Origin of the sequence: Mastigocoleus testarum BC008 (assembly GCF_001456025.1) — a bacterium.
Classification (GTDB): Bacteria; Cyanobacteriota; Cyanobacteriia; order Cyanobacteriales; family Nostocaceae; genus Mastigocoleus; species Mastigocoleus testarum.
On sequence record NZ_LMTZ01000155.1, the window covers coordinates 1 to 57,671 of the forward strand.

At 38.7% G+C, this 57,671-nt stretch carries 41 protein-coding genes and 2 pseudogenes; 24 read left to right on the top strand and 19 right to left on the bottom strand.

Going from position 1 to position 57,671, the window contains the following annotated elements; all coding sequences use genetic code 11:
• Nucleotides 1-51 precede the first annotated feature (51 nt).
• A pseudogene (locus tag BC008_RS41770) lies at nt 52-516 on the top strand (IS630 family transposase); the annotation flags it as partial.
• A 502-nt stretch (nt 517-1,018) separates the two neighbouring features.
• Here BC008_RS41770 and BC008_RS41775 read toward each other — a convergent pair.
• The gene (locus tag BC008_RS41775) at nt 1,019-1,975 is read right to left on the bottom strand and encodes a hypothetical protein (protein WP_058184676.1); all 957 of its coding nucleotides are present in this window, start codon (nt 1,973-1,975) and stop codon (nt 1,019-1,021) included.
• Between the two features lie 73 nt (nt 1,976-2,048).
• Nucleotides 2,049-6,464, bottom strand: a complete 4,416-nt coding sequence (locus BC008_RS41780) for an AAA domain-containing protein (RefSeq protein WP_027846329.1) — start codon at nt 6,462-6,464, stop codon at nt 2,049-2,051.
• Nucleotides 6,465-6,504: 40 nt separating this feature from the next.
• Between BC008_RS41780 and BC008_RS50960 the strand changes: the two genes are divergently transcribed.
• Together BC008_RS50960 and BC008_RS41785 are read left to right on the top strand one after the other, a co-directional pair.
• Nucleotides 6,505-6,681, top strand: a complete 177-nt coding sequence (locus tag BC008_RS50960) for a hypothetical protein (protein WP_201026230.1) — start codon at nt 6,505-6,507, stop codon at nt 6,679-6,681.
• 32 nt (nt 6,682-6,713) lie between these two features.
• On the top strand, nt 6,714-7,445 hold the full coding sequence (locus tag BC008_RS41785) for an HAD family hydrolase (protein WP_027846683.1): 732 nt from the start codon (nt 6,714-6,716) through the stop codon (nt 7,443-7,445).
• Nucleotides 7,446-7,746: 301 nt separating this feature from the next.
• On the opposite strand, the gene BC008_RS41790 is transcribed toward BC008_RS41785, so the two are convergent.
• Both BC008_RS41790 and BC008_RS41795 read right to left on the bottom strand, forming a co-directional pair.
• Nucleotides 7,747-8,394: a Uma2 family endonuclease gene (locus BC008_RS41790; protein WP_027846684.1), complete on the bottom strand. Its 648-nt coding sequence runs from the start codon at nt 8,392-8,394 to the stop codon at nt 7,747-7,749.
• Nucleotides 8,395-8,612: 218 nt separating this feature from the next.
• Nucleotides 8,613-9,089 carry a peptidoglycan-binding domain-containing protein gene (locus BC008_RS41795; protein WP_036268773.1) on the bottom strand — a complete coding sequence of 159 codons (477 nt, stop codon included), beginning with the start codon at nt 9,087-9,089 and terminating at the stop codon, nt 8,613-8,615.
• Nucleotides 9,090-9,275: 186 nt separating this feature from the next.
• On the opposite strand from BC008_RS41795, the gene BC008_RS50100 reads away from it, so the two are divergent.
• Nucleotides 9,276-9,422 carry a hypothetical protein gene (locus BC008_RS50100; protein ID WP_161938222.1) on the top strand — a complete coding sequence of 49 codons (147 nt, stop codon included), beginning with the start codon at nt 9,276-9,278 and terminating at the stop codon, nt 9,420-9,422.
• 18 nt (nt 9,423-9,440) lie between these two features.
• Here the strand turns inward: BC008_RS50100 and BC008_RS45935 are convergent, their stop codons facing one another.
• From BC008_RS45935 to BC008_RS41830, 7 genes and pseudogenes are all read right to left on the bottom strand, one after another.
• Nucleotides 9,441-11,117, bottom strand: coding sequence for an SUMF1/EgtB/PvdO family nonheme iron enzyme (locus BC008_RS45935; RefSeq protein ID WP_063800861.1), 1,677 nt, complete (start codon nt 11,115-11,117; stop codon nt 9,441-9,443).
• A 317-nt stretch (nt 11,118-11,434) separates the two neighbouring features.
• Nucleotides 11,435-11,677: pseudogene (locus BC008_RS41805) on the bottom strand (DUF4351 domain-containing protein); the annotation flags it as partial.
• Nucleotides 11,678-11,783: 106 nt separating this feature from the next.
• Nucleotides 11,784-13,199, bottom strand: coding sequence for a ferredoxin:protochlorophyllide reductase (ATP-dependent) subunit N (locus BC008_RS41810; RefSeq protein ID WP_027846833.1), 1,416 nt, complete (start codon nt 13,197-13,199; stop codon nt 11,784-11,786).
• A gap of 401 nt (nt 13,200-13,600) precedes the next feature.
• Entirely contained in the window at nt 13,601-14,401 is an 801-nt protein-coding gene (locus BC008_RS41815) for a DUF5331 domain-containing protein (protein ID WP_027846868.1), read from the bottom strand.
• A 31-nt stretch (nt 14,402-14,432) separates the two neighbouring features.
• Nucleotides 14,433-15,299: a ferredoxin:protochlorophyllide reductase (ATP-dependent) iron-sulfur ATP-binding protein gene (gene bchL / locus BC008_RS41820; RefSeq protein WP_027846867.1), complete on the bottom strand. Its 867-nt coding sequence runs from the start codon at nt 15,297-15,299 to the stop codon at nt 14,433-14,435.
• An 832-nt stretch (nt 15,300-16,131) separates the two neighbouring features.
• On the bottom strand, nt 16,132-16,374 hold the full coding sequence (locus BC008_RS41825) for a TIGR02450 family Trp-rich protein (protein WP_058184680.1): 243 nt from the start codon (nt 16,372-16,374) through the stop codon (nt 16,132-16,134).
• A gap of 549 nt (nt 16,375-16,923) precedes the next feature.
• On the bottom strand, nt 16,924-17,298 hold the full coding sequence (locus tag BC008_RS41830) for a hypothetical protein (RefSeq protein WP_027841983.1): 375 nt from the start codon (nt 17,296-17,298) through the stop codon (nt 16,924-16,926).
• Nucleotides 17,299-17,642: 344 nt separating this feature from the next.
• On the opposite strand from BC008_RS41830, the gene clpB reads away from it, so the two are divergent.
• Nucleotides 17,643-20,270: an ATP-dependent chaperone ClpB gene (gene clpB / locus BC008_RS41835; RefSeq protein WP_027841982.1), complete on the top strand. Its 2,628-nt coding sequence runs from the start codon at nt 17,643-17,645 to the stop codon at nt 20,268-20,270.
• Nucleotides 20,271-20,337: 67 nt separating this feature from the next.
• Here the strand turns inward: clpB and BC008_RS41840 are convergent, their stop codons facing one another.
• Both BC008_RS41840 and BC008_RS41845 read right to left on the bottom strand, forming a co-directional pair.
• Complete coding sequence (locus BC008_RS41840) at nt 20,338-20,643, bottom strand: hypothetical protein (protein WP_058184682.1); 306 nt, start codon at nt 20,641-20,643, stop codon at nt 20,338-20,340.
• Nucleotides 20,644-20,698: 55 nt separating this feature from the next.
• Entirely contained in the window at nt 20,699-21,550 is an 852-nt protein-coding gene (locus BC008_RS41845; RefSeq protein WP_027841981.1) for a hypothetical protein, read from the bottom strand.
• A 1,457-nt stretch (nt 21,551-23,007) separates the two neighbouring features.
• Here BC008_RS41845 and BC008_RS41850 point away from each other — a divergent pair.
• From BC008_RS41850 to BC008_RS41860, 3 genes are all read left to right on the top strand, one after another.
• Nucleotides 23,008-24,438 (top strand): form I ribulose bisphosphate carboxylase large subunit, encoded by a 1,431-nt coding sequence (locus BC008_RS41850; RefSeq protein WP_027841980.1) that lies wholly within the window; start codon nt 23,008-23,010, stop codon nt 24,436-24,438.
• Between the two features lie 141 nt (nt 24,439-24,579).
• Nucleotides 24,580-24,984: a RuBisCO chaperone RbcX gene (gene rcbX, locus BC008_RS41855; RefSeq protein ID WP_027841979.1), complete on the top strand. Its 405-nt coding sequence runs from the start codon at nt 24,580-24,582 to the stop codon at nt 24,982-24,984.
• Nucleotides 24,985-25,120: 136 nt separating this feature from the next.
• Complete coding sequence (locus tag BC008_RS41860; protein WP_027841978.1) at nt 25,121-25,462, top strand: ribulose bisphosphate carboxylase small subunit; 342 nt, start codon at nt 25,121-25,123, stop codon at nt 25,460-25,462.
• 128 nt (nt 25,463-25,590) lie between these two features.
• Here BC008_RS41860 and BC008_RS41865 read toward each other — a convergent pair whose 3' ends face one another.
• Entirely contained in the window at nt 25,591-26,790 is a 1,200-nt protein-coding gene (locus BC008_RS41865) for a serine/threonine protein kinase (protein ID WP_027841977.1), read from the bottom strand.
• Nucleotides 26,791-27,331: 541 nt separating this feature from the next.
• Here BC008_RS41865 and BC008_RS41870 point away from each other — a divergent pair.
• The 9 genes from BC008_RS41870 to devC all read left to right on the top strand — a co-directional run bounded on the left by BC008_RS41870 (nt 27,332) and on the right by devC (nt 46,340).
• Nucleotides 27,332-28,291: a class I SAM-dependent methyltransferase gene (locus BC008_RS41870; RefSeq protein WP_027841976.1), complete on the top strand. Its 960-nt coding sequence runs from the start codon at nt 27,332-27,334 to the stop codon at nt 28,289-28,291.
• A gap of 598 nt (nt 28,292-28,889) precedes the next feature.
• Nucleotides 28,890-30,773, top strand: coding sequence for a fatty acyl-AMP ligase (locus tag BC008_RS41875; RefSeq protein WP_027841975.1), 1,884 nt, complete (start codon nt 28,890-28,892; stop codon nt 30,771-30,773).
• Between the two features lie 358 nt (nt 30,774-31,131).
• Nucleotides 31,132-31,413, top strand: a complete 282-nt coding sequence (locus BC008_RS41880) for an acyl carrier protein (RefSeq protein ID WP_058184684.1) — start codon at nt 31,132-31,134, stop codon at nt 31,411-31,413.
• A 287-nt stretch (nt 31,414-31,700) separates the two neighbouring features.
• Entirely contained in the window at nt 31,701-33,104 is a 1,404-nt protein-coding gene (locus BC008_RS41885; RefSeq protein WP_036264917.1) for a hypothetical protein, read from the top strand.
• Between the two features lie 119 nt (nt 33,105-33,223).
• Nucleotides 33,224-39,193 (top strand): type I polyketide synthase, encoded by a 5,970-nt coding sequence (locus BC008_RS41890; protein WP_058184686.1) that lies wholly within the window; start codon nt 33,224-33,226, stop codon nt 39,191-39,193.
• Between the two features lie 625 nt (nt 39,194-39,818).
• The gene (locus tag BC008_RS41895) at nt 39,819-42,125 is read left to right on the top strand and encodes an SBBP repeat-containing protein (RefSeq protein ID WP_058184687.1); all 2,307 of its coding nucleotides are present in this window, start codon (nt 39,819-39,821) and stop codon (nt 42,123-42,125) included.
• Nucleotides 42,126-42,533: 408 nt separating this feature from the next.
• Nucleotides 42,534-43,748 carry a glycosyltransferase gene (locus tag BC008_RS41900; RefSeq protein ID WP_027841972.1) on the top strand — a complete coding sequence of 405 codons (1,215 nt, stop codon included), beginning with the start codon at nt 42,534-42,536 and terminating at the stop codon, nt 43,746-43,748.
• A complete protein-coding gene (locus BC008_RS41905; RefSeq protein ID WP_036264916.1) occupies nt 43,745-45,049 on the top strand; it encodes an ABC exporter membrane fusion protein in 1,305 nt (434 codons plus the stop codon). The genes BC008_RS41900 and BC008_RS41905 overlap by 4 nt, the downstream gene beginning before the upstream one ends.
• Before the next feature lie 136 nt (nt 45,050-45,185).
• Entirely contained in the window at nt 45,186-46,340 is a 1,155-nt protein-coding gene (devC, locus tag BC008_RS41910) for an ABC transporter permease DevC (protein WP_027841970.1), read from the top strand.
• 158 nt (nt 46,341-46,498) lie between these two features.
• Here devC and BC008_RS41915 read toward each other — a convergent pair whose 3' ends face one another.
• The gene (locus tag BC008_RS41915) at nt 46,499-47,467 is read right to left on the bottom strand and encodes a ribonuclease Z (RefSeq protein WP_027841969.1); all 969 of its coding nucleotides are present in this window, start codon (nt 47,465-47,467) and stop codon (nt 46,499-46,501) included.
• 146 nt (nt 47,468-47,613) lie between these two features.
• On the opposite strand from BC008_RS41915, the gene BC008_RS41920 reads away from it, so the two are divergent.
• The 3 genes from BC008_RS41920 (at nt 47,614) to BC008_RS41930 (ending at nt 50,609) form a co-directional block, all read left to right on the top strand.
• On the top strand, nt 47,614-48,324 hold the full coding sequence (locus BC008_RS41920; protein ID WP_027841968.1) for a hypothetical protein: 711 nt from the start codon (nt 47,614-47,616) through the stop codon (nt 48,322-48,324).
• A gap of 373 nt (nt 48,325-48,697) precedes the next feature.
• Nucleotides 48,698-49,573 carry a lysophospholipid acyltransferase family protein gene (locus BC008_RS41925; RefSeq protein ID WP_153009752.1) on the top strand — a complete coding sequence of 292 codons (876 nt, stop codon included), beginning with the start codon at nt 48,698-48,700 and terminating at the stop codon, nt 49,571-49,573.
• Nucleotides 49,574-49,745: 172 nt separating this feature from the next.
• Nucleotides 49,746-50,609 carry an HAD hydrolase-like protein gene (locus tag BC008_RS41930; RefSeq protein WP_027841966.1) on the top strand — a complete coding sequence of 288 codons (864 nt, stop codon included), beginning with the start codon at nt 49,746-49,748 and terminating at the stop codon, nt 50,607-50,609.
• Nucleotides 50,610-50,658: 49 nt separating this feature from the next.
• Here the strand turns inward: BC008_RS41930 and BC008_RS41935 are convergent, their stop codons facing one another.
• The 4 genes from BC008_RS41935 to BC008_RS41945 form a co-directional block, all read right to left on the bottom strand.
• Nucleotides 50,659-52,053, bottom strand: a complete 1,395-nt coding sequence (locus BC008_RS41935) for a recombinase family protein (protein ID WP_027841965.1) — start codon at nt 52,051-52,053, stop codon at nt 50,659-50,661.
• Between the two features lie 215 nt (nt 52,054-52,268).
• Nucleotides 52,269-52,631 (bottom strand): VOC family protein, encoded by a 363-nt coding sequence (locus BC008_RS41940; RefSeq protein WP_027841964.1) that lies wholly within the window; start codon nt 52,629-52,631, stop codon nt 52,269-52,271.
• 232 nt (nt 52,632-52,863) lie between these two features.
• Nucleotides 52,864-53,001: a hypothetical protein gene (locus BC008_RS50105; protein WP_161938223.1), complete on the bottom strand. Its 138-nt coding sequence runs from the start codon at nt 52,999-53,001 to the stop codon at nt 52,864-52,866.
• Between the two features lie 41 nt (nt 53,002-53,042).
• Nucleotides 53,043-54,014 (bottom strand): stage II sporulation protein M, encoded by a 972-nt coding sequence (locus BC008_RS41945; protein WP_027846195.1) that lies wholly within the window; start codon nt 54,012-54,014, stop codon nt 53,043-53,045.
• 80 nt (nt 54,015-54,094) lie between these two features.
• On the opposite strand from BC008_RS41945, the gene BC008_RS41950 reads away from it, so the two are divergent.
• The 4 genes from BC008_RS41950 to BC008_RS50965 all read left to right on the top strand — a co-directional run bounded on the left by BC008_RS41950 (nt 54,095) and on the right by BC008_RS50965 (nt 57,511).
• The gene (locus tag BC008_RS41950) at nt 54,095-54,994 is read left to right on the top strand and encodes a hypothetical protein (protein ID WP_058184689.1); all 900 of its coding nucleotides are present in this window, start codon (nt 54,095-54,097) and stop codon (nt 54,992-54,994) included.
• A gap of 92 nt (nt 54,995-55,086) precedes the next feature.
• Complete coding sequence (locus tag BC008_RS41955) at nt 55,087-55,878, top strand: RDD family protein (RefSeq protein ID WP_027846194.1); 792 nt, start codon at nt 55,087-55,089, stop codon at nt 55,876-55,878.
• 305 nt (nt 55,879-56,183) lie between these two features.
• A complete protein-coding gene (locus BC008_RS41960) occupies nt 56,184-56,957 on the top strand; it encodes an MlaE family lipid ABC transporter permease subunit (RefSeq protein WP_027846193.1) in 774 nt (257 codons plus the stop codon).
• A 386-nt stretch (nt 56,958-57,343) separates the two neighbouring features.
• A complete protein-coding gene (locus tag BC008_RS50965; protein WP_201026231.1) occupies nt 57,344-57,511 on the top strand; it encodes a hypothetical protein in 168 nt (55 codons plus the stop codon).
• Nucleotides 57,512-57,671: the final 160 nt, after the last annotated feature.

Consider the following 57,671-nt stretch of genomic DNA (forward strand, 5'->3'; position numbering starts at 1 on the left):
TCCGATCTCATAACCATAGTTTAGGGTAACTTTGTGTTTGATGTGTTTGAGGAGGAGATTGTTTATGCTGATGAGTCAGGTATGGATTATCGAGATGACTATGGTTATGGCTACAATCCTCGAGGAGAGCGATTTTATGACCTAAAGTCTGGTCGCAGAACAGGTAGAGTCAATATGATTGCCGCACTTTGTGGTCAACAGCTGTTAGCACCCTTCACTATTGAAGGAGCTTGCAACCGTCAGGTATTTGAAACTTGGTTAGAAACCTGCTTGATTCCCACCCTGAAACCAGGACAAAAACTGGTGATTGACAATGCCACCTTTCATAAAGGTGGACGCATTGAAGAACTGGTTCAAGCCGCAGGCTGCGAGGTGTGCTACTTACCACCTTATTCACCAGATTTAAACCGGATTGAAAAATGCTGGTCATGGCTAAAAAGTCGAATTCGCAAACAACTCGAGAATTTTGGAACACTGCGAGAAGCCATGGAGCATGTCTTGACTTTAGCGTCCTAGCTAACCTGGCGGTTGCTATAAAAGACATTTTAGCTATCTCTATCACTCAGAAAACCAATATCAAAATCCTGCGCATTCATTACAAGCAGTTATTCCCAAACAGCCCTACGGTCACGAATTACATTTGTATCGTCAAGATAGTGACTATTTTTTGATGACTACCGCAATTCGTTACGGTGCAAATATTCTCCAAAACACAGCAGTAAAAGACATTGAAATAGATTCAGAAGGAGTACAAGTAATTAGGGCTTGCTGAAAAAGTAAGATACAGATTGATGCCTTAATATGTTCAAAACTTATTTTTTGTTTTTCCTCGAATAACGAATCAATCTGTATCTTACTTTTTCAGCAAGCCCTATGTAATCACATCATTTTTGGAAAGTTAAGGATTTAAAATCAGGTATTGTAGTAAAGTTACCTATAACTCAATTGCATGCACTTGATGCTTAAACCTCTTTTATGATTTCATAGGCTAACGCAAATATAAATTCTAGCTGAAATACTAAGGATTCTTCACAGACGAAGAAGGTTCATCACGTAACTCTAAATACAACTTTTGTAATATTTCCAACTCTGTCAACCAAGTTGATGGTAATTCTAAAATTTGCCGTTTGCGTCTCACTTGAGTAGTATAATTACCTTTTAACTTATCAAATAACACAAATACAAAAACAGATTGCAAACAAGTTTGCGGTTTACCTACAACCTTAAAATCAGTAATAGCTTGTTCATCTTCAAGTAGCTCTACTTCCAATCCTAAATCCCGAACAGCTTCCTGGATTTGTTCAATTTGTAATTGATTAATATCGGGTATTCTAGTTTCTAAATTAACTAATTCTTCTAAACTATGTAAATCTTTAGTTTCTGAATTTACTTTAGTTTCTGAATTTAAAATATCACTCTTAAGTTCTATCTCTGCTTGTAGCGGGTCTGCGATCGCATAAATTAATTTAGTTATAGGGGAACTGAATACATGTCCTTGTTGATAGCACTTCTCTCCTTGAGGTGTAATATTAATTTTTAAGGGTGAAGCTTCTAAACAGTTTAGTTTTACAAGTCTCTCGATCGCACTTCTGACAAAAATAATATCTAAACCTAATACTTTTGCTAATTCTTCCGTTGTTGGGGGTGGTGTAAACTCAATCGCAGCCCGAAGGATAAATTCTTCGAGTATATTTAACTTGCGAGTTTCGCTAATGGTTATTTTAATTGGTATTTGCTGTACTTCATAGCAATAGTTACGAGCGAATACAACAGATGATTTAGATTTCTGCTTTGAACTTTGCTTTTCGATCTGTTTTACTAACGAACTGAGACTAGAATCAATAAATTTTGGCTGGGGTTTTTTTTCCTGGGAAGTTTGAGATGATTCTTGAGATAAATCTTGAGATTCTTTTTTAACAGATTTTCTTTTGGTCTTTCTCTTACCTTCGGTGCTTTCTGTATCTTTGGGATTCATTAGACAAATAGATATCTCCAAAAAAATTATCTACAGCGTTATTATTTTGATGAGTGAACTGAACTGTATCGATCTACAAAACACAATTAACATCTATTAGACCCCCATATTTATCAACAGTACGAGCAACTTCTTGATACATAGAGCCAACTTTACCAGATTGTTGAGTAAATAGATCGTAACACCCCACCACCACAAGTAATTCCTGAGCACGAGAAAAAGCAACATTTACCCGTTCCGGAGCTTTTGCAAAACCGATATCTCCCCGAAAATTATTACATACGGTACTCACAATAATTACTGGACGTTCCATTCCTTGAAAAATATCAACTGTCCCGGTACGAATATCTAAGGAAGGGAATTTTTTCGCTGCAATTCTATCTTTTATTAACCTTAATTGAGCGCCGTAAAAAGTGATAATTCCAATTTCTTTTTTTTCGTTACTTTTATTAACTTTACTCGACCAAGCAGTTTCTAATTGTTCGCATAGTTTTTCAATTGCGTCAACTTCTTTAATATTAATTCGAGATGTCCCTTCTCTTTTTTCGTTAAAATCGTTATGTATTGGAGTTTTCAGCCAGAGAATATGTTGATTTTTTTGAAGTAATTCACCGGACAAATTATGAGCACGTAGTTGGTCTGGTTCTAGAAGACCACAACTAAGTTTATCTTGATAGAACTGATTAATTGCTCCCATGATTTGCGGATGCATGCGATACTGAATTGTCAGCATTCGCTTGATGTTTTCATCTGCAGATTCAAATTGGGTTTTGAAGAGAGATTCTTTAATAAACTTTAGTTCATCTTTAGTTGTACCAATTTCTTCAGCGATATCTTCGATGGTATCATCCCGTAACATGGGTGGTAATTGTCGATGGTCCCCGACTAAAACTATTTTCTTACCTTTTAAAGCGGGAATTAATAATTCTGGGGGAGTACATTTACTCACTTCGTCAATAATTACCACATCAAAACTAGGAAATTCTCGGGAAAAATCACCCCTCGCAGCTTGAACGCAGGTAATACCGACAACGTTAGCATTATCTAAATAAATCTGTTTTAGATCCTCAATATCTTGTTCTGAGGGTTGACGAAGTTTTTTAATCCAGTCTCGAACAAAGTTTTGATAGCGATTGAGGTAATTTTCTTTTTCTTGTAATTCTTTTTGCCAAATTTCAAATTGTCGCTTGATTTTGGTTAAGAAATCAACATTAAATAATTCTACATTGTTAGGTTGGTTGGGATTGCTATTTCCTGGCGGAAACGCTGCGCTAACCTTCGTCGCAATGACTGTGTTGGGATTGCTTTCTTGTGTCGCAATGACTGTGTTGGGTTGAAAACTAAAATTATTAGATATCTTTTTCCATAAATTCTGCCACCATTTACGTTCTTTGGCTAAATCTTTTGGTAACTGTGCTTGAATTTGTTCTTCGAGTTCAGTAATTTTATTTTGAGATATTTGTAATTCTTCTTTGGCGCGTTCGCTCTCTAATTTTAAGTTTGAAACTTCTGTATCTAAGTTGTTTTTGATATACTTTAATGTTTTTAAGGGGTCGATATCGGGAATTAATTTAATTAAACGATTGAGATTATTTTCCCAAGCAGCAACTTCGGCGCTAAAGTGATGGGGATTTTCCCAAATATAAGATTGATTCTTGATATATTCTTGAACTAAAAGACCTAGTTTTTTTGGTATCTCCGGTTTTTGACTTAACTCTTGCAAAAAAGTTACCGCTTGAGTAAGTTTGATATTAGAATCTTCCCTGATTGTTTCGATGTCATTTTCTAGTTGATCTATTTGAGATTTTGCATTATTGAGCTTGATTTCAACTTCCTGGGCTTGTTTTTGGAAATTTTCTAGATATTGTTCGGTTTCTGCTTTGAGGGGAAAAACACATTCCCGCGCATTTGCTAAGATGCTTTCTTTTAACTCTTCAACAATTTGTTTTAAAGTTGCATTTACATTGCTTTCGTTCCAAGATTCACCATAAATAGCTTGAAGTTGAATCAATAAACTACCAGCTTCCCTAACCAAAGGTTGACGTTCTGGAGGTTTGAGACGATAGTAATCTGCAAACTTCTCAGCTAAATCTTGCCATTGTTGGCGATGTTCCCCTATAAGTACTAAAGGAATTTCCCCTAAAGTACGATTCATGAATTCACTAAATTTACTGGTTTTACCTTTAGCGTTAATGCAACCTTTTTCTAATTCATAGGTAAAAGCGTTATATAATTGCTGCCAGTTCGGTAAATGGTCAACTTTGCGGACTTGATAATCAATTGGTACTAAAGATAATCGGGACGAACTAGCGATCGTTATTAATCCTGATGGTAGTTCTAAGACTTTTTCCGTAATGGGTTTACCAGTCTGACGACATCGATTTAAAATTTTGTGTAATCTCTGGCTAGCATTAGCTTTCCAATCCCTGACAGCACCAATAATAAAACCAATTTCACCTCTGCGTCGTTCGGTACGGCGAATTTTTTCTGCTAATTCCTGTTGCTCACCTAAAAGTTTATGATATCCCTGATGCAATGTGTTTGCAGATTCAGAAGCAGAGCGGAAATTTTGTACCGATACCCCCACCTCTGACATCACGGCGATCGCTTCATTTGCACTGCTAAATGCTGGAGGAAAGCTTTCAATTTCCTTTGCGACAGTATTTTTCAACCAAGCACCTAATCCAAAAGCTCCACATTTAGGTGGTGTAAAACTAAGTTCTCCCGCATCGTGAATTGCTGTTTTGATATTTGCAATAAATTGGTCTACTACACTATCACCTTTCGCGTAAGGTTGAAGCTCAGGAAGAAAACTTACAACTTCTTCAGCTAACCAGTTCATTTTCGATGCAGGTTTAATAATCTTTTTTAAACCCAATAGCAAAGATTCTAGTTTATCTGTTTTTGCGATCGCAGTTTGATAAATTTCTTCTTGTTGCTTACAAGCTTGCTCTAACTGTAATTTACGTTCTTGAAATTCCTGTTGTTGATGAATCCATTCCGATTCAGATTGCAAATATTTTCCAAAGCGCTCGTGGGGAGCTAGTAATTCCTGTAAAACTTTGACCCTGTCCTGATTAGTTGATAACCTTTCTTCACAATCGCTCGCGGTATTCCCCACCCATTGATTAATAACATTTTCTTCCAGAAAAGCTTGTCCTTCAGCTTGGACTTTTTCAGCTTTTCCCCGACGCAAACCCCGAATTACTGGGTTGTGAACCAAGCGACTCAAAGCATTATCAACCGCCAAATTCGCTTGGGAAGCAATCAGGGTTTTACCTCCCCGCAATGCTACCTGATAGCAAATTTCCACAATTACCGTCGTTTTACCGGTTCCCGGTGGTCCTTGAATTAAAACCATATCCGGTGCAGAAAGAACCGTTTCCACCGCAGCGATTTGGTCAAAATTAGAATTACTTTTTAATAATTTTTGTGGCGAAAGCTTGACAATCGAATCAGGATTCCTAGCTTGAGTTGCATCAAATAAAAATTTACTTAAATTAGGATTTTGGGTTCTACCCAAACGTAAATGTTCTAAAGCTTTCTTCTTCTGATTAATTTGGTGAATATCACCCGCAGCTTCAAAATATAAAAAACCCCGCGCCGGTAACTTATATAATCCTTCTCGGAGGCGATCGACTAAATCATCATCCAGCAAAACTTTAATTTTATGGTTTTTCGCATCAATTGCGTCGATGGTACCTAACTTTTTCGTACCTTTCCTGGTTGCAATATCGCTCGCAGATCTGCATATCATCAAATCTTCCTGCTTAGACTTTTTGATCCGCAACCAAAATTCATCTTCACCTAAAGAAGTTTTTGGAGAACCATCCAAAGTTGCAGATGCAGGATGAATAATAAAAGTGACCCGTCTGGATTTATAACTGTAATTATGATTGTCAAAAGGGACGCAAAATTGACGTGCTTTCGCAATTCGTTCTTCCATATCCAGAAAAACGCGCCAAACTTTTAACTGTTCGGAAGTCGGTACATGTCTTTCACTCCATAAAGGTAAAGACTTAATTTTTGCAACCGTCGTGCGGGGTACTCCCAAACGGTTATTAGAAGCTAACTGCAAACAAAACGGTAAACAAAACCCATCAACCTTTCCCCTGGGTAAGTCTACCAATCTTGCATCTAATAACTTTAAACCACCACTACCGTTGTTTGAATTGATAGTAGCCTTTAACCATAAGGTTTTTTGAAAATCTTTCAGTGGTGAAGGTAAAGCAGAATTAGTATCACTTGCAACCGTCAATTCCCAGATCTCCTCATCTGGATATCTTTGATTAATTTCTTGACGACGGACGTAGAACAGTGCACCTGAATTTCCGGTAACATCAGATAAAAAAGTCTCAGCCCGACCCATTATATCCCTTGAAACGTATCTGTCGAAGGCATCCCGACCATCAAGCTCGCGAATTAAATTATTAATTGCTCGTTCCCCAGCAAACCTATAGCCCCAAGTTTGAGAATCACTGTTACCCATACATGCAAAAATCCGCTGTCACTGGAAAAGATATCATAACTTGAGTAAGGAGTCAGGAGTCAGGAGTCAGGAGTCAGAAGTCAGGAGTCAGAAGTCAGGAGTCAGAAGTCAGGATTACCCATTACCAATTACCCATTACCCATTACCCATTACCAATTACCAATTACCCGTTACCATTAAAATTGACATAAATCGATATATACTGACTTTTTATTAGATTTTTTTAACTTATTGGGGACTAATTTATATATGGTAGACATTAAATGTGGAAATATCACCTTTACTAACATCGAGGCTATTTTATTCGATAAAAACGGTACTTTAGAAGATTCTGAAACATTTTTGCGCCACATTGCTCAAAAGTCAGCCCGAATTATCGACGCTCAAATCCCTGGGATTGGAGAACCATTATTAATGGCATTTGGGGTAGATGGAGGTAAACTCGATCTAGCTGGTTTAATCGCAGTTGCAAGTCGTCAAGAAACTGAAGTTGCTGCAGCTGCATACATCGCTGAAACTGGAAGAGGATGGTTTGAGTCCTTACAAATTTCACGTCAAAGTTTGGATGAAGCGGAAAAATCTTTTGGTAATACCTATGCACCTTTGTTTCCTGGTGCTTTAGAACTACTGAAAAATCTCTCAATCACAGAACTAAAACTTGGTATTCTTTCTGCTGCTACAACGGAAGAAGTACAAGGGTTTATTAATCATCATCAGTTGAATGATTATATGCAATTGGGAATGGGAGTAGATGGAAATCTTTCCAAACCAGACCCCAGATTATTTTTGCAAGCTTGTGAATCCTTGGGTGTAGAACCGAGTAAGACTTTAATGGTAGGGGATTCGGTTGGCGATATGCAAATGGCGAAAAATGCTAAAGCTAATGGTTGTGTCGGTATTACTTGGATTGGGAGAAATGATAATGTCAAAGGTGCAGATGTGGTGATTAATAAGCTGGAGGAAATTCAGGTAGAAACATAAATGAAAAGTCAAAAGTCATTAGCGGATCCGTAGGTAGCGCAGCTATAGCGTGTCCGCAGGACATAAGTCAAAAATCATTAGCGTCTAGCGGAGCGTAACGGATCCGCAGGTAGCGCAGCTATAGTTATTGCGTGTCCGTAGGACATAAGTCATTAGCAGTTAGCGTAAGCGTAAGCGTACAGTAGCTTATGACGCTGTCGCGTCACACTGCGTTAATGCGTATCCGCAGGACATGAGTCAAGATAAATAAATTATTTTTCTTAGTCACTCATTACTCATTACTCATTACCAATCATCAATCTTATTCTGCTTGGTGAAATTGAGTTAGCAACCAAGCAATAACTTCACTTTGATTGGTCTCGCGAGTACGTCTAAAAGCTTCATTTAATAAAGAAAATTCTAATCCTGGTAAAACTTGGGATGCAGTAATTCTTTTGCTACCACCATCAATCATCGTAAAAGCAATAATCTGTACATTTTGTACATCTACAATCCAATATTCATCAACTCCCAAATCTTCATACAATAAACGCTTTTCACCTTTATCATCAGCTAAGGAAGTATTAGCAACTTCTATCACTAAATTTGGTACGGGATAAACATCTAGATCGACAATAGAAGTTCCATAAGGAATAGCATTAGCATTTTTACCAATATAGTAGGCTACATCCGGTTGAGCATCGTTAAAAGCATTTTTGCGAAAAGTACAGTTATCTTTACCATTCATCGGAATTTTCTTTACTGCTGCATATAAGCTCGCTGCGTTAATAATAATTGTATGGTCACTAGCATGGTCATTTCCCAATGGTGGCATTTCGATTCTCATCCGTCTATCGTAATAGTAGCCTGTAGCTTTTTTGTAAGTAGGACTTTCAATAATCTGGATATATTCATCCCAGGTTGCTACTACCCATGTATCTGTTGGTATTTTGGTTTTGAGTTCTTGCATAACGCAACCTCAAGTAGTAATGCTTTGGTTCTTAAATTTTATCAATGTCAAGATTAAGCTTTCGATGTTGCTCTGAAATTAGAAACCACTCATTGTAATTGCATCTAACTAATCGCATCTAACAATGAGTGGTTATTTGTAGTAGTTAACTATAAACAGTTGTCGATATTCAGACCAATGAGTTAATGAATCAAAATATAATTTAAAACTTATCTAACTCACACATCAATAACTTCCAATCGAACCCAAGTTTTCGGTCCAACAACTCCATCCATAGTTAAATCATAGTGTTTTTGAAATTTCTTCACTTCTTTCTCTGTCGCAACACCAAATATTCCATCAACAATTACGGGACCCAAACCAATACCATTTAAACGTCGTTGGAGATATTCAACATCTTCACCTGTGCTACCAAGACGTATAGTAGGAGGAAATGTTACATCATTTTCATAAATATCAATCGTATCTAATACTGCCCAAGTTTGAGAACCTACAACTCCATCTACAGTCAAACCATATTGCTTTTGAAAAACAGTCACAGCTTCTTGTGTTGCTCGACCAAATATACCATCAACGACTAAAGTGTTATCAGCAACAGTACCATTCAAAATTTTTTGTAAATCCTTAACGTCATCACCAGTACTACCAAGGGTGAGAGTAGGACGAACAATTGTGGTTTGAGTTGCGTAAGACATAATTTTTTGAATTCCTTTAACTAGATGTTTGTGTGTTTGATTTCCTGTATATTTATCCAAATTAAACAGTCGCTTTTACGTATTTTTAGCTAGAAAAAGTGTCACAATAATATTTGTCACACATTCAAACACTGGCGGTGAACATATTTATTGAGATATCAGTAGACAATTTTAAAGCTGTCACAAATGAAACGATGCTCAGCTTGGAAAAAAACATCTGACAACTTTGTATTAACTGCGTGGAAATTTCTAGAACATTTGGGACAGCAACTACCCAGTCTGTATGAAAATATTAGTACTGCCGTTTATTTTGCTCAAAGGAAGGGGAATTAACTAAAGTGTAAAGGGCTACTAAGTCCTGGAGGAAACAACGCAAACAACCCGAAAACCGAGGTTGTCGTACCCGTAGTCGGAAACGTACCTGATACGAGCAGCAGAACGGCAATTCTTAGGAAGGCTGCCCCACGAACCACCACGCAGCACTCTTTGAGGACGATTATCATTATCAAGCAATAAGCTACCATCTTTGAGTGCATCTTTGTAATTATCATGCCAAGTATCTTGACACCACTCCCAAACATTTCCATGCATATCGTACAAACCAAAAGCATTAGGTGGGAATGTTCCTACTTCCGTTGTCTTCTGACGATAAATTCCTCTTGGTGCAGAAGCGTAAGTATCATCTCCATTGTAATTTACTAAATTAGTTGTAATAGTTTTGTCAAAGTAAAAGGGTGTGGTGGTTCCTGCACGACAAGCGTATTCCCATTCTGCTTCACTAGGTAAACGATAGGTGCGTCCTGTCTTTTGACTCAACTTTTTGCAAAATTCCACTGCATTATTCCAGGAAACTTTCTCTACAGGTCTTTTATCTCCCTTGAAGTTAGATGGATTTGCACCCATTATTTGTTGATACTGTGCTTGGGTAACTTGGTATTTACCCATAAAGAACTCGGGAACCGTAACTTGGCGCTGTGGTCCTTCATCTTTACTTCGACCTTCTTCGTCTTCTGGTGAACCCATTGTAAAAGTATCACCAGGAATTTTGACCATTTCTAGGGTTACACGATTACCCAGGTCTTCTTTAAAAGAATTGGCTTTTCCCTTGGGACGGTCAAATATTTCCCCCTTTCCATTCACTTTTGCAGTTTCAAATTCAAATAGAGTAAGTTTAGGTGTTGATGGTTGCTTATTAACAATCTGATAACCAATTAATGCGATCGCCAAACCTCCACCTCCTAATCCACCCCACTTTAAAAACTGCCTGCGGTCGATTGGTGTTGGGGATATAGCAGTTGTAGTTTGTGTTTGTCGTTTCTGTGCTTCTCGTTGTTGTCGCAAACGTTCAACTTCTTGTTGCTCACGTAATCTCTGTGCTTCCTGTTGCTTTCGTCTTTCAGCTTCTTGTTGTTGCTTTATTCTCTCTTGTTCTTGCTGCTTCCGTTTTTCAGCTTCTTGTTGTTGCCTTATTCTCTCTTGTTCTTGCTGCTTTAGTCTTTCAGCTTCTTGTTGCTGCCTTATTCTCTCTTGTTCCTGTTGCTTAAGCCTTTCAGCTTCTTGCTGTTGCTTTATTCTCTCTTGTTCTTGTCGTTTCTGGTATTCTGCTTCCTTGGGAGCAACAATTGGCTGTTCTATCTGCGATACTTCTTTATCAGTAAGCTGCAAATCTTGTTGTAAGTTTCTTAGCTGTTTACGAGTAGCTTCACTCAAGGGAAATTCTTGTTCGACTGCTCGAGAGAAACTCTGTCCATACAGTTTTAAATTTTGCTGATGCTGAAATGCTTGTAATTTTTGATTGCCTGGATTTTGGTTACAAGCACCTTTTATTAGACGTTCTAATTCTCCAGACGCTTGCGCCCATTTAATTAACTCAAAAATAACCTCACTAAGTTTACTGTTTACAGCAGCGATGTTCCCCAGATCTCTATCTAACTGAAATTTAACCATCATTTCCAAACTTGTATAGCTTGGAAAAGCATCAAGTAAAGCTTCACAAAATTTTTTATATTCACCACCAGATAGCTTCATATAAGTATTTATTTTAACAATTAGCTTGTTAATGTTGACAGGTTACAACAACAACAATAACCCCATAGTCATTGCTATAATACACACCTATAAAACGTAAATATACTGAAAATTGTACCAATACTATAACACCAAAGGCACCTACAAGATTTACCGCCTGAGTTCCGGTCTATTAGGGATTTCCAAAAATAATTCACATCATAATTTGAACCTGTAGGGGCGCACCGACGTGCGCCCTATTGAGTAAGTCGAACAACAACTTCATCAGGTATATCAAAGATAAATTGCATATTTGGAGATTTTTATTACAGCAATTCTTAACCCCCAAGTGCTTCTAACCAAACATGTAAATCATTCATGTTGGTAAAATCAAGTAATGCTTCAGCAAGGTTTTCTAATTCTTCTAATGACAAAGCTTCAATACGCTGACGAATTTCTTGGGGTAATTCTCCCACCTTGCGATTTAGTTGTCGGAGAATCAAGGATAGTTCTCCTTCTTGCTTAATGTCCCGGTAGAATCGTGTTTCCTGGAAGGTAATTCCTAACATTTTTTCGACCTCACTAAACCCGAAAAATATTGTAGAGACGCGACATGCCGCGTCTCTACATTTGAAATAACGTTAAATTTTCAGTTGGTTTAATTTAAACTAATTTAAATTCAAACTCCTAAACCTGAGCTTCTTCTTTCACCAACTTATCCCAACCCAAATCTTTCAAACTATTATTCCGACGTAGGGGACGAGTCACCAACTCAAGAATATCGCGAGCATTAGTAAAGCCGTGAATTTGTGCAAAGGTAAACTCCACAGACCATTTAGTGTTAATTCCCCGTGCTTCTAAGGGGTTAGCATGAGCCATACCTGTAATCACAAGATCCGGTTTAATTTCTTTAATCCGTTGTAATTGATTGTAATTATCTGGTTTCTCCACAATTGTGGGTAACGGTACACCCATGTCTTTACAGGTTTTTTCCAGAAATGCTAACTCTGCAGCTTGGTAACGTTTATCCATGTAGGGAATACCAATTTCGGGAACCGTCATTCCGCAGCGAATCAAAAATCTTGCTAAGGAAATTTCTAATAAGTTGTCTCCCATAAAGAACACAGACTTACCGCGAATTAGTTTCACATAATCTTCTAAGTTTTCCCAAATCTGCGCTTCCCGTTCGTCTAAACCTTTGGGAGTGATTCCAAATACCGAGCAAATCTTTTCGATCCAAGCTCTACTACCATCGGGACCAATGGGGAATGGTGCACCAATTAACTTACACTTACGACGTCGCATTAAAGTCGTCGCGGTTCTACTCAGGAAGGGATTAATCCCAGAAACATAATATCCTTCTTCAATTACCGGTAATTCAGTGAAGCGTTTAGCCGGTAACCAACCAGAAACCTTAATTCCTTGCTTTTTCAGTTCTAAGCTTAACTGGGTAACTACAGGATCGGGTAAAGAACCAAATAAAACTAAGGGGGGATGGTCTACATATTCCGATTCTTCTTGGGCGATTTCTTCTTTCTTTTTACCAAAATTGAGGAGTTTTTTGATCCCACTGCGTTCGTCCTTATCGCTTTGTGCTACCGGAGCTTCTTTAGGACAACGTGCAGCCATTGCAGCGAGAACTGTATCTTCCCCTTGGGTGAAAGCATAATCTAAACCGTTCGCCCGTGCAACCACAATGGGAATCCCAATTTCTTCTTCCAAGTTGGGTGCTAAACCTTCCAAATCCATCTTAATGATTTCAGTGGTGCAGGTACCGATCCAGACAATTACACTGGGGTTGCGATCGCGTTTAATTTGCAAACATAACCGCTTTAATTCTTCGTAATCATTTAATTTCGCAGAAATATCACCTTCTTCCAATTCTGCCATTGCATAGCGGGGTTCAGCAAATATCATTACCCCCATCGCATTTTGGAGGAAGTAACCGCAGGTTTTGGTTCCAATTACCAAGAAAAAGCTATCTTCAATTTTTTGGTATAACCACGCAACGCAACTAATGGGACAAAAAGTATGATAATTACCAGTTTCACATTCAAAATTTAAAGATTCTGGATTTGAAGATTGTGATTGTGCAACGGTCATGTTGGTGTTCTCCCCTTGGTTCGACATTCAGGATTTAAGAATTCAGGATTTAAGAATTCAAGATTTAAGATTTAATAATTGAAAATTCAAGAATTTAAAACTCAAAATATTTTGTAGATTTATCGCACTAAGTAATTAGGTTCGGACATTTTACTTTTTACTTATGTCCTACGGACACGCTACGCTAATGACTTTTTAATTTTTACTTACACCCAGCGCTGGGGAAGCAGAAGGGATCAATTTATATCCCCGTAGAGACGTTGTAAGCCTGCGGCGTTAGCGTTAGACTCTGCAACGTCTCTACAGTGCGCACTGTAGTTGCGATAAATCTTCTCCCAGACTGCAATAATACGTTGCATTTAATACTTAAATTAAAGTAAAACCCCTAAATTTAATAGCAATTAAGTGTCAGGAAAAAGGTTGGCAATTTCCGTATCGTCAAATGCGTTTCCCGGTTCATTTTCCCCCGATTGCTCTTCATTTTGTGCACTATCGGGAACTGAAGATTCTTCTCCCCAGACATCCATCAATACATTGCTGAACTCGTGGGAATCATCATCAGTATCGAGATTTTCTAGGTTTTCTTCGTTGTGGTTTCCGAGGATTTGAGTATCTGCGTCAAAGGAAATATCCCCAAACTCATCGCCGGATTGACCATTATTAAATGCTTGGGAACGATGGCGATCTTGGGTATCTTCATACCCATCAGCTTCACCCACCGGTTCGTGTTCTCCCATTACCCCTTCAGGATGGGAAACAACATCCCCAGACATTTCCGTGGAATGTCCTTTGACGAGAAATTCTTTCGCAACCATGATTTCGCGATCGAATTCATCTACAGGTTCTTCCCCCATTTCATCTTGAGTTGCGATCGCAGAACCATCACCATCAACTTCGTCGGTTTCTACCGGAGGAATAATACGGTTACCAAGAGCCATTTCCGGGTCGAAATGCAAATCTAAAACTTCAATTAAAGTATCAGCATCCGCATTCAACTTAGAGAAAGGAAGCATTAACTGCGCTAATTTTGGCTCTAAGGCGTTTGCAACTCCCAGGATGAGGTATGAAGGTGGTCGCTTACCTCCATCGGGTGTATAAACCGATTCTACCTGCATATGCAAGGTAATCCAGTCACGATTGGTTTGGTAAAAATTTAACCACTTTTGTCGTAAAGAATCAGTAAAACTGTAAAAAAATGCCATACGCCTCATCCTAAGAAATAGAATTAATGTTTTATACAATCATTAAGTCTAATTCCTCTTCCGGATTAGTGACCTGTGGTTTACTCGGATTTAGATAAAAATCTGACAACAATGCAAATAAATCTCTATCTTGAGCATCCCTAGGAACGACTCCTTCCGGGCGTGCCAGGATTTGATCGGCAATATTTAAATAATAATCACAAACGTAATTTAAGGATTCTTCGGACTCCGCCATTTCAAATAAGGTCTTTCCCTTCACTCGGGAAACACGGATATCCTCAATTAAAGGTAATACTTCTAAAACTGGCATAGGTACGGCTTCTACGTACTTATTAATTAAATCCCGCTTAGAAGTGCGGTTACCAATTAGACCAGCTAATCGTAGGGGGTGAGTACGTGCTTTTTCTTTCACAGAAGCTGCGATCCGGTTAGCTGCAAACAAAGCATCAAAGCCGTTATCAGTAACAATCATGCAGTAATCGGCATAGTTCAAAGGTGCAGCAAAACCACCACAAACCACATCCCCCAAAACATCGAACAAAATTACATCATACTCATCAAAAGCATTTAATTCCTTGAGTAATTTTACTGTTTCACCAACTACGTAACCTCCGCAGCCAGCACCAGCGGGGGGACCACCAGCTTCAACACAGTCTACTCCGCCATAACCCTTATAAATTACATCTTCGGGCCAAATGTCTTCGTAGTGATAGTCCTTTTCTTGCAGGGTATCGATAATTGTTGGAATTAAAAACCCAGTGAGAGTGAAGGTGCTGTCATGTTTGGGATCGCAACCAATTTGTAGGACTTTTTTGCCACGTTTAGCTAAAGCGACCGATATATTACAGCTTGTAGTTGATTTACCGATACCACCTTTTCCGTAAACTGCTAGTTTCACCTTACTTTGCCTCTTACTGTTGTTTTTATATATCAGTTACTTGTCGGTTAACAGTTACCAGTTACCAGTTAACAGTTAACAGTTTTTTTTTCGTTAGCTGTTTGTTTGTTGTCTATTCGATAGTTTTCAACTTACAACGAAAATAAAGGTCTTTAATCGGCATTTAGGGTCTTAAAAGGGTAAATAGTGATTTTAAAAGTATCATGCCCATTTATTTTGGTCGCTTAGCCTTTATATACATTTAATATTCTTTAAAAATATGTTTTATGCTTAATTAACATAAAAATAGTTACAAAATAAAAAATAATATATAAAAAATTTCCCTGCGATGTAAGCTTTCCAGTTTTGATTTGTGAAAAAATAAATCCTATAGAGACACTGCAGAGGCTAACGCCGACGCCGCAGGCTCTGCAACGTTTCTACAATATTGATTAGTGAACTATTTAGGACTGTGATCGCAGTAACAATTCCTAAGAGATGAGTCCAGCTAGAATTTCATGAATATGTTGAGCGTGATGCGAACGCTCATACACTTTGTGCTCATCGCAATTAATAAAAAATAAAAAAACCATAAAAAAGAAAAATCCAGTTGTGAAGATAAATCCCATCTATTCAGCGTAAAAAGTTCGGGGTTTATGCTCACACAATGTAAAAAAATATAACTTTTGGGGAAAATTCTCAAAACTTAACGAATTTGGTAATGGGTAATGGGTAATTGGTAATTGGTAATTGGTAATGGGTATACCCTTGAATTTTTGTACGGTAATATTCTAATACCTAATCCCTAATCCCTATATGACGCTGTCGCGTCACGCTACGCTAACGCCAATCCCTAATCCCCTCCATGCATTTCTCGTAACGATAACCAACCAGCTTCCCATTGAGAACGATCTTTGAGTAGTTGAGCATTAATCCAAAAACGTACTTCGGGATCGCAAGCTGCAACCATTTCGGCGTAAACCCATTTACTTTGATTTTTGCGGTTAATAACTCGAAAATGTCGCCATCCATCTATTTTTTTTTGCGACGTCCATTTGGAATTGAGTAGATGAGGATATTTTTGTTTTTTCGGCATTGTTGGCGATTGGGGATTGGCGACTGGCGACTGGCGACTGGGTAATATATTTGACTTTAAATAGGAAATTTTCAAATATTGACCGAAGATGGTTGCAAGTATCAAATAATTAGGTAAAACATTTCTTGAAAGGCATATATCTAAATCAAAAGTTCTAAATCAATAATCCAAACAACCAGTTTAGAACTTAAAATTAAGATTTTATTTAGATTTTAAGTTTATCATTTATGTATATGTCCAAAGTGAATTAAATTGAGACTTGTAATAAAGGTTTTAAGAAACGCTATAAACCAATCATATTTGTGATTATTTGCGCGAATTAACGTTATTTCAGCTTCTAATTCACACAACACATAATTTTAATTTTTTTACTCCTTACTCCTTACTCATTACTCATTACTTATTACTTATTACTTATTACTATAAGTTGAGATTTATTAAGAAGTCTATTTCAAAATGCACCTGGAGCGCAAGGCTCGCAAGCACCGCAGGTGCATATCATGGAGGAATTTTTAGTTGTGACTATAGTCACTCCCCACCAATGTTTTTTCATGGCATGATTTGGTGGCCACTGTGACTAAATGTTTGATACACCAACTTGCCATTTTCCCGGATGCATAAGGAGAAAAATTTAATATTTTCCCAACAAGTATTAATGTTGTTAACTATTTTACGTTTTTTCTCAATGAGGCTTTCCACTGCAATTTGACTCGGACACAAAATCTCTAAAGTACCTGTACCATCTGTTTGATAGAGAATTCGAAATAAGCATTCTTGGAGCAAAGCCCGATTACAACCATCAAACAACTGTTGAAAGCGTCTGAGTTTTTCTCCTTCACTCATCTCACCAGTGAGTTTTGGATAAAACAAGTCTTCGCGCTCAAAATTGAATTCTTCGTCTTCGAAATTGTAGGAGTCGGTCATATTTTTAGCTCTACCTCATCTTATTTCTGGCATCATAGTAACTCTATCTGAGTCATACAAAAAACATGGGTTTTTCAGTATTTAGGCGTTCAAGGATAATTAAGGTTTTAAGTAATCAAGCTGTCTAGGGGTATAAACAATCAGAAATGAAACTAAGTAAATTGACATCGTTTATCACAAATAATGGACGGTAATTCTACTTTCAGGGGTCGCGAACACCGATCCTGTCAGTTTTTCTGCTTTTCTACAATATTTAATAAGAACTGATATTTTCTATCTTAGTCATAATTCACAGCGCAAAGTAAGTCAGCGCTGAGTAAGTTATTCGTTTTCCTACTAAGCCTATGCAACCTACTAATCCAGATAAGTTTACGGAAAAAGCTTGGGAAGCGATCGCCCATACTCCAGATATTGCTAAACAAAATCATCAGCAGCAAATTGAAAGTGAGCATTTAATGAAAGCGCTGCTAGAGCAAGAAGGACTAACTAATAGTATTTTTAATAAAGTTAGCGTCAGCGTTCAGCGAGTCCAGGAGTACACGGATCAATTTATCCAAAAACAACCAAAGGTTTCCGGTAGCAGTACTTCTGTATATCTCGGAAAAAGTTTAGATGGTCTTTTGGACCGAGCAGACGGTTATCGCAAAGAATTTGGCGATGAATATATTTCCATTGAGCACGTAATAATCGCTTACGCCAAGGATAATCGTTTTGGTAAAGGTTTGCTCCAAGAATTTGGATTGAATGAAGCAAAGCTCAAAAATACCATTAAGCAAATTCGAGGAAACCAGAAAGTGACCGATCAAAATCCAGAAGGTAAGTATCAATCATTGGAAAAATATGGGCGCGACCTGACAGAAGCAGCCCGAGAAGGTAAATTGGATCCGGTGATTGGAAGGGATGATGAAATTCGCCGCACGGTGCAAATTTTATCCCGTCGCACGAAGAATAATCCGGTTTTAATTGGGGAACCGGGTGTTGGTAAAACTGCGATCGCTGAAGGTTTAGCCCAGCGCATTGTTACTGGTGATGTACCCCAATCTTTGAAGGACCGTCAATTAATTGCACTGGATATGGGTGCTTTAATTGCAGGAGCAAAATTCCGGGGTGAATTTGAAGAACGTCTCAAAGCGGTATTAAAGGAAGTTACCGAATCTGAAGGTAATATTGTTCTATTTATTGATGAAATTCATACCGTAGTCGGTGCTGGTGCGACCCAAGGTGCAATGGATGCGGGGAATTTATTAAAACCCATGTTGGCTCGGGGCGAATTGCGCTGTATTGGGGCGACAACTTTAGATGAATATCGTAAGTACATTGAAAAGGATGCAGCGCTAGAACGACGCTTTCAGCAGGTATTTGTCGATCAGCCCAGTGCAATAGATACAATCTCTATTTTACGGGGTTTAAAAGAACGGTATGAAGTCCACCACGGCGTGAAAATTGCCGATAATGCTTTAGTTGCTGCTGCAACTCTATCCAGTCGATATATTTCTGATCGCTTTTTACCGGATAAAGCCATTGACTTAGTTGATGAAGCAGCGGCTAAGTTAAAAATGGAAATTACTTCCAAACCAGAAGAGATTGACGAAATTGATCGGAAAATTCTCCAGTTGGAAATGGAGAAGTTATCGCTGCAAAAGGAAAGCGATCCCGCTTCTCGCGAACGTTTGGAAAGATTAGAAAAAGAATTAGCCGATCTCAAGGAAGAGCAACGGACTTTAAGCGCTCAGTGGGAATCGGAAAAAGGCGTAATCGCCAAAATTCAATCTGTCAAAGAAGAAATTGACCGGGTTAGTTTGGAAATTCAACAATCGGAACGCAACTACGACCTTAACCGGGCTGCCGAGTTAAAATATGGCAAGTTGACTGATTTACACCGTCAATTAGAAGCAGCCGAAGTTGAATTAACTCAAACTCAACATAGTGGAAAATCATTATTGCGGGAAGAGGTAACAGAATCAGACATTGCAGAAATTATTTCTAAGTGGACGGGGATACCGATCAGCAAATTAGTAGAATCCGAGAAAGAAAAATTACTTCACTTAGAAGAAGAACTGCACGGTCGAGTTGTGGGACAGGAAGAAGCAGTCACAGCAGTTGCAGATGCAATTCAACGTTCCCGCGCGGGACTTGCAGATCCTAACCGTCCCATTGCAAGTTTCATTTTCCTTGGTCCCACAGGTGTGGGTAAAACCGAATTAGCAAAAGCTTTGGCGGTATATCTCTTTGACACCGAAGAAGCGATCGTGCGTATCGACATGTCTGAGTACATGGAAAAACACTCGGTTTCGCGGTTAATTGGTGCTCCACCAGGTTACGTGGGTTACGATGAAGGCGGACAATTAACAGAAGCAATTCGTCGTCGTCCCTACGCAGTGGTATTATTTGACGAAATTGAGAAAGCTCATCCAGATGTTTTCAACATCATGTTGCAGATTCTCGATGATGGAAGGGTTACCGATGCTCAAGGTCACAGGGTAGATTTCAAAAATACTATTATTATTATGACCAGCAATATTGGTTCCCAATACATCTTAGATGTTTCCGGGGATGACTCGCGCTACGAAGAGATGCGTCGTCGAGTTACAGAAGCAATGCGCAATAGTTTCCGTCCGGAATTTCTCAACCGGATCGATGAAAATATTATTTTCCACGCTCTACAAAAACCCCAGTTACGCAAAATTGTCCAATTACAAGTAGAAAGATTGCGTTATAGACTTAGCGATCGCAAGATGTCGTTGAAGTTATCCGACGGTGCTCTGGACTTTTTAGCAGAAATTGGCTATGACCCGGTTTATGGAGCGCGTCCCCTGAAGCGAGCAATTCAGCGCGAGTTGGAAACGCAAATCGCAAAATGTATTTTGCGGGGTGAATTCAATGATGGGGATACAATTTTTGTTGATGTTGAAAATGAACGGCTTTCTTTTAAGCGTTTGAGCGCCGATTTGATTACAACTGAGTCTAATTAATAAGTAAAACTAATATTGTTTTAAGGGTTGCTGTTAATAATTTTAGACTTGTGGAGGCGTAGCGTTGCTACGTCTCTAAGTTTTTTAAGGAAATATCTCGAATTTTGGGCAAATCTGAATCCAAAATTCTGTCATATCCATCCATCATAATTTCTAAAAATGACGAATATCTTACTGCTCCAGGATACCAGGTAGCAAATTCCCAAGCCTCCCATTCACCATCATCAAATATTATTTGTGGATTGAGCAAAATTAATCCTTTTTCTTCCTCTCCCCCTATAACTAAAGTTGTCGGTAAATATTCATTCCTATAGGAATCTGCATATTCTTCATAATTAAAGTATTCTTCGTCAGATATAGAAAATAATTCCAATCAAAGAAATCATATTCCTTTACCGTAGGTTATAAAAATTACAGACTAATATTAATCAAGATCCAGAGACATTAACATTACGAAATTCTACTTTGATATCGTTGTTATAATAGGAACTTTTCAAAGTTGAAGTAATTTCAAATACATCTATCTCATCTGTTTCTAATGGAACATTCTCAAACATGAAAATAGCTTTAATTGGTACATCTTTAATTAGATTATTGCTGGTTCTACCCCATCGAGTAACATCGCTACCAAATTGAATTTTTTCGGCGATGCTTTCCTGACCTGCATCTAATATTCTGCTTCTTCTATCCTCATTTCCACGCAAAGCAGAATACAACTCAATTTTGACATTTTCTTGCGTACTTATAATCGCTACAGAACATCTTATACTTTGAGTTTGGACATTTATATTTAATTTCTCACATTTTTGTAATTCAAATAAAAGCCCTTGATATTCAAAAGACTTATTACTTACACTTGCAGATTGAGGTGAAGCTAATGTAGTTACTTCTGGAGTTGGTGGTGTAATATTTGCTTGTGGTGTAAGTGTGGTATTTGCTTCTGGAGAAGGTGTGATTATTTCTGCAGGGGAAGGTGTAATAGTTGCTTTTGGTGAAGGAGTAGTATCTTGTTGTAAAGGAGTTATTTCTTGTACTGGAGAAGGTGTAGCGATACGCGAAGCGTCGCCTGCGGCTATCACCTCTGATGAAGCTTTAGAAGTTTCATTAACCTGTGCTCGTTCGAGCTTTCTTTCATTTATAAATAAAAATACCAAAGCCACACCCATTGCAAATACAATCAGAGTTAAAAAAACTACTAAAGAAGACAAAAGCATTAGTCTTTTTTTCTGATTTTTCTCATCTAATTTTTGACTTGGAGACGAATCTCTTTCATTTTTCATATTTGTCACTCTCAAACTCTTAATTGCATTAAATAAATCGACTAAATACAAATAAGATGAAACTATTGATACCGTTTGCTTTTAGTATTAATAATTACATCAATTTTTCTTCATTTCACAGTAAAAATAAACATCATAAAAACATGTCATTCTGGATTATATCCAAAAGCATGTTTGCAAAAATTAGAAATTTTTTGAGCGAAATAAAATTGAAATATAAAATTAGATGACTATAGTAATTTGTATTAGTTGCAATAATTGCTAAATCAATTTTTAAGATTGTAAATGGAGATTTTCTCAAGTAAGTTTGAACAGAGCAACTCAATTACAAAGTAACAATCTTGAGCATGCTACTAAATAAAGGTATTCACTAGTGTTGAAAGACGAAACTTATGACCTCATAATTTAGTCGCGTTTCTAAAGAGAAAGGAAAGGAATAAGTCATGTTTCAGCTTAATAGCTTAATAGGTATGTGGAAGGAATTTGGAACTGTGGGACGTATCCCTATCGTTTACCAATTGATTCGAAAGTGTTACCAACCGAAGATTTGAACGCACAGAGAAAAACAATAAAAGTATACATAATAACAGCAAAGTATGGGAGTATTACTTATTTCCACTTGCTGTTTCTTAATTTTTTGTCTAGTTGAAGCAGTATCATACATGCGCACTCATTCATCTTCACTTTAATTATATTTACAAATCTCAATATTTATTCTCGCTTTTTTAAAACGAAAACAAAATAAATGTGCTTATACAAGACGAATTAAAAGTCAAATTAATTTATCAAATTATTCTGAAGATTTTGAGACTTTGCTTATTTAAGGTCTGAAATCTTAGACAAATAGGTGTTTTATGTTCTCAAGTCGAATTTAACTACTACTTAAAAGTCGCATTTGTAAAGTTTTCGCAACATATTGTTAAAAAATGATTTAATAAGAAAATTAAATCAAAAAGTTAAAAATCTTCAAAGAATAACTTATTACATTCTTGATATATTGTGGATCAGGCTACAAATTACGCGGTGTGCAGTTGTTCAATTTTTTTTATCGCGACTCTAAGTTAATGCAATCGGAGGATAATCCTTATTTTTCTAGTGGGAATGAGGGTCATGTTCTGGGAAAATTGTATCTGATGGGTATTAGATGCATCCAAAAACTTGATTCAAACCAACGGAAAATGATGAAGTGACTTCTCTTTTGGAGAAAACTTAAGGTTGAACAAAGTCTAAAAAAGATTAGTGGAGTATAAAGGAAAACGGATACGATAATCTTTGTCTTTCACTAAGTGTTCCTAAAAGAACCAGAAAAAGAACGAAATATAACCCTCTACCTGAGGGAGTTTCTAATAAACATTTTTTCTTGATTTTCCCCTTTCATAGGGAGCAAGAGGAGTGGTAAAGAAAATTCGCAGATCGACGTAATTTGTTGTAAGTAAAGAGTGACTTGGAAGGGAAATATGTCTTACGCTCAAACGAGGACTCAGTCAAAATCAGGATATGAGGCAGGTGTAAAGGATTATCGATTAACTTACTACACACCCGATTACACACCAAAAGATACGGACCTTTTAGCGGCGTTCCGTATGACCCCCCAGCCAGGAGTACCTCCAGAGGAAGCCGGTGCTGCAGTTGCTGCTGAGTCTTCTACCGGTACATGGACCACTGTATGGACCGATTTGTTAACCGACCTGGATCGCTACAAAGGTCGTTGTTACGATATCGAGCCAGTACGTGGTGAAGATAACCAGTACATCTGTTACGTAGCTTATCCTTTGGATTTGTTTGAAGAAGGTTCTGTAACCAATATGTTGACCTCAATTGTAGGTAACGTATTTGGTTTTAAAGCTCTGCGTGCATTACGTTTGGAAGACTTACGTATTCCCGTTGCTTACCTCAAAACTTTCCAAGGACCTCCCCACGGTATCCAAGTTGAGCGCGATAAAATCAACAAATATGGTCGTCCTTTACTCGGTTGTACCATTAAGCCCAAGTTAGGTTTATCTGCGAAGAACTACGGACGCGCCGTATACGAATGTTTGCGTGGTGGTTTGGACTTCACCAAAGATGATGAAAACATCAACTCTGCTCCATTCCAACGTTGGCGCGATCGCTTTACATTTGTGGCTGATGCAATCCACAAAGCACAAGCAGAAACTGGCGAAATCAAAGGTCACTACCTAAACGTTACCGCTCCTACCTGCGAAGAAATGCTCAAGCGTGCTGAGTACGCGAAAGAACTCAACATGCCCATCGTAATGCATGACTACTTAACAGCAGGTTTCACAGCTAACACCACATTGGCTCGTTGGTGTCGTGATAACGGTTTGTTGCTACACATTCACCGAGCTATGCACGCGGTTATCGACCGTCAGAAGAACCACGGTATTCACTTCCGGGTATTGGCTAAGTGTTTGCGGATGTCTGGTGGTGACCACATTCACACCGGTACAGTAGTTGGTAAGTTAGAAGGTGAACGCGGCATTACAATGGGCTTCGTTGACTTACTACGTGAGAACTATGTTGAACAAGATAAGTCTCGCGGTATTTACTTTACCCAAGATTGGGCTTCTATGCCTGGTGTAATGGCAGTTGCTTCTGGTGGTATTCACGTATGGCACATGCCCGCGCTAGTAGAAATCTTTGGTGATGACTCCGTACTACAGTTTGGTGGTGGTACTTTAGGTCACCCTTGGGGTAATGCTCCTGGTGCTACAGCGAACCGCGTAGCTTTAGAAGCTTGTGTCCAAGCTCGTAACGAAGGACGTAACTTGGCTCGCGAAGGTAATGACATTATCCGTGAAGCTGCAAAATGGTCTCCAGAATTGGCTGCTGCTTGCGAACTTTGGAAAGAAATTAAGTTCGAGTTTGAAGCAATGGATACCGTCTGATCGTTTAAGTAGGAAGTAAAAAGATAAAGGACCGAATTCAAATATTTAAGTATTTAAGAGAAATATAGTTGTTTTTCTTTTGACTCTTTTCTTTTGGATTTTGACTTTTAACTTTTTACTTATTACGGGCTGGGGTCAAGCATGAATATTAAACAAATTGCGAAGGACACAGCTAAGACGCTGCAAAGCTACCTGACTTATCAGGCTGTGAAAACGGTGATAGCTCAACTCAGTGAAACCAATCCACCTTTGTCGCTTTGGCTACATCGCTTTTCTGTTAAGGATAAAATTCAAGATGGGGAAGCGTATATCGAAGATTTATCTCGTGAAAGTCCGGATTTGGCTTTACGAATAATGACAGTCAGAGAACATTTAGCGGAGGAAGTTACAGAATACTTACCGGAAATGGTGAGTGCTGGGATTACACAAGCGAATATGGAGCACCGTCGCAAGCATCTTGAGCGAATAACGCAATTAGATATTTCTAACCCCAGTTCGGGATCCCAACAGCAGCAATCTTCGGATCCTAGTTCAGATAATCTTTAGTCAGTGAATAATTAACAGTGAACAGTTAGTTGGTAATTGTTAGCGCAGCGTGCGCGACAGCGCATTAACTGGTAACTGGTAACTGACAACTGACAACTGATAAATGTCAAATTTCGCAAAATAATTAATATTCGCCATGCAAACTTTACCAAAAGAACGTCGTTACGAAACCCTTTCTTACCTTCCTCCCCTCAGTGACGCTCAAATTAATCGTCAGATCCAATATATTTTAGAGCAAGGTTATTTCCCAGCAATTGAATTCAACGAAACCTCTGAACCTACAGAGATCTATTGGACAATGTGGAAATTACCCTTGTTCAACGCTAGAAGCACCCAAGAAGTTTTGAACGAGATTCAAGCTTGTCGTTCTCAGTATCCTAGCTGCTTTATTCGTGTTGTTGGTTTTGACAATATCAAGCAGTGTCAAATTCTCAGCTTTATCGTTCACAAACCCAACCAAGGCGGTTACAGATACTAAAAATTCAATTTTATTTTGGATTGAATTTGAATCAAAGCTTTTCAGACAAATATTACCTTACCTGAAGAATTGAGTTCCTCCCCGTATTCAACGGGGAGGTTTTTTGTGGTTTTGGGATCGTAGAAGTATCATTTCAAAACAAGCTCTAACATCATCCACCACAAAAGAATACTGGTAGGTGCTCCGAACATAATTCCAGTTATCGCCCAACCTCGTTGATGTTCCTTAAAGTGCTTGATACTCCGCCAACGCCGGCTTTTCCAAGCCCACTCATTACCTTTAGCACCAATTACAAATGCCATTATCCAGCCAAAATTAGGCAAAAAGCATAACGCGCCATACCATACTTTGTTGGGAAATATCCATAACCAAGGCATTAAAAAAGCACCCCAATTCCATCCTTTGATTTCATCAGGAATTGTTTCTGCGCTTCTTAAACCACAACCAGAATTGTTAACAAAAGATAACTTTTCTGGTAAATTTTGAGAATAAATAGTAAGGTTTGATTCTAAAGAGTTTAACGCCTGAGTGGCAGTACTAAATCTATTTTCTGGTGCTGCTTGAGCAATTTTTTGCAGCCAACCCACAAAAGCTGGACTTAAGTTAACTCGGTCAAAGAATTGAATTTGTAAATTCTTCTGGGGTAATTCAGCAGGAGAAACACCTGTTAATAGATGAATTAGAGTCGCACCCAAAGCATAAAGATCTGATTGAGGAACGGCTTTTCCACCAAATTGTTCCATCGGTGCATAACCATAGGTACCAACAACAGTAAAGGTAACTCCTTCTTTTGTCGCCTTATCTTGAACCGCACCAAAATCAACTAAGTAAATCCGATTATCTTCTCCCCAAATTAAATTACTGGGTTTGATGTCTCGGTGGAGTACGGGTGGATTCAATTGGTGTAGATAAATCAGAATATTTAAAACTTCAATCGCAATTTTTCTAACTTTATCTTCAGTAAATCTTTCCGCTTGAATTAACTTTTCCTTGAGAGATTCTCCGCGAATATATTCATGTACTAAACCAAACCAAAGTGTGCGATCGTCAATTGAAAAATAATCAATATACTGGGGAACGCGGGGGTGATCGAGTTGCTTGAGAATCTGTGCTTCTCGTTCAAAAAGTTTTAGGTCTTCCCATTGTACATTACCACCAAAAGCTAATAGTTTGAGTACTACTTGTCGTTTTTTCTTACCTGGCGATAAGCGCAAGCTCTGCGCATGCAATCGTAAATCTTTTGCTAACCAAGTTTGACGAATGCCATTATTACTTAGCGATCGCTGTAATCGATAGCGATTTTGTAATACTTGCTCTGCTTGCAGCATCAAATCACCTGCTTTTTTTTCAAGCGCATGATTCTACTTTAACTAGAAACTATTTTAAGTTGTCAAAGATCTAACGGTAACCATAAACTTCTGGGGATATTTACTCAACTAGCTATTATTAGAGATCGGTACGAAATTCAGATCGTAATTAAGTTTAACTTTGTTGGAGAGATCAAATTAGAAGTCTGTGTCAAAGTCTAAATAGTTTAATTTACACTCTCCATCCTTTTCAAAATATAGGTTGAGTAGTGCCAATAGAGAAAGTCGTATTAATGCTTTGTATGACCCACTCTGCGAATATGGGTAACGATAGTGGTAGAATGTTGAACCAACTGCCGCGATAACATAAGTTGCTATTCAGCAAATTCACCCCCAGGGTGGGAATACTCGCCAAGACAGGATATCCTCAGTTTCATTCGCAAGCTTCCGTTTATAAATTCAAATATATTGGGCGTACGAAAAATTAACCGTTCTATTGAGTCTAGAACGGGATTTTGGAAATTGTCAGAGCTAAATTACTGCACTTAAAAAAATTAATCCTATGAATCCTATAGATAAGAGTAATAATCTTCCACAGATAGTTGGATCTAATAGCGACTCACAAAATAATAAACAGCGCTATCAATGTTTAGTTTGCAATAATCACATCGATCCTAAAGATACATCGACGACCGTAAATTTTCCCTGTAATGTGAGAGCCTTTAGTAACGAATCCTTCAAGGTTTGGCGATGTTCTACTTGCATGACCATCCACTGTCTGGACGTTGTAGATCTCGATTTCTATTACTCAAAATATCCTTATGCCCAAGCGCAACTCACATTACCATACAAAATCATTTATTCTAGGCTGCATGGAATGTTAAAGAAATATGGTTTCTCTAGCAGTCACTCAATGCTTGATTACGGTTGTTCCAATGGAATGTTTGTCAGTTATTTGCGAGAACGGGGCTTTAGTCGGTGCTATGGGTACGATCCCTATAGCTCTGATGATGTTTTTCGCGATCCAACAATTCTCGAGCAGGGAGCATTTGATTACATTCTCCTTCAGGATACGATCGAACATATAGAAGATCCTAATGAACTGCTGAGTAAGTTGGATCTTCTGCTCGCACCTGGCGGTTATGTTTTTATTGGTACACCGAACGCAGCGAATATTAAGTTAGATAGAGCCGATTTGTCCGACTATTTTAATCCGGTCCATGTTCCTTACCACCTACATATTTATACTCCGGAATCTCTAAAGTCTTTGGTAAGTAAACAAGGATGGGAATCAGTAAAGTTTTTCAACCGGACATATTCGGATACTCCTTGGCTTTTCCTCAACACTCGAGCTTGGAATCAATACCAGAGACTTTTAGGTGGTAGCTTTGATGTCATTTTTGAACCAATCAAAGTATGGAAGGCATTGACCTCTTTACGGTTCTTATTTTTCGGAATTTTTGGCTACTGGTTAAGTTTACACACAGATATGATGATGATTTTTCGTAAAAAAGCCTCTTAGAAGATCCTGATTTAGAAATCTTAGCTCAAGGTTTATATTGTTAGAACACCTTATCTTCAGTAGTTGTAGGTCAACTTGCTGATATATTACAAGAGCAAGAGATAAGGAACTATCTCAAGCTATTTTTCAGTATATTTACATTAAGGAGAGTAAATTATGTACAATGTTTCTGCCGAAATATCTTTATACTTTGACATATCTTCATTTTAAATTGATATTTATTGCAAAACTTTACTAATTTTTTACAAGATTGTTAATGTCTGGCAAGTAATATTTGTTTAACATTTGAAAAATAAAAAAACGTTAATTTAGACGTATAAAAGCCATAGACTGACGTTTATACCATCTAAGGTAGTAAAGCTTTAAAGTATTCCTGATAGAATTCCAGTTCAGTTCGTTTGTGGTATACCTTATCTTCTTTCTCAATAACTTCATATACTGCGGCGTTGAACTTATTGCTTAAGAACGAAACTTCTCAATCGGTAAATTTATTTTAAAAGTGATTCAATAGGCTTGCTTAAAGCATACATACGAATATTTTTCGTATTAGATTTAGCTATCGGGCAGGTGAGGAGATAAGTGGAGTGCGAAATAGCGAATGAATAATGATTTGAGTTATTCGAGTGAAATTTACTGTAGTAACTCGACCTTGGTCGATTTGCTGCATGTCAGGGCGCAAAATCAGCCCAATAGGATCGCTTATACGTTTTTAGATTATGGAGAATTAGAACCAAATAAGCATTTTACATATCATCAGTTAGAGGTACATGCGCGGGCGATCGCAGTTTGTCTCCAGTCTTTAGTAGAAAGTGGAGAGCGGGCTTTGTTGTTGTATCCACCAGGTCTGGAATTTATTGCTGCATTTTTCGGATGTCTCTATGGAGGAGTGGTAGCAACACCTGCTTATCCACCTCGGCGCAATCAAAAAATGTCTAGGTTAGAAAGTATCGTAGCTTCTTCTCAGGCTAAGGTAGCACTCACTACTACTTCTGAGCTAGGTAAGATCAAAGAGCGCTTGAGTGAGAATTCACAACTGAGTAAGCTGCACTGGATTGCAACAGATAGCATTGACAATGAATTTGCTCAAAAGTGGCAAAGACCTCAGGTAAATAGTGACACCCTAGCTTTTCTTCAGTACACCTCAGGCTCTACAGGTATCCCGAAGGGTGTGATGGTTAGTCACGGGAATTTATTGCATAACTCAAACATTATCCATCAGTCCTTCGGTCACAAACCTACTAGTCAGGGTGTAATTTGGTTGCCGATGTACCATGACATGGGTCTGATTGGCGGAGTTTTGCAACCTCTGTACGGGGGATTCCCAGTTGCGCTGATGTCTCCAGTAGATTTTCTGCAAAAGCCGATGCGGTGGCTTGAGGCAATTTCCTGTCACAAAGCAACTACTAGTGGGGGACCAAATTTTGCTTATGATTTATGCGTACGCAAGTTCAAACCTGAGCAGTTCTCAAATCTCGATCTTAGTAGTTGGGAAGTAGCTTTTACTGGAGCCGAACCGGTTCGCGCCCAGACTTTAGAAAATTTTGCTGCAACTTTCGCCCCTTACGGTTTTCGAGAAGAAGCCTTTTTCCCGTGTTATGGAATGGCTGAGACAACTCTAATGGTATCTGGAGGTTTGAAATCTGATCCACCCACGACTCTTGAAGTTGAAGCAACTGCACTGGAGCAAAATCGCGTAGTAGTAGCTAATGATAAAAGTGAAAATGTCCGGACCCTTGTTAGCTGCGGTGGGAGCTGGTCGGACCAAAAAATTGCCATAGTCGATCCTGAATCTTTAACTGAGTGTAAGACGGGTCAAATAGGAGAGATTTGGGTTTGTGGTTCGAGCGTGGCTGGTGGTTACTGGGATTTATCGGAACAAACCGAAGAAACTTTCCATGCTTACTTAAGACATGTCAAAAATGAAGATACAAAGAACGAAGAGCAAGAAAGTCAAGTAACTTTAGGACCATTTTTACGTACCGGAGACTTAGGGTTTTTGCATGGGGACGAGTTATTCGTGACCGGAAGACTCAAAGATATGATTATTATCCGCGGACAAAACTATTATCCTAATGATATTGAACTTACAGTAGAAAAGAGTCACCCAGCACTGCGACCTAATTGTGGAGCCGCATTTGCGGTAGAAATGAAGGGTAAAGAGCAACTGGCGATAGTTCAAGAAGTTGAGCGGAGTTACTTGCGCAAGCTGGACGTAAATGAAGTAGTTACAAGTATCCGTAGGGCTGTAGCTGCAGAGTATGGACTACAGATTTATGCTGCTGTTTTGGTCAAGACTGGAAGCATTCCTAAGACCTCTAGCGGTAAAATTCAGCGATATGCTTGTCGGGCTGGTTTTCTCAACGGAAGTTTGAATGTCGTCAAAGATTGGAGTGAAAATCCACAGGATAAAGCTGAGTTCAGAAATTTACAAGCAGAGGTTGACAACATGTTGCAGGAATTATCAAGCAATAGAAAGATATAGTATGTTGTTCTATCGACTCAAAACCATCGGGTAGAGCCAAAAAATTTATACTAAATCCTATTTAATTACCCCTCTTTGAAAAATGAGAAGAGGAAGTTGGAAAGTATGGTTAGTATAGGGGAATTAGGAGGGAAATTCCGATAGGGATTCGGGAATGAGATTTAGTATTGGAAAATAATTTTACTTCCATCAATTAGGTACTCTATCCTGAATTTGAAAGATTTCCCCTTGAGAGTCCATCGTCAAAGCCCAACGATTGAGATTGAATATCTTTTACTTCAAAATCTTCTATCTCAAAATTTTCATTTTTCGTTTTCTAATAATTAGTTTTCCAATAAAATTACGAGGTCTAATAATAATGGAAACTCAAAATCTCCAAGCGGCAAATATTGATACAAGTAAACAGTCACCAACAGTAGCACAAATTGAAGCATGGATGATTTCTTATCTTGCAGAATTACTTGAGGTTGAGCCAGATGAAGTTGACCCAACACTTCCCTTTGACAGTTACGGTTTAGATTCCTCCGCAGCAGTAGGTTTAACTGGAGATTTGGAAGACTGGCTTGGACATAAGCTAGATCCAACTCTCCTTTATGACTATCCTACAGTTGAGGCTTTGGCTAAGCATTTAGCTTCCTGAGACTGCACTTATCAGCAATTACCGCTTACCAAACTAAATGGATTGCGAATATCACTACCATAAATCCCAATTTATGAGAAATTCCTGACAACTGTCGCAAAATTTGACAGATTTATTCGCTCGAAGTCAACTGTCGACAGACATCTAATAAATGATAAAAATCTATCTATCAGAGGAGAGAATATAAGAGTAAAGAGGAGATAATAGCTTCCAATATTTTAAATAAAGGAACTGTCACTTAAGTTAGAGATAGATATTTAGTGTGTGACTTTCTCAAGGGTAAATTTATGGTAGATATTACTGCTTCATCAGTTCAAGAAAATCACTCTGCAAATAATTCTGAAGTAAATAATTCTGAAGTAAAAAAGCACGTTAAGCTCACCGAGATTAACTATCAGCGCAACACTGAGTCTGATTACACCGAGAAGATACAAGAGCTAGACAAAAACTTCAACTACGCTAATAACAGTAGTTATTATTGGAGCAAGCCAGAGCTTTCTACCTTATATGGAACTCCGCTCTACGAACAAGCTTCCGATTCGCAAAAACTAGCTCTCAATCATCTCTATTGGGCGACACAGTATAATCAAACTGCTGCAACTGAGGCTAATGCTGTTCTTTACAATCAAGTGACTGCTGGTGTTTTCGGTAACTTTAGCGGTTATGAAACGCTCTGTCGAATGCTTGACTTAGAGACAGATCAAGAACGCGATCATATTCATGCCTTTCATAATATTGGTTATAAAACCAAAAAGGCACTGCTGGGTAAAACAGCATTTCGCGCCTCTACACAAGGTAGGAAAAATGCCCCAACGATGAAAATTTCCCCAAGAAAGGGACGCCGTACCTTATCCTCAAGCTTGCAAAAGTCTACTTTGTCATCGTTTCAAGATTCAACCTTTCGCTTTATTACCAATAAAATTGTACTAAAAGACCAAAGTGAGTACTATTCGCAGTATTTAAGAAACTTGGATGGAAAAGGCGAACCTCTCCCAGCTCAAACTACTGGTTTACTGGGACAGTTAGCTTCTCGTCCTGTACTACAGTTTTTTACTTTGAACTGCGGAAGTTCGCCTTTTTTGGCGTGTTTGTTTTACCTTACACGCTTTATTGCCAATATGTTGCTGAAAAACTATGAGTACCGTTTTGTGCAATACTATCGGGAATTGGACAAAAAAGGCGAGTTTATTCCTACTCCAACAGCAGTATCCTTCAACCATTTGATGGATGAGGCTTTTCACACGACAACTTCCCAAATGATTGCTCAAGAGTTGTACAAAAATTTTCCAAAACCCACAGCTTACGAGCAATTCGTTGCCAATTTAACCATCTATCGGGCGCAAAGTGTGGGTCTGAGTGGTCTTTCTGCGGCTCTACCATCGGTATTCCGAACTGATGCGGCTTTCATTGATTCGTTGTATAGATTATTGCAATCATCCGTTTTTGGATTCTCTAGTCAAGAAGCACTTTATTGGCTGGAGAAATGCTTGTGTCAGGAACATGAGGGTTTCCATGTCAACCTGAAATACCACCAACGCCTATTATCAGATTTGCGACGGTCTTTTACTGATATAGATTACTTATGGTCTGTTAATCGCGAATTAGAAATCATGAATTCAGGTGGCTCTATTGGTAAAGCGATTGAAACTAACAGTAAAACCTTTAAGCAGTTTTCCCAGTCTCTTAACTGACACGAGTGAATCTGATTGTATTTTTTGTTTTGACTTTTTGTTTTTGAAAGTTGATTTTTTAATGCCCATTATAGCCGATCAGTAGCTGGGCAAAAATTTTTACAGTGTGAGGTTTAGAATTGGAACCCATAGCAATTATCGGTATTGGCTGTCGTTTCCCGGGAGCACAAGATCCTGAGTCTTTCTGGGAGCTTTTACACAATGGTGTGGATGCGACCGCTCAAGTACCATCTAATCGTTGGGATATTGACAGGTTTTATAACGAAGAACCTGTAACGCCAGGGAAAATGAATACCCGTCGGGGTGGTTTCCTCAAAGAAGTAGATCGATTTGATGCTAGTTTTTTTGGAATTTCTCCTCGCGAGGCTGAGCGAATGGATCCTCAGCAAAGGCTAGTTTTGGAAGTCACTTGGGAAGCTCTTGAGAATGCGGCAATAATACCGGAGAATCTATCTGGCAGCCAAACAGGGGTTTTTATTGCTATTGGTAATTATGATTACGGCAGGTTGCTAGCGAAGGATGTGGATCGCATTAGCGCTTACGACGGTACTGGTAATACTTTATGTATCGCAGCTAATCGCCTTTCCTATGTTCTTAATCTACGCGGACCAAGCTTAGTCATTGAAACGGCTTGTTCCTCTTCTTTGGTTGCACTGCATTTCGCTTGTCGAAGTTTACAGACAGGGGAGTCTAATTTAGGTTTAGTTGGGGGGGTTAGCTTAATGTTATCTCCAGAGCCAACTATTACTTACTCGCAAGCGAGAATGATGGCTAATGATGGTCGTTGCAAAACTTTCGATGCTAGCGCTGATGGTTACGTTCGGGGAGAAGGATGCGGTGTAGTTGTTTTGAAGCGCCTCTGTGATGCTGTAAGAGATGGAGATCGAATTCAAGCAATTATTAAAGGCTCGGCTGTGAACCAAGACGGTACTAGTAATGGACTCACAGCTCCTAACGGACCTTCTCAGCAAGCAGTTATTCGTCAAGCCTTGGAAAATGCGGGAGTATCGCCAGACCAAATTAGTTATGTAGAAGCTCACGGTACTGGTACTGCTTTAGGAGATCCAATCGAATTCAAATCCCTTAAAGCGGTGTTGATGGAAGGTCGCAAGCCAGAGCAAATTTGTTCGCTCGGTTCGGTTAAAACCAATATCGGTCATTTGGAAGCAGCTTCTGGAATGGCTAGTGTAATTAAGGTAGTGCTTTCGCTTCAACATAAAGAAATTCCTGCTCATTTACATTTACAAGAATTAAATCCTTATATTTCCTTGCAAAGAACGACATTTTCTATTCCTACTGAGTCTCAACCTTGGAATTGCTCTGGGAGTCGCTTAGCTGGGATTAGTGGATTTGGCTTCGGTGGGACTAATTGTCATTTGATTTTAGAACAAGCTGCCGATCAGAAGAAACTACTAGATCGCGATCAGGGGGAAAATCGAGCGGATCGAGAATCTGAACGTCCCTTGCATGCTCTGGCTCTATCGGCGAAAGATGATGGAGCTTTAAGAGATTTAGCCCAACGTTATGCAGATTTATTAGTCAGCGGAATATCATTAGCAGATCTTTGCTTTAGTGCGAATACGGGGCGATCGCACTTTGAGCGTCGTCTTGCTGTGGTTGCGGAATCTAGCATCCAGTTGCGCGACTCTCTGCGGGCTTTTGCAAGGGGAGAACAAACTACCGGATTGACGAACGGTAAAGTAACGACTAAAAAACGCCAGAAAATCGCATTTTTATTTACTGGTCAGGGTTCCCAATATTTAGATATGGGGCGATCGCTCTACGAAACTCAACCGATTTTCAGGGAAACTCTCGACCACTGCGATCGCCTTCTCCGGTCATATTTGGATCGGTCCTTGCTGGAGCTTTTGTACGCTAATTCCGATCGTAAAATTCTCGATCAAACTGCTTATACTCAACCAGCTTTATTTGCTATTGAATATGCTTTATTCAAGTTGTGGCAATCTTGGGGGGTAGAACCTGCAGTTGTTATGGGTCATAGTGTAGGCGAATACGTTGCAGCCTGTGTTGCAGGGGTCTTTAGCCTCGAGGACGGCTTAAAGCTAATTGCCGAACGAGGACGTTTAATGCAGGCTTTACCAACAAATGGCTCAATGGTAGCAGTGTTGGCATCGGAGAGTAAAGTTAATTCCTTAATTCAAGCCTATGAAGGGGAAGGCGTGTGCGCAACGATCGCAGCCATTAATGGTCCCCAAAGTGTAGTAATTTCTGGTCATAGCGATTCCATAGAAGTTATAAGCACAAGCTTGGAAGTAGAAGGAATTAAGACGAAAAAATTACAGGTTTCTCATGCTTTTCACTCTTCCCTGATGGAACCGATGTTAGGGGAGTTTGAACGAGTTGCAAATCAAATTAAATATTCTGCGCCACAAATAAGCTTAGTCAGCAATCTAACTGGTAACATTGCTACATCTGAAATAGCTACACCTGAGTATTGGTGTCGTCATATCAAAGAGCCTGTCAGATTTGCTACGAGCATGGAGCTTATTTATCGAAAAGGATATCGAGTTTTTCTAGAAATAGGCTCAAAACCAATATTATTGGGAATGGCTCGTCGTTTTATTCCGGAAGAGGGATGTGTGTGGCTTCCTAGTCTGCATCAAGCTCAGTCAAATTGGCAAACGATGCTCAGTAGCTTGACTAAGTTATATGTGCGAGGTGCAAGTATAAATTGGTTTGGTTTAGATCGAGATTATTCTCGACGTCGAGTTGCGTTACCAACTTATCCATTTCAACGACAGCGCTATTGGTTTGAGGACGACCAAAATCAGGACCGAGCAAAAGACTCTTCATCTCAAGTTAAAATTCAAACCCATATAGTTGACATTCTCGAACGAGAAAATGTCGATCTGTTAACTCAGCAGATAGTTGATACGGGAGAACTTTCTTCAGAAGAGGTAAAATTACTACCCAAGTTATTGGAAGTATTGATTAAGCAGGGGCAACAACAGAAAATAGCAACAGAAATTGATGATTGGTTCCACGAAGTAGAGTGGCAAACAAAAACACGTCAGCTACCTAAGTTGGATAACGGTATTGCTCCAAATATTGAACCTAGTAACTGGCTGATTTTTACAGGAATATCTGATGCTGGGCAAACTCTCGGTAAACTTTTACAAGAACAACTACAGCAACAAGGTCACGATTGCACCCTAATATATCCTGGGGATGTTTATCAAGCTCCAGAAGACGGATTTGCGAGTTTAAATCCATCCGAACCCGGTCACTTCGATCTTTTGTTGCAGGAGTTTGAGAATCAGCAACCAACTCAAGTGCACCCGCACAAAGTCATTTACCTTTGGGGTCTAGAAGCAAAAACCACCTCTGAGTTAACGATTTCTGTTCTGGAAGAAACCCAGAAGCGGTTGTGTGGCAGTTTATTGCACTTAGTGCAATCCTTGAGTAAAAATAATACCTCACTGACTTCTCAATTGTGGTTGGTTACCAGGGGAGCAGTACCAGCTTGTGACTCTGAGCTTGCAGTAGCTCAAGCACCTCTATGGGGTTTAGGAAAAGTAATTGCTCTGGAATATCCCCAACTGTGGGGCGGTATGCTGGATTTAGCACCCAAATCCGAATCAAATGAAGTACAAAATCTGTTAGCAGAAATTAGTCATCCCCAAGGAGAAGATCATCTCGCATTTCGTAATGGAGAGCGTTATGTAGCACGTTTGGTGAAAAAAACGCCACCAAAATTTTCCCAAGCAGGGTTTAACCCGGATGGAACCTATTTAATTACTGGTGGTTTGGGAGCTTTAGGGCTAACAATTACTAAGTGGATGGTGGAACAAGGAGCCAAGCACCTAGTGTTAACTGGACGCAGTCAAGTTTCCCCCCAAACCCAAAAAACTATTTCCCAACTAGAAAAAATAGGAGCGACAATTAAAGTTGCTCGGGCAGATGTAACCGATCAAGCAGATATGCTGAGGGTTTTAGAAGGAATTAAAACCTCAAATTTACCCTTGCAAGGAATTATTCATGCTGCGGGGGTGACTAAATATGAAACCCTTGAAGATATTAATCTTACCAGCCTTGAGTTTGTGCTTCGTCCTAAGGTTATAGGAACATGGATTTTGCACCAGCTTACCCAGAGCATGAAGTTAGACTTTTTTGTTTGCTTCTCTTCTATCGCCTCGGTATGGGGTTCCAAAGGACAAGCCCACTATGCTGCAGCAAATCATTTTCTTGATGTTTTTGCTCATCACCGTCACCGACTTGGACTACCAGCATTAAGCGTAAATTGGGGACCTTGGGCTGGAGCTGGTATGGCTAAAGAAGAGTTTCAAGCTTTGTTGAAACTGATGGGTGTAAAAGGACTAGAACCAGATAGTGCGATCGCAGCTTTAGCAAGTTTACTTAAGGGAGATTCGCCCCAAGTAACCGTCGCTGATATTAATTGGAATCTATTCAAAGAGATTTATGAAGCTAGGGGTCCTCGCTCGCTGCTAGCACAAATAGGAGAATCAGCAAACTCCCAAGAGTTAGAGCAGTTTTCAAGAACTTCGCAGCCAGGGCTTTCAGAACCAAAAGTATCACAACCAAAGATACTGCAACAATTTGAATTGACAGCCCCAAGCGATCGTCATGCTTTCTTAATTAGTTACCTTCAAGATCAAGTGAAGAAGGTACTCAAACTGACATCATCTCAATTACCTCCCCCAGAGCAAGGTCTATTTGAGATGGGTATGGACTCGCTAATGGCAATAGAATTAGTTAACTTGGTTCAAACTCAATTACAAGTAAAATTATCTATGTTGGAGGTTTTACAGGCACAAAATATCACCAAAATTGCGAATCTATTACTTAAGCAACTTACACCCGATATTGCGATCTCGGAGGTAGGAGAAAATAGCTTGAATCTCTATGACGAAGCCATCCTTGAAGAATCAATTTATCCCGGATTAACAGTTGGATTAACAAATAGTACCGAGAAAACTAAGACAGATTCAATTCTTTTGACCGGTGCAACTGGCTTCTTGGGAGCTTTTTTACTTCAAGAATTGCTAGAGCAGACTACAGCCGAGATATTTTGTCTGGTGCGCGCCAATAACGCAAGCATGGCTCGACAGAAAATCAAAAATAACCTCAAATTTTATGAACTGTGGGAATCCCGGTACGATTTAAGAATCATTCCCATTGTTGGCGATCTATCCAAGCCACACCTCGGTCTGACACCACAAGAATTTGCTAAATTAGCGAAGCAAATCGATATTATTTATCATAATGGGGCAGTTTTAAACTTTGTGTACCCTTATTCTGCGTTGAAAAAAACAAACGTTTTAGGTACGCAAGAAGTATTAAAATTAGCCTGTCAGTGGAAAGTTAAACCATTGCACTATGTATCAACAGATGCAGTTTTTGATTCCTCTGCTTATTATGGCAAAAAAGTAAAAGAATCAGAACCAATTATTTATACTGATGGCATAGACTTGGGCTATACACAGACTAAATGGGTAGCAGAAAAATTAGTAACTATTGCTCGCGATCGCGGACTTCCGGTTACGATTTACAGACCCCCATTAATTGCAGGAGATAGCCAAACAGGTATTTGGAACACCGATGATTTTACCTGTCGTTTTCTCAAAGGTTGCATTCAAATGGGTAGCATACCTGAGATGGACTGTGGTATAACCATTGTGCCTGTAGATTATGTAAGCCGTGCGATTGTTTATCTATCGCAGCTTCCAGAGTCATCAGGAAAAGCTTTTCACTTGAATAATCCCCATTTTTCTAGTTGGAATAACGTTGCTAACTGGATAAATAAATTTGGTTATCAAGTACGCCAAATTCCTTATCAGGAGTGGGAAGCACAGCTAATTAAAACTTCGGCTGCAAAAGAAAATGCTCTGAGTGGTTTAATACCTTTCTTTATGCGGAGATGGTCTGAAGAAGAACTAACTTTTTCGGGATTAGCTCAAAGAAGGGTCAAGCTTGACTGCTCAGGGACAGTATCAATGCTTGAAGGTAGTTCTGTTATCTGTTCTCCCGTAAACTCTCAGTTACTCAATACTTATTTTTCTTATTTTGTTCGTAGTGGGTTTCTAGAAACTCCGAAAGTTCCGGTTTAAAATCTGGGCTTTACCCTAGAAAGGTGTTTTATGTCATGTTCGGTAAATTAGTTATGATTCCCGTACGCGTGAAAAAACAGGAAATCCTTTCTCCCTGTGCACCCCGCTCCCTTCTCCCTTGGGTATTTGATGAGGAATAATTAAGCGAACATGATATTACTCCTGTAAACCATAGCCTACCACCAATTAAAAGTGAGATTAAAGCTTTGATTTTGGAGGAAACTCTTAACAAGAACAAGACTTACGCACAAACAATGTAATTATAGTCATTCCATCTAAGGTTAGTGCTCAGTTACGAGTGCGTAAGTCCTAAGAAGTAGAAAACAAGTATTATTTCGGAGAACAAATGTAATATTGCTTATAGTAGTGTGTTTATAAATAAAAAATCAAATTCTCGTAGGGTGCATTAGATCCATCATTATGTATGACCTTCAATGATAACTTGCGTGGGTGTAACGCACCGACTCCAATAGGGTGTTATGGCAAATTCTAACTTAACCAAACCATCAAATTCTTGGGTAGTTATAACAACTCCTATTTAAGATTTATTTTATAAACTCCTTCTATAGCAACGCTGTGCTAGTGTAATCCCTTAACTGTCAAATGTTTGCCATGAATTTAAATAATGAACAAGTCAACTGAACTGGATAAACAACTGTTTTACGAGCAGCTTCAAGAGGAGGTATCAACGACAGGGGGTAGCATTAGAAAAAGTATTCAAGACTTATTTTCTAGAGCGCCAGACGTCACATCCACCAAAAGAGAACCCGTGAAGAAACTTCCTCGAGGGTTCCGACAAAGTGAGATTGGACGAGTTGAAAATGAAGTTACTATTCCGGAGTTCACAATCCAAGTGTATACACCGGGAAGTGACCTCGCGGTGGGAACAGCGAAAAATCAACTCATTTACGCTCGTGATGGGAATGATACTCTTATCGGTTTCAACCCCTATGATAATCAGCCCAATGAAATACAAATCGATATTTTAGTCGGCGATTTACCAATTATCCAGCCACCGACCCCGCGCAACTGGAGCGATCGATTTGTTCTCGGCGATGCTAAACAACCCTTCTATAGTGATGCTGGCTTTAATGACTTCGGTCTTATTTTAGATTTCCAAACAGATCAGGATGTAATTCAGTTACACGGTTCTCGGAAAGACTACCGACTGGCAGAATCATTTCTAGGAACGGAGATATACTACGAGCCGAAGAAATCTAAAGGAAAATCTGACTTCATTGGGTTTTTACCTTTCGTCAATGATTTGAACCTCAGAGATAACTATTTTCAGTTTGAAGGGAAGGGTAAGAAGAGAGGTGGAAAACCGAGAGTCAAAAAATCAACCCAATTGGGAACCATTGGTTTTGACCTTACTGCTAGTGCAGCTGTAGATATACGCGGTAATGTTTATACAGCCGGATATACAAGTGGTTCGTTGGGAGGAACTAATGCTGGCGGACAAGATGCTTTACTTGTCAAATACGATCCTCATGGAAAACTGGAATGGATTGAGCAGTTTGGTACTTCCGATGTAGATACAATCTACGGTATGGCTACCGATAAGCGAGGTAATATTTACCTAACGGGATTAACTGGAGGAGATTTAGCCGCTCCCAAGCAAGCAAGCTCTACTGATGCCTGGATCGCCAAGTATGATGGTAATGGTAACCGGTTATGGATTGACCAGTTTGGAACTGACGTTATTAACCAAGCCTTTGATATTGATGTTGATAATGATGGTAACGTTTACGTATCTGGTCTAACCGTTAAAGATACAGAATCAGAAGAAGCATTTGCCTCAACGGATGATTACTGGATAACCAAGTATGACACCAATGGTAATCGACAGTGGTTTGAAGAGTTTGGTAGTGCAGAGAATCCCAATGGTTTTAACTTTGACGAATCTTATGGTGTCGCCGTAACTGATGATGGTAGCAGCGTCTATGCCTCAGGATGGACTTTCGGTAACTTAGGGGGAGAAAACGCTGGGCTTTATGATGCCTGGGTAGGTAAGTACGATAACAACGGGAACGAGGTATGGCTCAAACAATTTGGAACTCCAACTTATGAGTTTTCATGGGATGTTGATACTGATAGTAAAGGTAATGCTTATGCCATAGGATGGACCCTAGGAGACTTAGGAGGGAAAAATGCTGGGCTTTATGATGCTTGGTTAGCCAAGTACGATAAAGATGGCAACCAAGAGTGGATTCAACAATACGGTACTAGCGGTGACGATCAAGCATTCGGGGTAGAGGTTGACAACAAAGGTGATGTTTATGTCGTAGGATATACCAACCAGGTTTCGCGAAAAAGAAATACTGGCTCCTTCGATGCTTGGGTGGTTAAATATGACGAAAATGGTAATCAGAAGTGGGATAAGCGGTTTGGGGCTCCGAGTTTGGATCAAGCTTTAGGGGTTAGCGTTGATAACGTTACTGATAGCCTCTATGTAACAGGTTCTACCGGGAGTTCCTTCGGCGGTAAAGCCACTGGGATTACGGATAGTTGGGTTGCAAAGCTTGATACCAATTCGGGAAGATTACAAAGATTTACAGATAAGCAAAAACGAAGTGGAAGAAAGTTAAACGGTACTGCTGGTGATGACCGCATCATTAGTACCAAAAAACGGGATATTATCACCGGTGGTGGTGGCGATGATATTTTCGTTTATCAAAATTTTAGAGATGGTAAGGATACAATTACCGATTTTGATACCACTGACGATTTGATAGATGTAAGTTCAATTTTTGCCAGTCCGAAATACCATAGCACAACTCCATTCGATGACTACGTACAGCTAATTCAAAAAGATTCAAGTACTGTGGTTCAAATTAACCCCTTCGGTGATGCTCGAGATAGCTTCAAGACGTTGGTTACTTTGGATAATGTTATTGCTACTGAATTAACTCAGAGCAACTTTATCATCTAAATTAATCTATTTAACTTACTTATTTACTAACTCACACACTTACTTATTTACTAACTCACACACTTATTTATTTGCTCTCTCACACACTTATTTATCAACCTAATAATTCACTATTTCTTTAAATCATCAAATTAGCATTTTTAAAAAATCTAGGACTTACCCAATGAAAACAGAAAATCATTTCAGCTACAGAAAACAGCGCAACTATCCCGCGCTAATTCATCAGCGCTATCCGGTGTAGCCACCCCGCAGGCTAGGAATGCTGTTCACCGTAGATACGTGCAAGCAAGACAGGGAACAGGAAACAGAAGATTACAGGCGTTGGATCTGTCTGGGTGCGTAAGTTCTGTAATTCACATCGAACAATTTTTTTAAAACATTTATAAACTTTTATAAAGGCTGAAATTGATGGGAACCAAGAAAATTCACACATTAGCTTTTCTCGTTACGGGCTTTCCTCCGGATGTAAGTGGCGTTTCTCACTTTAATTGGGAACGCGCCCTATGGCTAGCCAAACAAGATATATATCGTGTAATTGTGTTCGCTCCTGATTGGCAAAACAAAGTAGATTCTTCTTATGCAGTACCAGCGGATCTAGACGACAAACTAATTATTGAACGTTATCCGTCTAAACCTTGGCTTCCTTATAAACTAACTCATGTTCCCAAGTTTTCTGCCGTAGGTCAAATCAATCAAAAATTAGCTCATTATCAACCTGAGTTAATTGTTATCACTGACGTGGAACGCTTTTTCTTATTAAGCGCTTGGCAGTTACCAGGTAGGGATTACGCAAGAGATAATCAGGTTCCCTATATTGCTGAATATCATACGGATCTTTACAATTTCTCTGCGGCTTATCCGGGTTGGCAATGGGTGCGAAATACTGCTCGTAACCTTAATTTAACCAGTTATTTATACCGTCAACTCGATTTGACCGTATGTTCTAGTAAATCTGCTTCCCAAAGCTGTCAAGAAATGGGAATTCCCAAAATCGAGACAATTCCGTTTTTAGGTATTGATGTTTCTACTTATAGTCCTAGTCGTCGCGACCGTAAATGCTTGGAGCCATGGTTAAGTGAAGAAGAAAAAGATAATCGCGTGTTGCTTTTTCTCGGTCGTCTCGGTTTCGAAAAAAGAGTAGATTTACTCATACAAGCTTTCGCTCGATTGAACCCCAAAGAAAATAATTATTCTCTTGTGATCGCAGGAGATGGTCCGATTGATGTTGTCAATCAATTGAAAGGTCTCGCCCAAAAAGTTGCGAACGTTCACTTTACCGGTTTTCTCTTGGGAGAAACCAAAGCTAATGTTTTAGCTTCTTGCGATCTATTTTGTAGCCCTTCGCCTTATGAAACTTTTGGGCGAACTGTGGTCGAAGCTATGGCTTCCGGAACCCCAGTTATCAGTGTCAATAGCGGCGCTGTGTCTGAATACATCTTTGACGGCGTTAATGGCTATCTTGTCGCACCAAAGGATGTTGAAGGATTAGCGAATAAAATTCAAAAAGCGTTATCAAATGACAACACAGACATTATTCAGCGCGCTCTACAAAATGCCAATCAATTTTCTTTGAAGCAAGGATGTCAAAATCTTAGTAATTATTATCAGAAAATATTGGCATGAGAATTGGGAAAAGAGTATTTTTAGAACAACAAAAATGGTGGGCGATCGCCTTTATTGTTGCAAGTTTAACTGGTGGAACAGCGATTTGTTATAAAATTATTAGCTCGCATATTAGTTCACAAAATAGTCGAGAAAATTCTTCATCAATCTCTTCAGGGAATACTTTTAAGATTGGTGCTGTTAGCGCGAGAGGACTTTTAGAACCTGAAGGAGAATTAATTAATCTTTCTGCTCCTGGCTCTTTTGAAAGTGCGAGGGTGAGCAAACTTTTAGTAAAAGAAGGAACTAGAGTTAGTGCTGGACAAACAATCGCTATTCTAGATAGCCGCGATCGTCTTTTTGCAGCCTTAGAGCAAGCAAAGAAACAAATAAAAGTTACTCAAGCCAATCTCGAGCGAGTAAAAGCTGGAGCAAAGATTGGAGAAATCAATGCTCAACAAGCAAAAATAGCTCGACTTGAAGTTCAACTCAGGGGAAAAAGAAAAACTCAGCAAGCAATAATAGCTCGTTTAAAGGCTCAACTTAAGGGGGAAAGAAGAACCCAGCAAGCAATAATAGCTCGTTTAAAGGCTCAATTACATAACGCTTCATTAGAATGGGAACGCTATAAAATGTTACATCGTGAGGGTGCGGTTGAAGCTTCCAAATTTGAGATTAAGCGCTTAGATCTAAGAACTACTCAAGAACATTTAAACGAAGCCCAAGCAAAACTTGATCGGATTGAATTAACTTTACAACATCAAATTCACGAAGCCAAAGCTACTCTCGAGCAAACAGTAGATTCATTACAAGAAGAAATTAAAGAATCCAAAGCAACTTTAAAACAAATTATTGAAGTTCGTCCAACTGATATACAAGTGGCTCGAGCTGAAATGGAAAGTGCGATCGCAAATGCACAAAAAGCACAAGCAGAATTAGATTTAGCCTACGTGCGAGCTCCTTTTGATAGTCATATTCTACAAATTCATACTTTTCCTGGAGAACTAGTAGGAAAAGAAGGAATTGCTAACTTAGGTCAAACCGAAAATATGCACGCTGTTGCAGAAATTTACGAAACAGATATAACTCAAGTAAAAATAGGACAACGAGCTAGTGTCACTAGTAATGCTTTTTCAGGAAAGTTACATGGAGAAGTTTCTCAAATTGGTCTACAAATTGCCAAACAAAATAATTTTAGTACCGATCCAATTGCTGATGTAGATCGTAGAGTGATTGAAGTAAAAATACGCCTCGACCCGGAAGATGCACGCAAAGTTAAACATCTAACAAACTTGCAGGTAGAGGTTTTAATCGATACCTAAGTTCCTAATATCCAGAAAATACTACTTCTCTTTAATAATTTGTTTTTCAAATTCAAAAGCTTTTGAATTCAAGATTTTTCAACATAAAAAAATCAAATATAAAAGCTTTAAAATTCAAAAATAGACATCTTCTTGTATGTTTTCTAAAACACCTTTAGCCTGGTTACAACTGAGTAGAGAAAAAGTACGCCTCGCGGTCGCGATGACAGGAATTGCTTTTTCTAACATTGTTATGTTTATGCAGTTAGGCTTTGAAGGTGCTTTATATGATAGCAACGTCAGGGTGCACAGCAGTTTAAAAGGGGACTTGATTATGATTAGTCCTCGCTCCGAGTCTCTTGCTTACATGAGACAATTTTCCTGGCGTCGTTTATATCAGTCATTGAGCGTCCGGGAAGTAGAATCTGTAAGTCCTTTATACGTCGGATTTGCTGATTGGAAGAATCCTGAAGAAAAAAATTATCGAGCAATTTTAGTTTTTGGGTTTCAGCTAAATAAACCAGTTTTTAATTTAATCGGCGTAAATCAAAATTTAAATAAGCTTAAAAAATATAATAATATTCTTTTTGACCGAACAGCACGAACAGAGTATGGTCCGATTGCTCAAAAAGTTGAAAAAGATAAAGTAGTAGTTAGCGAACTAAGCGATCTAAGAGTAAAAACTGTTGGTTTATTTACTTTAGGTCCTTCATTTGCTGCTGATGGAAACGTAGTTACCAGCGAGGAAAGTTTTCTCCGTCTTTTCAAAACTCGCAACCAAGGGGAAATCGATATTGGAATAATTACACTCAAACCAGGATTCGCATCCGAGGAAGTCTTAAAAAAATTAGCAGCAAAATTACCTGAAGATGTGAGATTACTCACCTATGAAGAATTTATTGAATTCGAGAAAGAATATTGGCGTACGAGTTCGCCAATTGGTTTTATATTTGCTCTAGGTACAACGATGGGATTTATTGTTGGTACGGCGATCGTCTATCAAATACTTTACGCTGAAGTTTCCGAACATTTGCCAGAGTATGCAGCATTAAAGGCTATTGGTTACTCAGACAGATACTTTCTTGGTATTATTTTTCAGCAGGCGTTAATTTTAGCAATTTTAGGTTATATCCCTGGATTGGGTATTTCACTAGGTTTATACCAACTAACCAGAAGTGCAACACTTTTACCAATGACCATGAATATTGCTAGAGGAATATTTGTTTTATTCCTAAGTATTTTCATGTGTTTTATTTCAGGTGCAATTGCTATTAATAAACTACGAGAAGCAGATCCAGCAGATATTTTTTAGTCGGACTGTATATTTTTTTCGTACTAGAACATAATTACCAATTATTAATTACCACATGACACTTTAGACACCCTCATTGTCTGTGCTTACGCCCCGTCTTGCTAACACTTTGTGAACGAGTCGCGCTTTGCGGTCTGTAAGGTGCGGGTTTTTACCGATTACCCATTACCAATTACCAATTTTCCCTTCTCCATATCCCGGCGTCTGGGAATTTCATAAGTCAAAAAATCATGAGCCATCTGGGTTTTCGGAAAAATTGCTCGGGCTTCCTGGAGTAGATCTTTAAGTTCTAAAGCATTTCCAGGAGCATAACGGGGACTAAAATGGGTAATAATTAAACGATGAGCTCCAGCATTTAAAGCTGTTTGGGCCGCCATTGTCGATGTAGAATGCAAGCGTTGAAAAGCCATATCTGCATCTTGATGAGCAAAAGTAGATTCGTGAATTAATACATCTGCATCTTGGGCTAATTCCACCGCACCATCGCAGTATACTGTATCAGTACAGTATGCTACTTTACGCCCGATTTCAGTTTCCCCACAAAAATCTTTTCCATGAAATACTCGACCGTCGGTTAATGTTACCGTCTCACCACGCTTAAGCTGTCCGTATACCCGACCTGGGGGAATTTCCATTGCTTGAGCTTTTCCAATATCGAAGCGTCCCGCCCGGTCTTTTTCCGCAACTCGGTAACCAAAAGCACTTACTCGATGATGTAAAGCTTCGCAAGAGACTACAAATTCCTGATCTTCGTATATAATTCCTGGACGAACAGCATGAACTTTAATTGGATAAGAAAAATGAGTGTGAGAGTAACGTTGACAAGCTTGCAGATACTCACTAAGACCAGGAGGACCATAAATATCCATTCTTTGTACGTTACCAGCTAAACCACAACTAGCAAGGAGACCCATTAACCCAAAAATATGGTCGCCGTGCATATGAGTTATAAAAATTCGGGAAAGTTGACTGATTTTCAGTTCGCTACGCAGAATTTGGTGCTGTGTTCCTTCCCCACAATCGAATAACCACAACTCTGCCCTTTGTGGTAATCTGAGGGCGACACTGGAAACATTACGCGATCGCGTTGGTACACCCGAACTAGTCCCTAAAAATGTTATCTGCACGACCTTATGTAGCCTTCCTCTTGCTCTCGATGAACATTATTTTTTCTATAGTGGCACGTAAACAGAAAAATAATCTTTCCAGCGTGATATAGCTTTGGGTTATTTTAGAGCATATTAACAGTTATAAGGAGTTTTTATACTTAATTATGGCACAAGCAGGCGAGCAAAATTTATTAGTATTAACTTTCTACATGATCGGTATAAGTTACGTCTTTAACCGCATGGTAGATTCGATTGATGACAACATTAAGTATGAATTTGATAAGGGAGCAATTGACGAACAATTAAAAGAATACGACCTTCAGGATCATGTAGGGGTTGCATTCAAATTTAAGCCTTCTTATGAGATCGGTAATCTCAAAGAAATGATGCTACTTCTGAGTAACAAATCGGATAATCTTGGTGTGTACGTAGATTGGGATAACAGTTCGTTAGTTATTGATTACGATAGTTCTTCCCATAGAATCATTAGAACTTCCCCAGACTTATCTCGTGACTTGGGTACACCCCAACATCCAACTTTAGTTGCACCTAAGAAGGGAATAGCCGGAACGTTCAGTATTGAGGGTGTTTTTAAGCGGGATCAAGAAAAAGGCACATATTCAGCAGAAAAGGCGATTATTCCCATTGCTGGATTAAAAAATCATCCAGTGAAAGCCCGGAGAAAATTGTACAAAGATTTTATCACGAGAAAAACAAATATTACCTATTCAATGCAATTAGTTCTAAGGGTCTCTGAGTTACGAGTGGGTGTCGCACCTGGTGAGAATAAACCGCCAATGTACATTATTAATTGTCCGTTTACAATTAAAAAGCTACCTTGGACTTACGCAATGCCCTGGAATAAGAAAAGATAAAATAACTACAGTAATTTGAGTCACAATTAATAAGTAAGGTCTATACAATTCAGGAGTAATGAGTAACAAATTTGGATAAATCAAATTTAGATTAACTAGCACAAAGTTTAGTATCTCAGCAAAATTCATTGCTGTTGTTTGCAAACAGGTAAATTTAATTTAGATAGAGTTTGATGTTGATATTTATCTAAAATGAATTACTTATTTATTTGAAATTCGGTTGATTGAATTTAGGTAACCCTTTAATTGAGCGACCTAAATAATACATTTATAACTTGGGTGTGGGAAACTCTTGACTATAGCTAAGACAAAAGATATTACTTTTACTCCTTACTCCATATCCATAATTCCTTACTTCAGCTAATTTCTGTCTATGTCTAATTTTTACCAGCCCCCCCCAGATATTTCTACTTCCTCACGATCCTATAACCTGACGACACAAGCTAAATTGGGATGGTCATTGGATCGACGAGACCCAAAAACAATTGAAGCTTTTATGCCACTGTGGGAATGGTTTTATAAATATTATTTCCGCGTACAAACTAGTGGTTGGGAACATGTTTCACCAAATAAAAAGGTTCTGTTGGTGGGTTCCCACAATGGGGGACTTGCTGCTCCTGATATGATTTTGATGATGTACGATTGGTTCAAAAGATTTGGAACCAACCAACCTATTTATGGTTTGATGCATCCTTCTGCTTGGCAATTCCCTCAAATAGCAGAATTAGCAGCTAAAGTTGGAGCAATTGTAGCTCATCCGAAAATGGGTTATAGAGCTTTGCGTTCTGGAGCTAGCGTCTTAGTTTATCCTGGGGGAGCAAAAGATGTTTTTCGCCCCCATTCTCTACGCGATCGCATTTATTTTGGCAACAATCAAGCTTTTATTAAATTAGCCCTGCGAGAAAAAGTACCTATCGTACCGGTGATTTCCCACGGCGCTCATGATACTTTTATCGTACTTGCAGATATTTACGATTTTATAAAACAATTTCACGACTGGGGTATGCCCTGGTTTATGGGAATCGATCCTGAAACTTTTCCTATTTATCTGGGTTTACCTTGGGGAGTTGCTTTTGGTCCTCTCCCCAATATTCCATTTCCCGTAACTGTTCGTACGAGAGTTTGTCCACCAATAGTTTTTGAACGTTACGGTCGGGAAGCTGCTTGCGATCGCCAATATGTTAATGCTTGTTACAATATGGTCGTCAGTCAGATGCAAAGAGAATTAGATATTTTGGTTTACGGGTAGGTAAATGAACTTGAAGAAAATAAAAATACCTTTACTTTAAAACTGTATAAAACTTCTACAGTATCCCCAAGAAATTTAACTCTCCAGATACTTCCTGGAAATAAAATATTCCTACTTAAATAATGGAATTGATACTTAATTATTTCCAGTTGCTGGCTGGTTAAAAAGCTAAATGATTAAACCAACTCAACCACTGTATGAGCGCATTGCTGTGGTTTTTGATTTTGACGAAACTCTTGTCAGGGACACTTTTGATGTTCTTTTAGAAAATTTTAATCTTGATGTAAAAGAATTTCGTCAACAAAGAGTTAAACCTCTAATTGATTCCGGCTGGGATAAGGTTCTAGCAAGGGCTCATTGTTTGATTGAAGAGTCAAAACAACGAGAGACTAAAGATAAAATTACCGCTCAAAGATTAGCTCAAATTGGTAAGGAACTTGAACCTTTTAGCGGTGTTGAGGAAATGTTTACTCGCTTAAGAAAACGCGCTTGCGAGGTGGTTCCAGAAGTTGAAATTGAATTTTACTTGATTACTGGCGGTTTTTTGGATATTGCTCGCAACACATCTATCGCACCCAACTTTAAAGGTATGTGGGGCTGTGAATTTCATTATGCTTCTGATGGAGAAATTCAGTTTCTCAAAACACAGATGACCCACACCGAAAAAACTCGTTACCTCTTCTATATTTCCAAAGGAATAGATAAGGCTAATTCTAAGGATTTAATTTTCAGCTACTCTAGTATTCCGGATGAAGAATTGCACGTACCCTTGAATCAGATGATTTACGTTGGTGACGGTACATCCGATATACCTTGTTTTTCTATTCTTAATAAGTATCAAGGAATCCCCATTGGTCTTTACAAAGACGGAACTCAAGAATGGGAACATCAAGCAGAAATAAGTAATAACCAACAGGTGATAAACTTGGCTCCCGCAGACTATTCTGAAAATTCAGAACTAATGCGATCGCTATTTCTCGCAATTGAAAGTATTTGCAAGCAAATAGCTTTACACCAACTTAGTGTAAAGAAATAAATCCCATTACTATTGCGTTCTAACAAAACATCTAAAATATCAAAGATATCTAAAAGATAAAGATAATTTTTAAATTCCACTCTTGACCGTTACGAACAATCTTAATTTCCCGAATAAATTCTCGAAAATAAAATCGACGTTCTGACTCAGATAAATCCCACCAAAATTGAGGGATAGAGACAGCTTGTGCTACTGACAGTAAATTAACAGGAGGTAAAGTAGCTAATTTCGCCTGGAGTGCAGATATTTCTGTACGTAATTTGTAGATTCTGATTTTTGCTGTTTCTGAATCTAAAATCCCATTTTCACTTAATTCAGGAATTTGAGTCAGAATTTTTTGCTGGCGATCAATTGTTGCAGTTAAATTATTTTTTACCACATCTAACTGAGGAAAATCTATTTCGCCAACAGCTGAAGGAAGACTGTGACAAACGGCATTGATAGTATTTTCTAATACCTCTTGGTAAGGTAGAGCGCGACATTTTTTTGTTCTGGTACAGCTAGCAGGACGTAAGTAGAGATATTCCTTTGTTTGGTAACGTTGAGTAACGCGGGTAACAATTGTGTGGGACTGACATTCACCACAAATCACTAAACCAGCCAAGGAGCGGGGTGCACTAGCACTTCGAGGTGCTAAACGACTATTACGACGCAGTAATCTATCTACCTGTGCTGCTTCTTCTCGGGAAATAATTGGCGTGTGGGTATCGGAAATAATTTCCCCATCTCGATATGCTGTGTCACCTCGATAAACCGGATTGGTTAACCAACGACGTCCGGTAGTTACAGAAATCTTTTTACCGTATTTTTTTGCTAAATAACGAACCGCACTCCGAAGAGAACCATATAACAAAAAATGCTCGAAAAAATCTTTGACGACAGGGGAAGTTGTGCGGTCAATAATGTATTTTTCTTTCCCGCGACGGTAACCATAGGGAATTTTACCCGGTGGTGGTGCAGCATTCAAACGCTTGCGAGCATGACCTTGGCGAATACGACGACTACGTTGCTGTTTCTGAATCTCATGTAATAATTTCAGCAATTCTAGCTGGGGATGATTCTTGGTTGATGAATCTATTTGCAAACCTGTTTGAAAATCAATTTGAGACTTTACCCAAGAATCCACCTGAGAATTAACTTGAGAATTAACTTCAGTATCTGTGGGAGAAGACTTGTAACCCTGCTCCACAGCAATTAAGATAATTCCCATCTCTTCAATTTTTGATAACTGGGAAGTTACATCTTGTACGGTATCCCCCAACTCTTCCAAACGTCGCACCAACAATAAATCCGGTGCTTCTGTTTGACAATCTATGATTAATTTTTGTAACTGCGATCGCTTACCTAAATCTTCATACACTCGGTCGATATCCCACTCCCAACAGCTAAGATCGGGAGAATTTTCTATTAAGGGATCGGTGTAAGTGTAAGCAAATATTCTCATCTACAATGAATTCTCTTGGAGCGGCGTTATACGTCAGTTAGCAGAACCTTTGTATATTAATCTTAGATGGCGGTGCATCAAGGCTTGTTCTATATTTTTCTTTTCCCCACATAGTGGTGCGTTACGGCTTGTTTTATATTTTTCTTTTCCCAAATATCTAAACGTAGCTTAACGCACCCTACAAATGATAACTGGTAACTGTTAACTGTTAACTGTCAACCCTGACTCAACTCAATTATGTTTCCGTCAGGATCTTGGGTGAATAATGCAGCACGACCAGAGGCACTTGGTTGAATTTGGCAGTTATAATTTAATAGTTGCTGTTTAGCAGCAGCTAAGTCGGAAACTGAAAAAGCAATGTGGGGGTTACGTCCCCATTTTTCATGTCTAATTTCTGTGGGGACAGATGGAGCGACAATGATGTGAATTTGGGAGTTTCCGATTTGGTACCACGAACCAGGAAATTTCATTGGACGTTCTTTGGCTTTAGGCAATTTTAAGATTTCACCATAGAAGTGTTCTGCTCGTTTTAAGTCCGTAACTAAAATAGCTGTATGCAAACACTGGGTAATTTCCATGGTTACACCTCGTCAGTGATAAGTAATGAGTAATAAGTAATAAGTAATAAGTAATAAGTAATAAGTAATAAGTAATCAAGTAATCAAGTAATAAGTATTTATACTTTTGTATTAGTTTAGAGAATTTAACTTTTTGTATATTATAAAAGCATTCTACTCCTAACTCATTGCTATGCGTTTACGCCCCCGCAATACCTTACAGTACGCTTGCGTTAGGCACTAACATTACTCATTACTGTGCGCTGTGTACACTTATGTGTCCCGCTAGACCGCGCCGCGAGCGGCGAACGCTAACGCGCCCCGCAATACCTATAGCTGCGCTGCCTTGCGGATCCGGTACGCTGACGCTAGCTGCGCTAACATTACTCATTACTTATTACTTATTACTCATTACTCATTACTCATTACTCACTACTCACTACTCCCAATTCTGGCTTGTTTGCGAAGACAATATAAAACCAACAAAATAAATAAGACCAAGCCAGTAAAATACTTTATAGGGTCGGGTATTCCAGGATTAGGAGAAAAGAAGCCTTCTATTGTACCGGCAATAATCAGCATGGGTACAATACCAAATACTAATTGTGCAGCTAGGGAACCATACAATTTTAAAGCTTCGCCACGGCGATATTTTCCTGGGAATAATAATGCTCGACCAATCAAAAACCCAGCCCCTCCAGCAAAAAATATCGCTGGTAATTCTAGAGAACCATGGGGAAAAACAAACGCCCAAAATGGATAAGCTAAGTTGTTTTGTCCAACTAAAGTTGCAATTCCACCAATATGTAAACCGTTATACACCATCAAAAATAATGTGTATGCACCAAAAGTAATTCCACCTGCAACTGCACCAAAGGAAACAGATATATTATTAATTGTTATGCTACTTGAGGCTAAGGGCTCAACACCTACGATTGAACCCATCCATAATTTACCCTCATCCCTCACCAGGGTAATAATCCGTTGGGGAGCAATTAACGAGATAAAATTTGGATCTTGCCAAGCATACCACCAAGAAACTAAAGCTGCGAACAAAAATAGAGTTGTAGCAAATAAAATATAGAGAAAACTTTGTTGAACTACACTTGGGAAACCCCACAGGTAGAAATCTATCACAGCTTTCCATTCCTGTCGTCGCGAACCTTGGTAAATTTGCGAATATGCACGGGTTGTTAAAGTTTGCAGATTTTGTATCAAATTATTACCAACTTTTTGCGTGCGCGCTCGGGCGAGGTCTGCACTTACCGAACGATACAAACTTGCAAGCTCCCTAACTTCTCCAGATTTTAAAGATTTTAAACCTTTTTTTTCTACTTTTTTTAATAAGTTATCCAAGCGTTGCCAATTTGCTTCTCGCCTACCAATCCAACGTTGAATATTCATAAGTTTTGGGAATAATACCTTTGACTTGTCCTAAGATAACCACACATTCATTTATATAAGCATTGCTGTCCTTTTAAAATATGACTCCCAATAATTCTCCAGAATCAATAAAACCTTTGAGTGTAGGTAATGTTGTCACAGCAGGTATTCAGTTGTATCGTTCACACCTGAAGTCTTACTTTTTACTTGCATTAATTGGAAACTTGTGGGCTTTTTTGCCATTTATTTTTATAGTACCTGCGGTTTCACTATTAATATTTGGTGCGACTAATGGTAACAATGTTGTTGTAGCTTCTTTGGTTGTAATGGCCATTGGGACAGTAATATACTTCTATTCCTTAGGTAAAGCGGCAATTAATACAGGTACTATTTCCCGGTTAGCATTTCAAGAATTAATCAATCAACCAGAAACGGTAAGTACTGCTCGCAGTCAATTACAACCAAAATTATGGGTTTTTGTTCGACTTACTTTGTTGATGATATTAATATTTTTGGGAATATTTATTCCCTCATTTATTTTACTAGTTATTCCATTATTAAATTTATTAGTTATTATTCCAATTTTTGCCGGTTGGTTGTGGTGTTTTGCTCGCCTGATGATTTCTTACATAGTTTTAGCAGTTGAAGACACAAATAGTTCTAGAGCATGTATTAGTCGCAGTTGGGATTTAACAAAGGAAAGTGTTTGGCGTATCGCTTTAGTATTAGTAGTTGCATTATTAGTCACGGCACCATTACAAATAATTGTTCAATTTGTGAATCAAACTATTCAGGAAGGTTATATGCTACCGGCTATTGAAGCTGCTAGAACCGGTTCAACGAACTCGATCGGTTTGGTCGCATTTTTTTACTTACTAAATTTAGCCCTAAGCTTTATACTTAGTTCAATTATTTCACCATTTTGGCAAGCTGTTCAAGCAGTTATTTACTACGACTTACGCAATCGTCGCGAAGGTTTGGGATTGAATTTGCGTAGCTAGAGCAGCTAAATTAAGAGTTAATCATTATTAGTTGAAGGCGCGCCGAATCCTTGCACGTCTTTACGAAAAAAATATAACATCAATACACTTAAATGAATATATTTAACCGTGTAAAATTTAGTACTCCAGAAAATGTAGAATTAGAATTAACTCTTGCTGGAATTGGTAACAGAGCTTGGGCATTGCTAATTGACTATTTTTTCTTAGGGCTAATATTATTATTTTTTGTCATCGTTGGATTAATTTTTTCTTTTATTTTTATCAATTTTTGGACAAATCTATTTGGCGATCAAGCACCTGTATGGTTATTCGGTATTGCTATATTTGTTAACTACATAATCTACTCTGGATACTTCGTTTTCTTTGAAACAATATGGCAAGGTCAAAGTCCAGGAAAACGTCTGGCTAAGATTCGAGTGATTAAGGATGACGGTAGACCAGTAAGATTGACACAAATTGCATTACGTTCCTTGCTACGACCAATTGATGAATTATTATTTATTGGTGCGATTTTAATTATGTTTAACCGTTGGGAAAAGCGTTTGGGTGATTGGTTAGCGGGAACAATCGTAGTTCAAGAACAAGTTCCAAATCTATCAGACAGTTTAAGTATTTCAAAAGCTGGGGAAGATTTAGCCACCGAATTACTAGAAAACGCATATTTATCCGGACTTCTACCGGATGATTTTGCTGTAATTAAGGAATATTTACAAAGACGCTATAAATTAAGCCAAAAAGGTAAACATGATACTAGTTTGCGTTTAGCTCGGGACGTGCAAGAAATCATTAATTTTCCAGAGCTTCCAAAAGATATTAGTACAGATGATTTTTTAGAAGCAGTTTATTTAGCTTATCAGCAACAATCATCTTATTCTAGCGATTAATATCATAAGTCGTTAATGCAATTTATCTCAATTATTTACATTGAAATGATTTTATTTAAATTAATATTTTTGCTGCTTGATTAATTTGGTTTATCAAAAATAATTTTCTTAGGTTTGTAATAGAATCAGCTATCGCAATCCTATTTAACTTCAGGAGCGCTATGATAAATCTACTGATAAATATTTTCTTGTTAATCATTACGAATTACCTGTTTCTCACTTATTACTAATACCACACATAAATAAATCGATTAAATTGGTACAAATAATCAAATTAAATAAATTAAATCCAGTGGGGTAGTACATTGCAACCAATAGAAAAACCGCAAGCGTGGTGGATATTTCGTCTCGGCTCTGCTTTACTGCTAGTAGGTCAAGTGTGGCTGCACCTTCTCCAAGGAAAAGTTTGCTTGCGTAGGACAGTCGAACACATGGTGACAGCTGGACCTGCTGCAATCTCACCGGTACTTTTGGTGAATGGATTTGCAGGAATGATTTTTACTATTCAAACAGCAAGGGAATTGGCACAGTTCGGTGCTTCTAATGCTATTGGTGGAGCTTTTGCTCTAGCTTTTTGTCGAGAACTAGCCCCGATTTTAAGTGCAAGTATCATTGCTGGACAAGTGGGTTCAGCTTTTGCTGCTGAAATCGGTTCAATGCGAGTTACCGAACAAATTGACGCGTTGTATATGCTCAAAACCGACCCCATTGACTATTTGGTTATACCTAGGGTTATCGCTTGCTGTTTAATGCTACCGGTAGTGACGATGATTGGTTTAGTAACCGGAATTGCTGGAGGAATGTTCGCAGCCCAGAAGTTTTATCAAATAGACCCAGCAATATTTCTAGAATCAATTAGAGAATTTTTAGCTCAGGCAGATATTTTAATCGTACTACTTAAAGCATTCATTTTTGGCATGGTAGTTGCTGTTATTGGTTGTAGTTGGGGACTAACAACTAAGGGTGGAGCAAAAGAAGTAGGAGCATCAGCAACTGCAGCAGTTGTAACTACTTGGGTAGCTATTTTTGTCATAGATTTTTTTCTTTCATTACTACTTTTTGAAGGACCAGCTTTATAGAGAATTAGATTCATGTATGGCGCTACGCACAAACCATTAGCACCTAGCAAAGCGTACCGGTTTCACGCGTCTAAGGACGAATGCACGCGCAATGTAATAACCCCGCTCTGCTCTTAGCGCAGCTAGAGCCTGCGGCGTCAGAGGGAGCCTAAGTGCCTGTCCGTAGAACAAACAGGATTCATCAATGTCCTAACCTGACTACGTAATGCTATAACTGACAATTTAACAATTGTGCCAAAAAAAAAACTGGTTTTTATTGCTGTTCTGGAATCAACTCTTTGTAAAGTGATGTTATTATTAGCAACCTGAGTGTTGATAATTGATTACAGATTTATCAATGCTTGTACAACTATGATTGTTTCAACAAGTATTAAGAGGTTAAAGCGATGAAAACTGCAACAGAAACCAGAACCAGTAAATCAACGACAAAATCTTCTAAGAAAAGACAGAAATCTTTTGCTTCTAGCAATATTGCTTGTCCTCCAAGAAAAGTCTCAAAACGTCAGCCAAAGCGTTCCTATGAATGCCTTAGTGATTGGGAGAATGCCAGCTAAAATTAACCATAAATTTGATAATTAGGTGTAATGTAGCAAGATTTTGTTCTGAAGTCCTATTATTTGAAGTCTTAAGATTTAAATTATTAAGATTGGAATAATCAAGATCTGAATAATTAAGATTTGAAGTATTGAGATTTGAAGTCCTAAAATCTGAAAT

Coding starts and splice junctions, on each gene's coding strand:
- BC008_RS41775 (WP_058184676.1), bottom strand. CDS start 1,975: ATGAATCCCAAAGATACAGAAAGCACCGAAGGTAAGAGAAAGACCAAA.
- BC008_RS41780 (WP_027846329.1), bottom strand. CDS start 6,464: ATGGGTAACAGTGATTCTCAAACTTGGGGCTATAGGTTTGCTGGGGAA.
- BC008_RS41785 (WP_027846683.1), top strand. CDS start 6,714: ATGGTAGACATTAAATGTGGAAATATCACCTTTACTAACATCGAGGCT.
- BC008_RS41790 (WP_027846684.1), bottom strand. CDS start 8,394: ATGCAAGAACTCAAAACCAAAATACCAACAGATACATGGGTAGTAGCA.
- BC008_RS41795 (WP_036268773.1), bottom strand. CDS start 9,089: ATGTCTTACGCAACTCAAACCACAATTGTTCGTCCTACTCTCACCCTT.
- BC008_RS50100 (WP_161938222.1), top strand. CDS start 9,276: ATGAAACGATGCTCAGCTTGGAAAAAAACATCTGACAACTTTGTATTA.
- BC008_RS45935 (WP_063800861.1), bottom strand. CDS start 11,117: ATGAAGCTATCTGGTGGTGAATATAAAAAATTTTGTGAAGCTTTACTT.
- BC008_RS41810 (WP_027846833.1), bottom strand. CDS start 13,199: ATGACCGTTGCACAATCACAATCTTCAAATCCAGAATCTTTAAATTTT.
- BC008_RS41815 (WP_027846868.1), bottom strand. CDS start 14,401: ATGGCATTTTTTTACAGTTTTACTGATTCTTTACGACAAAAGTGGTTA.
- BC008_RS41825 (WP_058184680.1), bottom strand. CDS start 16,374: ATGCCGAAAAAACAAAAATATCCTCATCTACTCAATTCCAAATGGACG.
- BC008_RS41830 (WP_027841983.1), bottom strand. CDS start 17,298: ATGACCGACTCCTACAATTTCGAAGACGAAGAATTCAATTTTGAGCGC.
- clpB (WP_027841982.1), top strand. CDS start 17,643: ATGCAACCTACTAATCCAGATAAGTTTACGGAAAAAGCTTGGGAAGCG.
- BC008_RS41845 (WP_027841981.1), bottom strand. CDS start 21,550: ATGAAAAATGAAAGAGATTCGTCTCCAAGTCAAAAATTAGATGAGAAA.
- BC008_RS41850 (WP_027841980.1), top strand. CDS start 23,008: ATGTCTTACGCTCAAACGAGGACTCAGTCAAAATCAGGATATGAGGCA.
- rcbX (WP_027841979.1), top strand. CDS start 24,580: ATGAATATTAAACAAATTGCGAAGGACACAGCTAAGACGCTGCAAAGC.
- BC008_RS41860 (WP_027841978.1), top strand. CDS start 25,121: ATGCAAACTTTACCAAAAGAACGTCGTTACGAAACCCTTTCTTACCTT.
- BC008_RS41865 (WP_027841977.1), bottom strand. CDS start 26,790: ATGCTGCAAGCAGAGCAAGTATTACAAAATCGCTATCGATTACAGCGA.
- BC008_RS41870 (WP_027841976.1), top strand. CDS start 27,332: ATGAATCCTATAGATAAGAGTAATAATCTTCCACAGATAGTTGGATCT.
- BC008_RS41875 (WP_027841975.1), top strand. CDS start 28,890: ATGAATAATGATTTGAGTTATTCGAGTGAAATTTACTGTAGTAACTCG.
- BC008_RS41880 (WP_058184684.1), top strand. CDS start 31,132: ATGGAAACTCAAAATCTCCAAGCGGCAAATATTGATACAAGTAAACAG.
- BC008_RS41885 (WP_036264917.1), top strand. CDS start 31,701: ATGGTAGATATTACTGCTTCATCAGTTCAAGAAAATCACTCTGCAAAT.
- BC008_RS41895 (WP_058184687.1), top strand. CDS start 39,819: ATGAACAAGTCAACTGAACTGGATAAACAACTGTTTTACGAGCAGCTT.
- BC008_RS41900 (WP_027841972.1), top strand. CDS start 42,534: ATGGGAACCAAGAAAATTCACACATTAGCTTTTCTCGTTACGGGCTTT.
- BC008_RS41905 (WP_036264916.1), top strand. CDS start 43,745: ATGAGAATTGGGAAAAGAGTATTTTTAGAACAACAAAAATGGTGGGCG.
- devC (WP_027841970.1), top strand. CDS start 45,186: ATGTTTTCTAAAACACCTTTAGCCTGGTTACAACTGAGTAGAGAAAAA.
- BC008_RS41920 (WP_027841968.1), top strand. CDS start 47,614: ATGGCACAAGCAGGCGAGCAAAATTTATTAGTATTAACTTTCTACATG.
- BC008_RS41925 (WP_153009752.1), top strand. CDS start 48,698: ATGTCTAATTTTTACCAGCCCCCCCCAGATATTTCTACTTCCTCACGA.
- BC008_RS41930 (WP_027841966.1), top strand. CDS start 49,746: ATGATTAAACCAACTCAACCACTGTATGAGCGCATTGCTGTGGTTTTT.
- BC008_RS41935 (WP_027841965.1), bottom strand. CDS start 52,053: ATGAGAATATTTGCTTACACTTACACCGATCCCTTAATAGAAAATTCT.
- BC008_RS41940 (WP_027841964.1), bottom strand. CDS start 52,631: ATGGAAATTACCCAGTGTTTGCATACAGCTATTTTAGTTACGGACTTA.
- BC008_RS50105 (WP_161938223.1), bottom strand. CDS start 53,001: ATGAGTAATGTTAGCGCAGCTAGCGTCAGCGTACCGGATCCGCAAGGC.
- BC008_RS41945 (WP_027846195.1), bottom strand. CDS start 54,014: ATGAATATTCAACGTTGGATTGGTAGGCGAGAAGCAAATTGGCAACGC.
- BC008_RS41950 (WP_058184689.1), top strand. CDS start 54,095: ATGACTCCCAATAATTCTCCAGAATCAATAAAACCTTTGAGTGTAGGT.
- BC008_RS41955 (WP_027846194.1), top strand. CDS start 55,087: ATGAATATATTTAACCGTGTAAAATTTAGTACTCCAGAAAATGTAGAA.
- BC008_RS50965 (WP_201026231.1), top strand. CDS start 57,344: ATGAAAACTGCAACAGAAACCAGAACCAGTAAATCAACGACAAAATCT.